Origin of the sequence: Vagococcus sp. WN89Y (assembly GCF_052220145.1) — a bacterium.
In the GTDB taxonomy this organism is placed as follows: domain Bacteria; phylum Pseudomonadota; class Gammaproteobacteria; order Enterobacterales; family Enterobacteriaceae; genus Kosakonia.
Genome location: NZ_JBQPOM010000065.1, coordinates 1 through 57,671, shown reverse-complemented (window position 1 = coordinate 57,671; position 57,671 = coordinate 1). Strand labels below are relative to the sequence as shown.

Annotated in this window: 50 protein-coding genes; 34 read left to right on the top strand and 16 right to left on the bottom strand. The window is 53.5% G+C overall.

Annotation, left to right across the window (positions count from 1 at the left end):
• Positions 1–25: 25 nt before the first annotated feature.
• From fhuC to fhuB, 3 genes are read left to right on the top strand one after another with little or no spacing between them, the layout of a single operon-like run.
• Positions 26–823: a Fe3+-hydroxamate ABC transporter ATP-binding protein FhuC gene (gene fhuC / locus ACTU3N_RS18745; RefSeq protein WP_443087635.1), complete on the top strand. Its 798-nt coding sequence runs from the start codon at positions 26–28 to the stop codon at positions 821–823.
• Complete coding sequence (gene fhuD / locus ACTU3N_RS18740; protein WP_443087634.1) at positions 823–1,713, top strand: Fe(3+)-hydroxamate ABC transporter substrate-binding protein FhuD; 891 nt, start codon at positions 823–825, stop codon at positions 1,711–1,713. Before fhuC ends, fhuD begins: the two co-directional genes overlap by 1 nt.
• A complete protein-coding gene (fhuB, locus tag ACTU3N_RS18735; protein WP_443087633.1) occupies positions 1,710–3,692 on the top strand; it encodes a Fe(3+)-hydroxamate ABC transporter permease FhuB in 1,983 nt (660 codons plus the stop codon). The genes fhuD and fhuB overlap by 4 nt, the downstream gene beginning before the upstream one ends.
• A 41-nt stretch (positions 3,693–3,733) precedes the next feature.
• Here fhuB and hemL read toward each other — a convergent pair whose 3' ends face one another.
• Positions 3,734–5,014, bottom strand: a complete 1,281-nt coding sequence (gene hemL, locus ACTU3N_RS18730; protein WP_443087632.1) for a glutamate-1-semialdehyde 2,1-aminomutase — start codon at positions 5,012–5,014, stop codon at positions 3,734–3,736.
• A 172-nt stretch (positions 5,015–5,186) separates the two neighbouring features.
• Between hemL and clcA the strand changes: the two genes are divergently transcribed.
• From clcA to ACTU3N_RS18715, 3 genes are all read left to right on the top strand, one after another.
• Positions 5,187–6,596, top strand: coding sequence for a H(+)/Cl(-) exchange transporter ClcA (gene clcA / locus ACTU3N_RS18725; protein ID WP_443087631.1), 1,410 nt, complete (start codon positions 5,187–5,189; stop codon positions 6,594–6,596).
• Positions 6,597–6,677: 81 nt separating this feature from the next.
• On the top strand, positions 6,678–7,022 hold the full coding sequence (gene erpA / locus ACTU3N_RS18720; RefSeq protein ID WP_187801359.1) for an iron-sulfur cluster insertion protein ErpA: 345 nt from the start codon (positions 6,678–6,680) through the stop codon (positions 7,020–7,022).
• A gap of 289 nt (positions 7,023–7,311) precedes the next feature.
• Positions 7,312–12,153 carry a hypothetical protein gene (locus ACTU3N_RS18715; protein WP_443087630.1) on the top strand — a complete coding sequence of 1,614 codons (4,842 nt, stop codon included), beginning with the start codon at positions 7,312–7,314 and terminating at the stop codon, positions 12,151–12,153.
• Positions 12,154–12,197: 44 nt separating this feature from the next.
• Here ACTU3N_RS18715 and ACTU3N_RS18710 read toward each other — a convergent pair whose 3' ends face one another.
• The 3 genes from ACTU3N_RS18710 to mtnN are packed head-to-tail and all read right to left on the bottom strand — an operon-like array spanning position 12,198 to position 14,331.
• Positions 12,198–12,824 carry a TRIC cation channel family protein gene (locus ACTU3N_RS18710; protein WP_443087629.1) on the bottom strand — a complete coding sequence of 209 codons (627 nt, stop codon included), beginning with the start codon at positions 12,822–12,824 and terminating at the stop codon, positions 12,198–12,200.
• A 15-nt stretch (positions 12,825–12,839) separates the two neighbouring features.
• A complete protein-coding gene (gene btuF / locus ACTU3N_RS18705; RefSeq protein ID WP_443087628.1) occupies positions 12,840–13,640 on the bottom strand; it encodes a vitamin B12 ABC transporter substrate-binding protein BtuF in 801 nt (266 codons plus the stop codon).
• Positions 13,633–14,331: a 5'-methylthioadenosine/S-adenosylhomocysteine nucleosidase gene (gene mtnN, locus ACTU3N_RS18700; RefSeq protein WP_443087627.1), complete on the bottom strand. Its 699-nt coding sequence runs from the start codon at positions 14,329–14,331 to the stop codon at positions 13,633–13,635. The genes btuF and mtnN overlap by 8 nt, the downstream gene beginning before the upstream one ends.
• A 106-nt stretch (positions 14,332–14,437) precedes the next feature.
• Between mtnN and dgt the strand changes: the two genes are divergently transcribed.
• The 3 genes from dgt to cdaR all read left to right on the top strand — a co-directional run bounded on the left by dgt (position 14,438) and on the right by cdaR (position 18,850).
• The gene (gene dgt / locus ACTU3N_RS18695; RefSeq protein ID WP_443087626.1) at positions 14,438–15,952 is read left to right on the top strand and encodes a dGTPase; all 1,515 of its coding nucleotides are present in this window, start codon (positions 14,438–14,440) and stop codon (positions 15,950–15,952) included.
• Positions 15,953–16,087: 135 nt separating this feature from the next.
• Positions 16,088–17,515, top strand: coding sequence for a serine endoprotease DegP (degP, locus tag ACTU3N_RS18690; protein WP_443087625.1), 1,428 nt, complete (start codon positions 16,088–16,090; stop codon positions 17,513–17,515).
• Positions 17,516–17,692: 177 nt separating this feature from the next.
• Positions 17,693–18,850: a DNA-binding transcriptional regulator CdaR gene (gene cdaR, locus ACTU3N_RS18685; RefSeq protein WP_443087624.1), complete on the top strand. Its 1,158-nt coding sequence runs from the start codon at positions 17,693–17,695 to the stop codon at positions 18,848–18,850.
• 27 nt (positions 18,851–18,877) lie between these two features.
• Here the strand turns inward: cdaR and ACTU3N_RS18680 are convergent, their stop codons facing one another.
• The 4 genes from ACTU3N_RS18680 to map form a co-directional block, all read right to left on the bottom strand.
• The gene (locus ACTU3N_RS18680; RefSeq protein ID WP_443087623.1) at positions 18,878–19,267 is read right to left on the bottom strand and encodes a DUF3461 family protein; all 390 of its coding nucleotides are present in this window, start codon (positions 19,265–19,267) and stop codon (positions 18,878–18,880) included.
• Positions 19,268–19,389: 122 nt separating this feature from the next.
• Positions 19,390–20,214, bottom strand: a complete 825-nt coding sequence (gene dapD / locus ACTU3N_RS18675; protein WP_443087621.1) for a 2,3,4,5-tetrahydropyridine-2,6-dicarboxylate N-succinyltransferase — start codon at positions 20,212–20,214, stop codon at positions 19,390–19,392.
• A 33-nt stretch (positions 20,215–20,247) separates the two neighbouring features.
• A complete protein-coding gene (gene glnD, locus ACTU3N_RS18670; RefSeq protein WP_443087620.1) occupies positions 20,248–22,926 on the bottom strand; it encodes a bifunctional uridylyltransferase/uridylyl-removing protein GlnD in 2,679 nt (892 codons plus the stop codon).
• Positions 22,927–23,071: 145 nt separating this feature from the next.
• Complete coding sequence (map, locus tag ACTU3N_RS18665) at positions 23,072–23,863, bottom strand: type I methionyl aminopeptidase (RefSeq protein WP_443087619.1); 792 nt, start codon at positions 23,861–23,863, stop codon at positions 23,072–23,074.
• 311 nt (positions 23,864–24,174) lie between these two features.
• Here map and rpsB point away from each other — a divergent pair, with 311 nt between their 5' ends.
• The 20 genes from rpsB (at position 24,175) to tilS (ending at position 47,738) form a co-directional block, all read left to right on the top strand.
• Positions 24,175–24,900, top strand: a complete 726-nt coding sequence (gene rpsB, locus ACTU3N_RS18660; RefSeq protein WP_443087618.1) for a 30S ribosomal protein S2 — start codon at positions 24,175–24,177, stop codon at positions 24,898–24,900.
• 137 nt (positions 24,901–25,037) lie between these two features.
• Positions 25,038–25,889 carry a translation elongation factor Ts gene (gene tsf / locus ACTU3N_RS18655; protein ID WP_443087617.1) on the top strand — a complete coding sequence of 284 codons (852 nt, stop codon included), beginning with the start codon at positions 25,038–25,040 and terminating at the stop codon, positions 25,887–25,889.
• A gap of 146 nt (positions 25,890–26,035) precedes the next feature.
• Entirely contained in the window at positions 26,036–26,761 is a 726-nt protein-coding gene (gene pyrH / locus ACTU3N_RS18650; RefSeq protein WP_443087616.1) for a UMP kinase, read from the top strand.
• 162 nt (positions 26,762–26,923) lie between these two features.
• Positions 26,924–27,481, top strand: coding sequence for a ribosome recycling factor (gene frr / locus ACTU3N_RS18645; RefSeq protein ID WP_443087615.1), 558 nt, complete (start codon positions 26,924–26,926; stop codon positions 27,479–27,481).
• Positions 27,482–27,578: 97 nt separating this feature from the next.
• Positions 27,579–28,778, top strand: coding sequence for a 1-deoxy-D-xylulose-5-phosphate reductoisomerase (gene ispC, locus ACTU3N_RS18640; protein WP_443087614.1), 1,200 nt, complete (start codon positions 27,579–27,581; stop codon positions 28,776–28,778).
• Between the two features lie 183 nt (positions 28,779–28,961).
• Positions 28,962–29,720 carry a (2E,6E)-farnesyl-diphosphate-specific ditrans,polycis-undecaprenyl-diphosphate synthase gene (gene ispU / locus ACTU3N_RS18635; RefSeq protein ID WP_443087613.1) on the top strand — a complete coding sequence of 253 codons (759 nt, stop codon included), beginning with the start codon at positions 28,962–28,964 and terminating at the stop codon, positions 29,718–29,720.
• 12 nt (positions 29,721–29,732) lie between these two features.
• On the top strand, positions 29,733–30,590 hold the full coding sequence (gene cdsA / locus ACTU3N_RS18630) for a phosphatidate cytidylyltransferase (RefSeq protein WP_443087612.1): 858 nt from the start codon (positions 29,733–29,735) through the stop codon (positions 30,588–30,590).
• A gap of 11 nt (positions 30,591–30,601) precedes the next feature.
• Entirely contained in the window at positions 30,602–31,951 is a 1,350-nt protein-coding gene (gene rseP / locus ACTU3N_RS18625; RefSeq protein WP_443087611.1) for a sigma E protease regulator RseP, read from the top strand.
• A gap of 37 nt (positions 31,952–31,988) precedes the next feature.
• Positions 31,989–34,400: an outer membrane protein assembly factor BamA gene (bamA, locus tag ACTU3N_RS18620; protein WP_443087610.1), complete on the top strand. Its 2,412-nt coding sequence runs from the start codon at positions 31,989–31,991 to the stop codon at positions 34,398–34,400.
• A 118-nt stretch (positions 34,401–34,518) separates the two neighbouring features.
• A complete protein-coding gene (gene skp / locus ACTU3N_RS18615) occupies positions 34,519–35,016 on the top strand; it encodes a molecular chaperone Skp (protein WP_443087609.1) in 498 nt (165 codons plus the stop codon).
• Between the two features lie 3 nt (positions 35,017–35,019).
• Positions 35,020–36,045 (top strand): UDP-3-O-(3-hydroxymyristoyl)glucosamine N-acyltransferase, encoded by a 1,026-nt coding sequence (gene lpxD, locus ACTU3N_RS18610; RefSeq protein ID WP_443087608.1) that lies wholly within the window; start codon positions 35,020–35,022, stop codon positions 36,043–36,045.
• Between the two features lie 193 nt (positions 36,046–36,238).
• The gene (fabZ, locus tag ACTU3N_RS18605) at positions 36,239–36,673 is read left to right on the top strand and encodes a 3-hydroxyacyl-ACP dehydratase FabZ (protein WP_443087659.1); all 435 of its coding nucleotides are present in this window, start codon (positions 36,239–36,241) and stop codon (positions 36,671–36,673) included.
• A gap of 3 nt (positions 36,674–36,676) precedes the next feature.
• On the top strand, positions 36,677–37,465 hold the full coding sequence (lpxA, locus tag ACTU3N_RS18600; protein WP_443087607.1) for an acyl-ACP--UDP-N-acetylglucosamine O-acyltransferase: 789 nt from the start codon (positions 36,677–36,679) through the stop codon (positions 37,463–37,465).
• Complete coding sequence (gene lpxB / locus ACTU3N_RS18595) at positions 37,465–38,613, top strand: lipid-A-disaccharide synthase (protein ID WP_443087606.1); 1,149 nt, start codon at positions 37,465–37,467, stop codon at positions 38,611–38,613. Before lpxA ends, lpxB begins: the two co-directional genes overlap by 1 nt.
• The gene (gene rnhB, locus ACTU3N_RS18590) at positions 38,610–39,206 is read left to right on the top strand and encodes a ribonuclease HII (protein WP_443087605.1); all 597 of its coding nucleotides are present in this window, start codon (positions 38,610–38,612) and stop codon (positions 39,204–39,206) included. The genes lpxB and rnhB overlap by 4 nt, the downstream gene beginning before the upstream one ends.
• A 36-nt stretch (positions 39,207–39,242) precedes the next feature.
• Positions 39,243–42,725 (top strand): DNA polymerase III subunit alpha, encoded by a 3,483-nt coding sequence (gene dnaE, locus ACTU3N_RS18585; protein WP_443087604.1) that lies wholly within the window; start codon positions 39,243–39,245, stop codon positions 42,723–42,725.
• Positions 42,726–42,737: 12 nt separating this feature from the next.
• A complete protein-coding gene (gene accA, locus ACTU3N_RS18580; protein ID WP_443087603.1) occupies positions 42,738–43,697 on the top strand; it encodes an acetyl-CoA carboxylase carboxyl transferase subunit alpha in 960 nt (319 codons plus the stop codon).
• A 99-nt stretch (positions 43,698–43,796) separates the two neighbouring features.
• Positions 43,797–45,935 carry a lysine decarboxylase LdcC gene (locus tag ACTU3N_RS18575; protein ID WP_443087602.1) on the top strand — a complete coding sequence of 713 codons (2,139 nt, stop codon included), beginning with the start codon at positions 43,797–43,799 and terminating at the stop codon, positions 45,933–45,935.
• Positions 45,936–45,995: 60 nt separating this feature from the next.
• A complete protein-coding gene (locus ACTU3N_RS18570) occupies positions 45,996–46,382 on the top strand; it encodes a VOC family protein (protein ID WP_443087658.1) in 387 nt (128 codons plus the stop codon).
• Between the two features lie 63 nt (positions 46,383–46,445).
• Complete coding sequence (tilS, locus tag ACTU3N_RS18565) at positions 46,446–47,738, top strand: tRNA lysidine(34) synthetase TilS (RefSeq protein WP_443087601.1); 1,293 nt, start codon at positions 46,446–46,448, stop codon at positions 47,736–47,738.
• 31 nt (positions 47,739–47,769) lie between these two features.
• On the opposite strand, the gene rof is transcribed toward tilS, so the two are convergent.
• A complete protein-coding gene (gene rof / locus ACTU3N_RS18560; RefSeq protein ID WP_443087600.1) occupies positions 47,770–48,030 on the bottom strand; it encodes a Rho-binding antiterminator in 261 nt (86 codons plus the stop codon).
• Positions 48,017–48,217, bottom strand: coding sequence for a YaeP family protein (locus ACTU3N_RS18555; RefSeq protein WP_443087599.1), 201 nt, complete (start codon positions 48,215–48,217; stop codon positions 48,017–48,019). The genes rof and ACTU3N_RS18555 overlap by 14 nt, the downstream gene beginning before the upstream one ends.
• A gap of 194 nt (positions 48,218–48,411) precedes the next feature.
• Between ACTU3N_RS18555 and ACTU3N_RS18550 the strand changes: the two genes are divergently transcribed.
• The 4 genes from ACTU3N_RS18550 to ACTU3N_RS18535 all read left to right on the top strand — a co-directional run bounded on the left by ACTU3N_RS18550 (position 48,412) and on the right by ACTU3N_RS18535 (position 50,873).
• Entirely contained in the window at positions 48,412–48,954 is a 543-nt protein-coding gene (locus tag ACTU3N_RS18550) for a YaeQ family protein (RefSeq protein WP_443087598.1), read from the top strand.
• Positions 48,951–49,373 carry an alternative ribosome rescue aminoacyl-tRNA hydrolase ArfB gene (gene arfB / locus ACTU3N_RS18545; RefSeq protein ID WP_443087597.1) on the top strand — a complete coding sequence of 141 codons (423 nt, stop codon included), beginning with the start codon at positions 48,951–48,953 and terminating at the stop codon, positions 49,371–49,373. The genes ACTU3N_RS18550 and arfB overlap by 4 nt, the downstream gene beginning before the upstream one ends.
• Positions 49,374–49,404: 31 nt before the next feature.
• Positions 49,405–50,097, top strand: coding sequence for an envelope stress response activation lipoprotein NlpE (gene nlpE, locus ACTU3N_RS18540; protein WP_443087596.1), 693 nt, complete (start codon positions 49,405–49,407; stop codon positions 50,095–50,097).
• Between the two features lie 107 nt (positions 50,098–50,204).
• Positions 50,205–50,873 carry a hypothetical protein gene (locus ACTU3N_RS18535; protein WP_443087595.1) on the top strand — a complete coding sequence of 223 codons (669 nt, stop codon included), beginning with the start codon at positions 50,205–50,207 and terminating at the stop codon, positions 50,871–50,873.
• Positions 50,874–50,923: 50 nt separating this feature from the next.
• On the opposite strand, the gene proS is transcribed toward ACTU3N_RS18535, so the two are convergent.
• The 6 genes from proS to metN form a co-directional block, all read right to left on the bottom strand.
• Complete coding sequence (gene proS / locus ACTU3N_RS18530) at positions 50,924–52,642, bottom strand: proline--tRNA ligase (protein WP_443087594.1); 1,719 nt, start codon at positions 52,640–52,642, stop codon at positions 50,924–50,926.
• A 111-nt stretch (positions 52,643–52,753) separates the two neighbouring features.
• The gene (gene tsaA / locus ACTU3N_RS18525) at positions 52,754–53,461 is read right to left on the bottom strand and encodes a tRNA (N6-threonylcarbamoyladenosine(37)-N6)-methyltransferase TrmO (protein WP_443087593.1); all 708 of its coding nucleotides are present in this window, start codon (positions 53,459–53,461) and stop codon (positions 52,754–52,756) included.
• Positions 53,458–53,865, bottom strand: coding sequence for an Rcs stress response system protein RcsF (rcsF, locus tag ACTU3N_RS18520; protein ID WP_443087592.1), 408 nt, complete (start codon positions 53,863–53,865; stop codon positions 53,458–53,460). The genes tsaA and rcsF overlap by 4 nt, the downstream gene beginning before the upstream one ends.
• 109 nt (positions 53,866–53,974) lie before the next feature.
• Positions 53,975–54,790 carry a MetQ/NlpA family lipoprotein gene (locus ACTU3N_RS18515; protein ID WP_443087591.1) on the bottom strand — a complete coding sequence of 272 codons (816 nt, stop codon included), beginning with the start codon at positions 54,788–54,790 and terminating at the stop codon, positions 53,975–53,977.
• 37 nt (positions 54,791–54,827) lie between these two features.
• The gene (locus tag ACTU3N_RS18510; protein ID WP_443087590.1) at positions 54,828–55,481 is read right to left on the bottom strand and encodes a methionine ABC transporter permease MetI; all 654 of its coding nucleotides are present in this window, start codon (positions 55,479–55,481) and stop codon (positions 54,828–54,830) included.
• Positions 55,474–56,505 carry a methionine ABC transporter ATP-binding protein MetN gene (gene metN, locus ACTU3N_RS18505; RefSeq protein WP_443087589.1) on the bottom strand — a complete coding sequence of 344 codons (1,032 nt, stop codon included), beginning with the start codon at positions 56,503–56,505 and terminating at the stop codon, positions 55,474–55,476. Before metN ends, ACTU3N_RS18510 begins: the two co-directional genes overlap by 8 nt.
• Before the next feature lie 189 nt (positions 56,506–56,694).
• Between metN and gmhB the strand changes: the two genes are divergently transcribed.
• The gene (gene gmhB / locus ACTU3N_RS18500) at positions 56,695–57,261 is read left to right on the top strand and encodes a D-glycero-beta-D-manno-heptose 1,7-bisphosphate 7-phosphatase (RefSeq protein ID WP_443087588.1); all 567 of its coding nucleotides are present in this window, start codon (positions 56,695–56,697) and stop codon (positions 57,259–57,261) included.
• Positions 57,262–57,671: the final 410 nt, after the last annotated feature.

Sequence of the window (57,671 nt, the reverse complement as noted above, 5' to 3'; positions counted from 1 at the left end):
CGTGCCCTCTGACAAGTTGGCTACCATGCAGGAAAACACAGCGCTTCCCGATACCACATTTCAACTGACCGATGTCTCCTTTAGCGTGCCTGGCCGTACGCTGCTGCACCCGCTCTCACTGACCTTCCCGGCCGGGCAGGTCACCGGCCTGATAGGGCATAACGGCTCGGGCAAATCGACGCTTTTAAAAATGCTTGGCCGCCACCAGCTTGCGTCCGCGGGCGATATTCTGCTCGACGGGCAACCGCTGGAGAGCTGGAGCAGTAAAGCCTTTGCCCGCAAAGTCGCTTACCTGCCGCAGCAGTTACCGCAGGCTGAAGGGATGACGGTACGCGAACTGGTGGCGATTGGTCGTTATCCGTGGCATGGGGCGCTGGGGCGTTTTGGCGTGGCCGACAGAGAAAAAGTCGACGAAGCGATTGCCCTGGTCGGCCTGAAACCGCTGGCGCATCGCCTGGTTGACAGCCTTTCCGGCGGTGAGCGCCAGCGTGCATGGATTGCGATGCTGGTCGCGCAGGACAGCCGTTGCCTGCTGCTGGATGAGCCGACCTCGGCGCTGGATATCGCCCACCAGGTGGACGTGCTGGCGCTGGTCCACCGGTTAAGCCAGCAACGCGGGCTGACGGTGATTGCGGTGCTGCATGATATCAATATGGCTGCGCGCTATTGCGACTACCTGGTGGCGCTACGCGGCGGCGAAATGATTGCCGAAGGCACACCCGACGCGCTGATGTGCGCCGAGACGCTGGCACATATTTACGGTATCCCGATGGGGATATTACCGCACCCTGGCGGCGCGGCACCGGTGAGTTTTGTCTACTGATGGCTGGATTACACACGCTTAGCCGTCGTCGTTTGCTGACGCTGATGGCACTTTCTCCCCTGCTGTGGAAGATGCGCGGCGCGCAGGCGGCGACTATCGACACTCAACGTATCGTTGCTCTGGAGTGGCTACCGGTTGAGCTGTTGCTAGCGCTGGGCATTATGCCCTATGGCGTCGCCGATGTGCCCAACTACAACCTGTGGGTTAATGAGCCTTCGCTGCCGGACTCGGTTATCGATATCGGTCTGCGTACCGAGCCGAATCTGGAACTGCTCACGCAAATGAAACCGTCGTACCTGTTCTGGTCTTCAGGCTATGGCCCGTCGGCGGATAAGCTCGCGAAGATAGCGCCGGGCCGGGGTTTTACCTTTAGCGACGGCAAAAAACCGCTGGCGATGGCCCGCCATTCACTTAACGAAATGGCGCAACTGTTGAACCTTGAGTCCGCAGCGGCGAAACATCTGAATGAATTCGATGCGCTGGTCGAACGTAGCGCGCCGCATTTTGCCCGGCGTGGCGAGCGTCCGCTGTTGATGATAACGCTGCTTGATGAACGTCATGTGCTGGCGTTCGGCCCGAACTGTCTGTTTCAGGAACTCCTTGATGAATTTGGCATTCGTAATGCCTGGCACGGTGAAACCACCTTCTGGGGCAGCGTCGCCGTCGGAATAGACCGGCTGGCGGAGTATAAAGACGCCGACGTTATCTGCTTTGATCATGGCAACGACCGTGAGATGCAAAACGTGATGGCGACACCGCTGTGGCAGGCGATGCCTTTTGTGCGCGCCGGGCGATTCCAGCGCGTTCCCGCCGTCTGGTTTTATGGCGCAACGCTCTCGGCCATGCATTTTATCCGCGTGCTTGATGGCGCGCTGGGAGCACAGGCATGAGCCAGCGCATTTCACGCTTTCCCGCGCTGGTGATTCTGGCGCTGATAGTCGCTGGCGCCTGGTTAACCTGGCACAACCTGAATGTCGCTTTACCACGCAGCCAGTGGGGGCAGGCGCTGCGCACGCCGGACATAAACCTTATTGATCAGATGCTGTTCCATTACAGCCTGCTGCCGCGCCTTACGGTTTCATTACTGGTCGGTGCGGGGCTGGGGCTGGTGGGGGTTTTGTTCCAGCAAGTGTTACGTAATCCGCTGGCTGAACCCACCACGCTTGGCGTCTCGACCGGGGCGCAGTTAGGGATAACTATCACCACGCTGTGGGCGATACCAGGGGTCATGGCCTCCCAGTTTGCAGCGCTGGCGGGGGCCTGCGCAGTGGGCGCACTGGTGTTTGGCGTCGCCTGGGGCAAACGCCTCTCGCCAGTCACCTTGATCCTCGCCGGGCTGGTGGTCAGCCTCTACTGTGGCGCTATCAATCAGCTTCTGGTGCTGTTTCACCACGATCAGCTACAAAGTATGTTTTTGTGGAGCACCGGGACGCTGACACAAACCGACTGGGGCGTGGCGCAGCGTTTGTGGCCGCAATTGCTGGGCTGTGCGGTGCTGACGCTGCTGCTGCTGCGCCCGCTCACGCTGATGGGGCTGGACGACGGCGTGGCGCGCAATCTTGGCCTGGCGCTGTCGCTGGCAAGGCTGGCCGCGCTGGCGCTGGCTATTGCGCTCAGCGCGCTGCTGGTCAATGCGGTGGGGATCATTGGTTTTATCGGCCTTTTCGCGCCGCTGCTGGCAAAAATGCTGGGGGCGCGACGGTTACTGGCGAGGCTGGTGCTGGCACCGCTTATCGGTGCGCTGATCCTCTGGCTTTCGGATCAGCTGGTTTGGTGGCTAACCCGCGTCTGGATGGAGGTGTCCACCGGTTCCGTGACGGCGCTGGTTGGCGCGCCGCTGCTGCTGTGGTTGCTGCCGCGCTTGCGCAGCATGAGCGCCCCGGCGATGAACGCGGGCGATAGCGTACCGGCTGAGCGTCAGCATGTGCAGTGGTTTGCGCTCGGCGGGCTGGCGCTGTTGCTGCTGGCGATGTGGGCGGCGCTGGCGTTTGGCCGCGATATCCAGGGCTGGCAATGGGCGAGCGGCGCGATGCTGGATGAGCTGCTGCCGTGGCGCTGGCCGCGCATTATCGCCGCGCTCACCGCCGGGATGATGCTGGCGGTGGCGGGCTGTATTATCCAGCGCCTGACCGGTAACCCGATGGCCAGCCCGGAAGTGCTGGGTATCAGTTCTGGCGCAGCGTTTGGCGTGGTGGTGATGCTGTTTTTTGTGCCCGGAAACGCCTTTGGCTGGCTGATGCCTGCCGGGAGCCTGGGCGCTGCGATCACGCTGCTTGTTATCATGCTGGCCGCCGGGCGGGGCGGGTTTTCACCGCACCGCATGCTGCTGGCGGGGATGGCGCTGAGCACCGCCTTTACTATGCTGTTGATGATGCTTCAGGCAAGCGGTGACCCGCGTATGGCGCAGATCCTGACATGGATTGCAGGCTCTACGTATAACGCAAGCGGCGAGCAGGTGCTGCGCACTGCGGTGGTGATGGTGATCCTGCTGGCGCTGACGCCGCTGTGCCGTCGCTGGTTAATGATTTTACCCCTCGGCGGGGAGACGGCGCGGGCTGTCGGGATGGCGCTCACCCCGTCGCGTATTGCGCTGTTATTACTGGCAGCGGCACTCACGGCTACCGCAACGATGACGATTGGCCCGCTAAGCTTTATTGGTCTGATGGCGCCGCATATCGCGCGGATGATGGGTTTTCGGCGCACGATGCCGCATCTGGTGATGTCGTCGCTGACTGGGGGGATTTTGCTGGTGTTTGCCGACTGGTGCGGGCGCATGCTGATGTTCCCGTATCAAATCCCGGCAGGGTTGCTGTCGACTTTTATCGGCGCGCCGTACTTTATCTATTTGCTGAGAAAGCAGAGCCGCTAGGGTGTTAAATGCCCCTCTCCCGGCAGGAGAGGGGAGGCGCGTCAGAGTTTGGCAAAGACGCGGCGCGCTGCATCGATAGTGTTATCGATATCCGCTTCGCTGTGCGCAACAGACATAAAACCGGCCTCAAAGGCGGAAGGCGCAAAATAGACACCCTCTTCCAGCATCAGATGGAAGAAACGTTTAAAGCGCTCTACGTCGCACTTCACCACATCCTGATAGCAGGTCACGGCTGGCGCATCGGTAAAGAACAGGCCGAACATCCCGCCGACGTGATTCACAACCAGCGCAATACCGGCTTCCTGCGCCGCTTCCAGCAGACCACTGGCGAGCTGGGTGGTCAGCTCGTTAAGCGTTGCATGCACGCCAGGCTGCGCCACTTCGGTCAAACAGGCGTAGCCTGCCGCCATCGCAATCGGGTTCCCGGACAGCGTACCCGCCTGATACACCGGGCCAGTGGGCGCCAGCGCTTCCATAACATCACGACGCCCGCCGAATGCGCCGACCGGCATACCGCCACCGATGATTTTGCCAAGGCAGGTGAGATCCGGCTCGACATCGTAATAAGACTGCGCGCCCGCCAGCGCAACGCGAAAACCGGTCATCACCTCATCAATAATCAGCAGCGCGCCGAACTCATCGCACAGCGCACGCAGGCCCGGCAGAAACGCTGGCAGCGGCGGCACACAGTTCATATTGCCCGCTACCGGCTCGACGATAATACAGGCGATATCCTGCGGATATTGTTCAAAGGCCGCGCGCACGGAGTCCAAATCGTTATACGTACAGGTGAGGGTATGCTTAGCGAAATCCGCCGGAACGCCCGGTGAGTTCGGCTGACCGAGCGTCAGCGCGCCGGAACCGGCTTTCACCAGCAAACAGTCGGCGTGACCGTGGTAGCACCCTTCAAATTTGATGATTTTGTCGCGCCCGGTAAACCCGCGCGCCAGACGAATAGCACTCATGGTGGCTTCGGTGCCGGAGTTCACCATCCGCACCATATCCATCGTCGGCACAAGCTCCGTTACCAGCGCCGCCATTTTGACTTCCATCTCGGTTGGCGCGCCAAAGCTCAGGCCGCGACTGGCCGCTTCGATGACCGCGCTGCGAATGGCCGGGTGGTTGTGGCCGAGCACCATTGGCCCCCAGGAGCCGACGTAATCGATATAGGCTTTACCGTCGGCATCATAGAGATAAGCTCCGTCCGCCCGCTCGATAAACAGCGGCGTACCGCCTACGCCGGTAAAGGCACGTACCGGTGAGTTGACACCGCCCGGGATAAGCTGGCGCGCTGCGTTATAGAGATTTTCAGACTTACTCATGCTGTCATTCCTGGTTCATGGAAGAATTAATGTCGGCCATTCTATGTGATTACAGGAATGTTTAGAAAGTTTTGGCGGCTTAAAGGGCAAAAATTGCAAGAATTTTAGAGGCGACGTGGCCGCGGCAGGTGGTTAAAATACCCACTCGATTTGTAAAGTTAAGTCAGGGCCTATGAATTCTCAAAACCCTTCATTTGAACAGCAGCAGGTTGAGCGGCAACGGCGCAGGAGCATTCTGGCGCGAATGCTGGAGCGCGATAAGACACCGCTGGTCATTTTAGTGATGGCAGCCGTCGTTGGCACGCTGACCGGGCTTGTGGCGGTTGCGTTTGATAAAACCGTCAGCCTGGTCACTAATGCGCGGATGGGCGCGCTGGCACAGGTCGCAGACAGCGCCTGGCTGGTGTGGCCGCTGGCATTTGTGGCGTCCGCTGTGCTGGCATTCATCGGCTATTATCTGGTGCTACGCATTGCCCCTGAAGCGGGCGGTTCCGGTATCCCCGAAATAGAGGGAGCGCTGGAGGAGCTGCGTCCGGTGCGCTGGTGGCGCGTGCTGCCGGTGAAATTTTTTGGCGGTCTGGGGACGCTCGGCGCCGGAATGGTGCTGGGTCGCGAAGGGCCAACGGTGCAGATAGGCGGCAACATCGGGCGGATGGTGACGGATCTTTTCCGTACCCGCGATGCAGAAGCCCGCCATACCTTGCTGGCGACCGGCGCGGCGGCAGGCCTGGCGGCGGCGTTTAATGCACCGCTGGCGGGCATCCTGTTTATTATTGAAGAGATGCGCGCGCAGTTTCATTACAGCCTCATCTCCATCAAGGCGGTATTCACCGGCGTTATTATGTCGACCATTATGTATCGCCTGTTCAATGAGGATGTGGCGATTATTGATGTTGGCCAGCTCAATAATGCGCCGCTTAATACTCTATGGCTCTACCTGGTGCTGGGTCTTATTTTTGGCTGCCTGGGGCCGTTGTTTAATAGCATGGTGCTGGGTTTACAGGCATGGTTTCAGCGCCTTCGCGGCCAGCACCCGCGCCGCTGGTTACTGGCGGGGGCGGTGATTGGCGGAGGTTGCGGCGTGTTTGCACTGCTGGCTCCGTCGATTGTCGGCGGCGGGTTTGGGTTGGTACCGATAGCTACCGCAGGGAATTATGCCTTTGGCGCGCTGTTGTTTATTTTTCTGCTGCGCTTTGCCACCACGCTGCTCTGTTTCTGCTCCGGCGCGCCTGGGGGGATTTTCGCGCCAATGCTGGCGTTAGGTACGGTGTTGGGGATGGCATTTGGTACGCTCTGCGCGGCACTCTTTCCTGATTATCAACTGGATGGCGCGACGTTTGCCATTGCCGGAATGGGCGCATTGCTCGCCGCTTCGGTGCGCGCGCCGCTGACCGGTATCGTGCTGGTTTTGGAAATGACTGACAATTATCAGCTAATTTTGCCAATGATTATAACCTGTCTTGGTGCGACACTGTTGGCTCAGTTCCTGGGAGGCAAACCGCTCTATTCCGCGATCCTGGCACGAACGCTTGCCAGGCAGGACGCGACAGGAGAAGGTCACTCCCGGCAGGAGAATACTTGAACGATTTAGTAGCGTATCGGATAATAGCTGAAAAGATCGGGTCAATTTTTACCCAGATCGCCGTAGCAATGGGAGTTAGACATGAGTGATGACGTAGCGCTGCCGCTGCAGTTTACCGACGCAGCAGCGAATAAAGTAAAAAGCCTGATCGCAGATGAGGAGAATCCGAATCTGAAACTGCGTGTTTACATCACCGGTGGTGGTTGCAGCGGCTTCCAGTATGGTTTTACCTTTGACGATCAGGTTAACGATGGTGATATGACCATCGAGAAACAAGGCGTTGGCCTGGTGGTCGATCCGATGAGCCTGCAATATCTTGTCGGCGGTTCCGTGGATTATACCGAAGGTCTGGAAGGTTCCCGCTTCGTGGTCACCAACCCGAACGCGACCAGCACCTGTGGCTGCGGATCGTCCTTTAGTATCTGAAGACCTGTTGTCTTTGCGCGAAAAAGGTAGTTGGCCTGGCATGTTTCCGGGCCAGCTACCGTTAGCAAACGATATTTTTTTCTCCGATAATTAACACGTTTTCCTTTTCTCTGTTACTGTAAGTTTCGCCGTATCAAGCATATTTACCCTTCATTGAATTCCTTACATGCCTGAATAAAAAAACGCCATGAATTCATATTCAATATGCTCTCTTTTTTATATGAATTTAAAAATATCCAGGAGATAACACTACCTCGCTTTACAGGAATAAAATATTCAGGGAGTGTCTATGCCTGCTATTACAAATACCGCAACAGGTTCAGGAACATTTAGCGACCATTCATCATCGGAAAATAATCAGCCTCACTCTTCATTTACAAGAAACCTCCTTTCTTCAACGGCCTCAGCAACCGATTTAACACATCATTCCTCTGATGAGTCGCAATGCAACAATGAAACCACAATGCTGCAGATAGAAAATAATGGAGACCCGCCAGAAAATGTGACGAGTCGTTTATTATCGCTTGAAGAATATGAACAATTTGAGTTGCACAAAAAACGCCACTGCTTGCCATCCTGCCAATTTAGTCTTTGGATTGCAAGTATTGCATTAATGACTACAGTCGGTGCGTTTGTCTGGAATCGTTTTAACGCAAGCTCGAATAATCCGCCTGCTGTTGATAACCCACCTTCGCCAGAAAATAAAGATGTGATGCCCAATCACTATTTCCCTGAGACACCGCAACATCCTGTGCTTGCTCCACTCATTTTTCAGGGTGTCACTTTGCATAATAGCAAGGCGCGTGCACATAACCCGCCCTGTTATTTACTTGAGTCAGGCGTAAAAACCAATATTGAAATACCTTGTCATAAAGGCAAGCAAGGGCTGGGGAAAAAGAGATGGTCTGATATTGAGACGCTGCCCGTCTGTATAAAGAGAAAAGTGGTTAAACGCTGTCGGCGTAAACATGTGCGCAGCGGACAAAATCTCGAAAAGCTGGTTATTAGTAGGAAAGGGAAACGATGTGTATGCGCTCCGCAAACACGAAATGAGGAAATCACTACCGCCCGTGAGCCGGATAGAACCCAAACATTTTTCCCCCTTAAAAGAGGCAATGAGTTTCGCTACGTTGATGAGAGAATAGACTCAGTTAGAATAAAAACTAACACCTCTTTAACTGCAACAATACCTGATGAAGTAGCGATCAAAAAGATGTTCGATCAGACGTGCGCTGATGAACGTGATAATCTTAGCGGGGCACAAATATATCGGCAATTTGGCCAGACACTTTCTAACCCAATTTCACAGGCCTATAAGGAGGGGAGGATCGCGTATGAATATGTTATTAAAGAAACCGGCTGCCCTTCACCAGAATCGTTAGAAGCCGTAATGAACATAACTGCTGCTGTTGATTATGCGGTATCGTCGGTGGTATCTCTGCTTCCTGGAACAAAACTCTTAACCGTTGCACAAAATATTATCGCCCCCATATTAGAACTGATAGCTGATGATTTAGAGGGTAAACAACTTGATATTTCAAAGCTGATAAATGTTGATCAGCAAATCATGTTTATGATGCGCCCGGCAATCCCAACAATGAACAGAAACGAGCAGGCTGCCCTTTACGGAAAACTTGCAAAAGGTGTTGATATACCTAAAGCAGAAACCAAAATACTTACGAATCGATATAATTTCCATGAAAATCAGGTGGTTGTTAACGTGGAGGGTAAAGAATACTTATTACATAAAGGGATAGATAATCGACCTTTTGTTGAGCGTAATCGTTTTATTAATTTTAATCATTTAAATAAACGTTGGGATTTTGTTCGCTCAACAGAAGATGATACTTTTTCTAAAGTAAATCTTCAAAACAGAGATTACTATGGTGTATCCCTTGAACAATTGCCTGATAATGCCCGTATCGATTTTAACGAATATGACTTCGTCACAATACGTGCTGCTGATAAGGAAGATATGAAAGGCGTTTTTTTAGGCGGTAAATTAATTCCGGCAGATTGGGATTATGTGGGGAATCAATTCGTCGCGTATACCCATGATGGAAATTATCTTGAACAACGCGTCATTATCTTTGGTAATTATGGCTGGGTATTTGAAAAGCCGTCTGTGCAAATAGATAAAAATCTTCAAATTTATCTCGATAGTTACGAAACAGGCATCGATTATTATCCCGAAAATCACATTTCAGTAATTAATGATGAAAATGGCCTTTGCAGAAGCCAACAGGAAAGTAACTTTATAAAAAAAGATTATAAATATTATGAAGTACGAAAGTCGGGTGGTGAAATTGATACCTGGGTGCTGGCTAATAACCCTTACGTACAAATTAAGCGGGAAAATGGCATATTTAAATTAAAATATGCAGATGATATGCTGTTTGGCTTACAGAGCGAACGGATCCCTGGCGCATTGAACGAGAAAAATGTCTTTTACCTGGAAACCGCAGCGCTGGATTATCTTCAGGATCATGCGGTGATGACACAGGCAGCGCCGGTTCGGGAAATTCGCCCCGGGCTTTATCTCGATAGCGCCAACAAGCCTCTTTTTATTATTAACAACAAAAAGTTCGCCGTTACTAAATACACCGATCGCTATGTTTATCTGCAAAGAGAACAGGATGGGCGCAAAGGTGATATCCTGCTATGGGCTGATAGGGATAGTTGGATTCGTGTAAGAGATGACGAGCGTCTGGCCAGTGAATTTCAGGACGTATCCACTTGCCGTATCGCCAGGTCGCCCGTCAGGACAAAAGAATGCCTGCCAGTGGTAATAGAAACAGATCTCCATGTACGGCTACAAAAATATATCGATAGTAAAACAACCAGTAATCATTACCCGGTACCGGGGTCGCTCAGGCAGTTAAAAACCTATGATACGCCTGCCATATTTCAGGACATTAATACGGGGAAAAATTATTTCCTCTATGCGGGGAATTATTTTGATGCGAAGCTAATTGATACATTAGATGTGAACAACCCGACAGGTTCGCCGATAATTAAAGTGACTGGCAGGGGGAGTTTCTTTAACCGTGAGAAGTTTATTGCAGATATCATTTTAGAACACAAAGAGGAGCGCGTTGAGATAAAAGAAGTTGATACGTTTGTTGCAGAAAAATTGAATGTTAATAAAGATATTGCCAGTTTTTATAATAAAAACCGGCGTTATCGTTATCAGCCATCGATCCCGGCTGTCGAGGATCTGGCTAATGAGGTAGAGGCTTCGGGCGGCACTTTCGTTACCACGCAACCGCAAGAGTCCATAGGCGTTAAGCGAACGCAGGTTGCGTCTGCGCACTATAGCAGGGTGAAAGAAGCGTTATTTCCTGCGCGTATTATTAAAAGTCTTGAACATGAAATCGATTTTAAAAAACTGGATGCTCAGGCCGATCCCCTTGATACACGGATGAAGTTGTCGCAACAGTATATAAAACAAAAATTGCAATATCTGAAAGAGAAAATAATCCCCGCAGTACAAACCTCTTTAAATTATGATGAATATAGCTGGGCAGATACTGGAATGTATTTAAGCCTTTTGCTTGATAGCGGTGATGTTCGTTTCCTTACTGATGCAGGTGAAGCATGGCGGCAGGCGTTAGAACGTCTTGAACGCACAATCGATTCCCAGGAAATATATTTAGTTCGGGCGGTGAATAATTACGCTAAGGCGGCACGGAACCTCGATGCTAATCCTTACCAATCCTCACAGGAAAGGTACGCAGGAAAAGTTCTTATCATGCCAGATAAAGAAGATAACCGTCTCTTTATAAATATCGATAAACTGGGTCTGAGCGAAAATATGCAACAAACTACCGATCATGACCTGATCGGGCTGATGATGGAAGAGATATTTAGTAGCAGTAAACTAAAGAATGATTACTATAACACCGCCAGGGCTAACGGCATTTACCCGTCGGCTCATGATATGGCGCAAGAGATGATTGAAAAAATAGAATTACAAAACTTAACGTCAGCACAGATGAGCAGTTTGAAAGAAATCAGCCGGGCTTATCTTGAAAAGATCCCAGCTTACAGACCTCACATTGAAGGTCTCTTGACCCCACCAAAACTCGCCTATCTCGCCAGAAACGATCGCGGGTATCTGGCGCACTTGTTGCTCCATTCATCATCTTGTTTAACCGCGATGACTGAGGATATTTATAGTCAACTTGCCCAGGCACAGTTTGATTCTGAAAAAAACGATCCCTGGGTAACCAATTATATTAGTAAGCGCGAACTTAATACTGTAAGAAAAGAAGTGGCTATGAGCACGGGGGGACTGGAAATCGATAAATTGTCTGCCTTCAATACCGATGATGTTGATTTGGGTTTCATTATCGGCAAACAGGCTATTTATTATACCGAACCAGGAATAGATCTCCTCTATCGATTAGGGGATAATTATTACCCTGTAGAGTTCGTCGGAAAAAGCAATCGCATTGTCTTTCTCGGTTCACGAGACAAACCCCGCCATGTTTACTATTATAATCCTCTTGATGGCGAGCTCATCCCTCTGCAGAAAGCTTCCTCGTATAATAATCAGTTATCTTATAATCGTCAGCTGGATTTGTATCAAAGCTTCAGTGGCGATACAGGCGAAACGTCAGTATTAAAATATGATACTAAAACAGAGCGTCTGGTTGCGACGGAGGCAAAAAAGATAACGCCGCTGGTTAATAATGTTATTAAAGTCGAGTGCCAAAACTTTGATCTTTTTTACCCTGAGAATGCCGGGAATGAGATATTCCTTGCGGCTCACGGTAGCCAGCAAATTAATTTAAAGGATACGCGAGTGCCGGAAAATGCAAAAATATTTTTTTATACCAAAAGATGGCACTCGCTTAATGGTCATATGGATGACTTAATGGAACTGGTGAAAGGTAAAATAAGCAGCGTAGAAAGTCGGGACAGCTGGGATAAACTTGAAACCTACGATATTACCTTAGATCAGGACTCGCAAATTAATTATTCCTGTCTGGCGCAGGAGTCACACAAGTCTTTGATAAGAGTAAAACCTGGTGCGCAAATATCGTCAAAAGACCTTATTGAAGCGGTTTCAACATTATTTAGTGATAAAAAAATTGATATCCATCTTTATATTTGCCGTAGCATTTGAAATATTTTAACCAGCGGCCATCTGGCAGAAGGATGGCCGCATAATTACTTATGCCCCGCCTCATCCAGCGCAAAAGTCGGCAGTTTCAAATGCCAGCGGATTGCCGCGAGGCGGATAGCCAGCGTTACCACCATCCCCAGCATACTGGCCGATTCCAGCGGCATGGCAAACGTATAAAATGCGGTGGCATGCACAATTCCCCCGGCGATGCAGGCGGTGGCATAAATTTCGGTACGTAAAATCATCGGGATCTCGCGCGCCAGCACGTCGCGGATTATCCCGCCGCCCACGCCAGTCACAACCCCCATACAGATGGCGACCAGCGGCCCGGTACCGGCAAGAAACGCTTTATTGACGCCAATACCGACAAACACCGCCAGCCCAACGGCGTCAAGAACCGGTAGCACCCATTTCGGCAGGCGGCGCGGCTGGCGCACCAGCAAGATAGTCAACATACAGGTCACCATCGCCACCACCAGATCCGTCGGATCTTTAACCCAGAATACCGGCCCATGCGCCAGTGCCATATCACGAATCGTCCCGCCGCCAACGGCAGTCACCACGCCTAATACCAGGACGCCAAATGGGTCCATGCGCAATTTTCCTGCAAGCAGAACGCCTGAGATGGCAAACACGGCAGTGCCGATAATATCCAGCCAGTAGACGAGCATTGGTAAATTCCCCGGTTATTTCACCTGCGCGAGGGCAGAACAGAGTTGTTGAGCGGCGAGGATAATACGCGGGCTTGCGCGTTCAAACCAGTCGCTATGCAGAGAAATAATCGGCGCATTAAGCAGGTTATGCCAGTACTGTTCTGTTTGTGTGATATCGCGCGCGCTGCCAGCTACGATAATGGCCTGCGGCTTGCGCGCCAGCACCTGTTCGCGGCTCACCTGCGGCCAGGGCACACGGCTATTGGCGAAAATATTCTCGCCACCGCACAGTTCCACGACCTGGTTCTGGATTGAACCTTTACCGCTGGTAAAGAGCGGCTGCGCGCCAAACTGCATAAACACGCGCTTTTTTGCCAGGTTCGCGTAGCGCGATTTCAGCGCCTGATACTGGCTAAGCAGCTGCTGTGCCGCTTCTTTTGCCTGCTCCGGGTGGGGACTCCATGCCGCCAGTTTGTTTAGCGTCCCGGCCACCTGCTCGATGGTTATCGCATCCACCCACATGACGGTGATACCAAACTGCTTAAGCTGATTAACCTGCCGCTCCGTGTTTCCACCGCGCCAGGCCAGCACCAGGTCAGGCTTGAGAGCAATAATGCGCTCAAGATTCATGCCCTGCCAGGTTGCCACTTGTTCAATGTTCTGAGCTTGCGGCGGATAATCGGAATGGCTGCTGACACCCACAGGAGTGATACCTGCCGCAAACGCCAGCTCGGTGTTCGCCGGAGAGAGCGAAACCACGCGCGGCGCGGCGCTTAGCCACGCAGGTATCAGCAAAAGCAGGGCGATAATCGCCCTGGACCGCGAATTAACCACGTGCCAGTTTCTGTACCAGTGCTTCCACCATCAGCGTGGATTGTTTTGCCGCTACTGCCAGGAACTCATCAAAACTGATGTGTGACTGCTGATCCGCAACATCAGAAATGGCGCGCACCACAACAAACGGTACGCCGAAGTGATGACAAACATGCGCCACCGCCGCTGCTTCCATCTCGACCGCAATCGCCTGAGGGAAGTTGTGGCGGATTTTTGCCAGCATGACGGAGCCGTTAATAAAGGCATCGCCGCTGACAATCAGCCCGCGCACGGCATTAAGCTGCAACTGGCCGATACAGGCTTCGGCGGCAGCAATCAGTGTTTCGTCGGCTTTAAACCCTGCCGGGCAGCCAGGCAGTTGACCAATTTCGTAACCAAAGGCGGTCACGTCGACATCGTGATAACGCGCCTCGTCAGACACCACAATATCGCCAACCTTTAACGTCGGTGCCAGACCGCCCGCAGAACCTGTGTTAATAATCACATCCGGCTTACAATGTTCCAGCAGCAGCGTCGCGCCCATTGCGGCGGCAACCTTACCAATGCCGGATTTCAGCAGTGCGATCTCTGTGCCATGCAGCGTACCGGTGTAGATTTCGCTCCCGCCGATATTGAGGGTTTGACGATTCCCGATTTTGTCACGCAGCAGCGTAACTTCTTCTTCCATTGCACCAATAATGCCAATTTTCATGGTGATACTCGCTAATGTGATAGGACAGAATTACGTTTTCAGGGCATAGTCTATCATGGCATAGATAATTGCATGATATCCCGTGGTGCTATGCACAGGAGAGATAATGGCAGAGATCGATTTTCGCAATAAAATAAACTGGCATCGTCGTTACCGCTCGCCGCAGGGCGTCAAGAGCGAGCGAGAAATACTGCGTATTTTTGAAAGCGATCGCGGGCGCATTATTAACTCTCCCGCTATCCGGCGCTTGCAGCAAAAAACGCAGGTCTTTCCGCTGGAGCGCAATGCGGCGGTGCGCACGCGCCTGACGCACTCCATGGAAGTTCAGCAGGTGGGGCGCTATATTGCTAAAGAAATCCTCACTCGCCTCAAAGAGCTGCGGCTGCTGGAGGCTTACGGTCTGGAGGAGCTTACCGGGCCGTTTGAGAGCATTGTCGAGATGGCGTGCCTGATGCATGACATTGGCAACCCGCCGTTCGGCCATTTTGGCGAAGCGGCGATCAACGACTGGTTCCGCCAGCGCCTGGTGCCGGAAGATGCGGTTAGCCAGCCCTTGTCAGACGATCGCTGCGAAGTGCTCGCGCTGCGCCTGCGTGAAGGCGAAGAGAGCCTGAATGCGCTACGCAACAAAGTCCGCCACGATTTATGCCACTTCGAAGGAAACGCCCAGGGGATTCGCCTGGTCCATACGCTGATGCGCATGAACCTGACCTGGGCGCAGGTCGGCTGCATTCTGAAATATACGCGTCCTGCCTGGTGGGTGGGGAAACCTCCCGCCTCTCACAGCTATTTAATGAAAAAACCAGGCTACTATTTCTCGGAAGAGGCTTACGTTGAGCGCTTACGTAAAGAATTGCACCTCGACACTTACAGTCGCTTTCCATTGACCTGGATAATGGAAGCGGCGGACGACATCTCCTACTGCGTGGCCGATCTGGAAGATGCGGTAGAGAAGCGCATTTTTACCGTTGAGCAGCTTTATCATCATCTTCACGAAGCCTGGGGAGCGCATGAAAAGGATTCGCTCTTTGCGTTGGTGGTGGAAAACGCCTGGGAGAAGTCCCGCGCGAATTCCCTGAGCCGTAGTGCGGAAGATCAGTTCTTTATGTATTTACGCGTTAATACATTAAATAAACTGGTGCCTTATGCTGCGCAGCGCTTTATCGATAATTTGCCGCAAATTTTCAGCGGCGAATTTAACCATGCGCTGCTGGAAGATGACAGCGGATTTAGTCAGCTACTTGAATTATATAAAAATGTCGCCATTAAACATGTATTCAGCCACCCGGATGTTGAGCAGCTGGAATTACAAGGGTATCGCGTTATCAGCGGGTTGCTGGAGATTTACCGTCCGTTGTTGCAATTATCATTGGCGGATTTTACTGAACTGGTGGAAAAAGAGCGCTTAAGCCGTTACCCCATTGCCTCGCGCCTGTTTCATAAGCTCTCGACGCGGCATCGGCTGGCCTATGTTGAGGCGGTCAGTAAATTATCCCCCGACGCGGCGGAATATCCGGTGCTGGAGTATTACCACCGGTGTCGATTAATTCAGGACTATATTAGCGGAATGACCGATCTGTATTCATGGGATGAATATCGCCGCTTAATGGCGGTGGAATAATGCCGCTGAATTGTAAAGATGGACAATATTTTTTTACTTTTTCCAGACAGTTAATTCCGGAACTTACGTTTATAAATCGACTCTGAGTGACACATACACAGCAGTTTGCGTTAATCGTTGATGAGATTGAAAGACATGAAGAAAACCACGTTAGCAATGAGTGCACTGGCTTTAAGTTTATCGTTGGCGCTGTCGCCGCTTACCGCGACGGCGGCAGAAACCGCTTCATCTACCGCTACGGCACAGCAGATGCCGAGCCTTGCGCCGATGCTGGAAAAGGTTATGCCTTCGGTTGTTAGCATCAACGTCGAAGGTAGTACCACCGTCAACACGCCGCGCATGCCGCGTAATTTCCAGCAGTTCTTTGGTGACGACTCGCCGTTTTGCCAGGAAGGCTCGCCTTTCCAGAGCTCACCTTTCTGCCAGGGCGGAGCGGGTGCGCCGGGCGGCGGCCAGCAGCAAAAATTTATGGCGCTGGGTTCCGGGGTAATTATTGATGCGGCGAAAGGTTATGTCGTTACCAATAACCATGTTGTTGATAATGCGACCACCATCAAAGTGCAGCTGAGCGATGGCCGTAAGTTTGATGCCAAAGTGGTTGGCAAAGACCCGCGCTCCGACATCGCGCTGATTCAGATTCAGGACCCGAAAAACCTGACCGCTATCAAGATTGCGGATTCTGACGCGCTGCGCGTGGGGGATTATACGGTCGCTATCGGTAACCCGTTCGGTCTGGGCGAAACCGTGACCTCCGGGATTGTTTCCGCGCTGGGTCGCAGCGGTCTGAACGCGCAAAACTACGAAAACTTTATTCAGACGGATGCCGCCATCAACCGGGGTAACTCCGGCGGGGCGCTGGTCAACCTGAACGGTGAACTGATCGGTATCAACACCGCGATTCTCGCGCCGGACGGCGGCAACATCGGTATCGGCTTTGCTATTCCGAGCAATATGGTGAAAAACCTCACCGGTCAGATGGTGCAGTACGGCCAGGTACGCCGTGGCGAACTGGGCATTATGGGCACGGAGCTGAACTCTGAACTGGCGAAGGCGATGAAAGTCGATGCCCAGCGCGGGGCGTTTGTCAGCCAGGTGATGCCGAACTCGGCTGCGGCGAAAGCCGGTGTTAAAGCGGGTGATGTCATTACTTCTCTGAATGGTAAGCCAATCAGTAGCTTTGCGGCGCTGCGCGCGCAGGTAGGGACGATGCCAATCGGCAGCAAAGTTGCGCTCGGCCTGTTACGTGATGGCAAACCGGTTAATGTCACGCTGGAACTGCAACAGAGCAGCCAGAACCAGGTTGATTCGAGCACTATCTTCAGCGGTATTGAAGGTGCTGAGATGAGCAACAAAGGCAAAGATGGCGGCGTGGTAGTGAATTCGGTTAAACCGAACACACCGGCTGCGCAAATTGGCCTGAAAAAAGGTGATGTGATCATTGGCGCGAACCAGCAGCCGGTGAAAAATATCGCCGAGTTGCGCAAAATCCTCGACGCCAAACCTTCCGTGCTGGCGCTGAACATTCAGCGTGGTGATAGCTCTCTCTACCTGCTGATGCAGTAATCTTCCCTTAACCTCTTCTCCTGGCTCCAGGAGAAGAGGGCTTTCCCATTATTTTGTGAAGCTTTGTTTTGTGAAGCTTTCCACAACTCCACACTTCTGAATTACGCTTTGTGCATTTGCACAATGCACCCTCTGGTTTTCTCCCATATGCTTGGGCTCTGCACACGGGAGGGTTACATGGCTGGCTGGCATCTTGACACCAAAATGGCACAGGATATCGTGGCACGCACGATGCGTATCATTGATACAAACATTAACGTTATGGATGCACGCGGTCGCATCATTGGCAGCGGCGATCGCGAACGTGTTGGCGAATTGCACGAAGGCGCGTTGCTGGTGCTCTCCCAGGGCCGGGTCGTGGATATTGATGATGCGGTAGCCCGCCACCTGCACGGTGTGCGTCAGGGCATCAATTTACCGCTGCGACTGGAAGGCGAAATCGTCGGTGTTATTGGTTTGACCGGTGAGCCGGAAACGCTGCGCAAATATGGCGAGCTTGTCTGTATGACCGCCGAAATGATGCTGGAGCAATCCCGCCTGATGCACCTGCTGGCGCAGGATAGCCGCCTGCGCGAAGAACTCGTCATGAACCTTATCCAGGCCGAGGAACACACGCCTGCACTCACCGAATGGGCGCAGCGCCTGGGGATTGATTTAACCCAGCCACGCGTGGTGGCGGTGGTGGAAGTGGACAGCGGGCAGCTGGGTGTCGATAGCGCGATGGCCGAGCTGCAACAGTTGCAAAACGCGCTGACCACGCCGGAGCGTAACAACCTGATAGCCATTGTCTCGCTGACTGAGATGGTGGTGCTTAAACCGGCGCTGAATCAGTTTGGACGCTGGGACGCCGAAGATCACCGTAAGCGCGTTGAGCAACTTATCGCCCGCATGAAAGAGAACGGGCAGCTGCGTTTTCGCGTGGCGCTCGGCAACTATTTTACCGGGCCGGGCAGCATCGCTCGTTCCTATCGCACCGCGCGCACTACCATGATGGTGGGTAAACAGCGCATGCCGGAGAGCCGCAGCTACTTTTACCAGGATTTAATGCTGCCGGTGCTGCTCGACAGTTTACGCGGCGGCTGGCAGGCCAATGAGCTGGCGCGCCCGCTGTCACGGTTAAAAGCGATGGACAATAATGGATTGCTCCGGCGTACGCTGTCGGCGTGGTTTCGCTACAACGTGCAGCCGCTGGCAACGTCGAAGGCGCTTTTTATTCACCGCAACACGCTGGAATACCGGCTGAATCGTATCTCGGAGTTAACCGGGTTGGATTTGGGGAATTTTGACGATCGCTTGTTGCTGTATGTGGCGCTACAGCTGGACGAGCAACGATAATGCCGGGCATGGCCCGGCACGCTGTTGTTACTTGCCCCGAGTCAACTTCTCAAGATCGGCTTCGATTTCGTTGATCTTGTTCGTTACCACGCTTTCCAGATGGCGCAAGTCGTCGAGGATCTTACGTTTCAGATCCACTTCAGTACGATCGCGCTGGCAAATTTGATCGAGTTCATCAATCACATAGCGAAGGTTCGGGCTGATTTCCTGCACTTCTTTATAGCCCTGGCCCACGCCGTCCGCGACGACGGTTTTACGCTGGCGCGGATATTTAAATTTCACGCTTTTGGCAAAAAACTCGCCGCGATCCTTATGAAAATAGATCTTCAGAATATCGTTGTTCGCTTCCTGGCGGAGGCTATAACGATCGATTTCATCAGGATTGGTAATGCCTAAACTTTTCAGATTATCGTACATAGCGGTACCCTTAAGCTCAACATAACCCATGAATAATTAACGAAAAGATCAATTTAAGCCAGCCGCTTGCGCAAAAAAAAGCGGGGGAAGTGACCCTCCTCGCAAAGAGGAGGGGAAAAGCGTCAGTCGATAGTGCGCAGCAGTTCGTTGATGCCAACTTTACCGCGCGTTTTCGCGTCCACTTTTTTCACAATTACCGCGCAATACAGGCTGTATTTGCCATCTTTTGACGGCAGGTTGCCGGAAACAACGACAGACCCTGCCGGTACGCGACCATAATGGATTTCACCGGTTTCACGATCGTAAATGCGCGTGCTCTGACCGATGTACACACCCATCGAGATAACCGAACCTTCTTCAACGATAACGCCTTCCACAACTTCTGAACGCGCGCCAATGAAACAGTTATCTTCAATAATAGTCGGATTTGCCTGCAGTGGTTCCAGCACGCCGCCAATGCCTACGCCGCCAGAAAGATGAACGTTTTTACCGATCTGCGCGCAGGAGCCGACGGTGGCCCAGGTATCGACCATCGAGCCTTCATCGACATACGCGCCGATGTTCACGTACGAAGGCATCAGCACCGTGTTGCGGGCGATAAACGCGCCCTGACGCACGGCCGCAGGAGGAACCACGCGAAAACCTTCTTTCTGGAAACGCGCTTCATCATAGTCGGCGAATTTCATCGGAACTTTATCGAAGAAGCGGCTTTCGGCGCCGTCGATAACCTGGTTATCATTGATGCGAAAAGAGAGCAGAACCGCTTTCTTCAGCCACTGGTGGGTGACCCACTGGCCATCAATCTTTTCTGCCACGCGAAGTTTGCCGGAATCAAGCAGTGCAATAACCTGGTTAACCGCTTCACGGGTAACGGTATCGACATTTGCCGGAGTTATCTCTGCGCGGCGCTCGAAAGCGGTTTCAATAACGTTCTGTAACTGCTGCATTGTTAAGCTCTTTCCATCTGTGTAAAAAAAACATCACCCTTTATCGTTTGGATTGAGGGCCTGTGTCAACCGTTGTTGGACTTCCTTTTGCAGCGCATTATTAAGGGCACGCCGGTTCGCCGTAGCGATTATGAATAAATCTTCTACTCGTTCACCAATTGTTGTAATTCGGGCGCCATGCAGCGAAATTCCAAGATCGGCAAACACCTGGCCCACCCTGGCAAGCAGGCCTGGCTGGTCAAGCGCAATCAATTCAAGAAACGATTTTCGCTCCGTATGCGTGGGCAGAAAATTGACCTCGGTGTCGACGGTAAAGTGGCGCAATTTTGCTGGCTGGCGGCGCGGCTGTGGAGGCTGCCAGGTATGTTGCGTAATGGCTTGCTCGAGACCTGCGCAAATCGCTTCGTGGCGATCGGCGGAAAGCGGGCTGCCGTCCGGCTCCAGCACAATAAACGTATCCATGGCCATCCCATCGCGGGTGGTGAAAATTTGCGCGTCATGCACGCTGAGATTGCGCCTGTCCAGCTCCGCGCACACGGCGGCAAACAGATACGGACGATCCGGACTCCAGATAAAGATCTCCGTGCCGCCGCGCGTGGCCTGCGGGCTGAGCAGGATCATCGGCTTGCTTAAATCGTGCTTCAGTAAATGCCGGGCGTGCCACGCCAGCTGATTTGGGCTGTGGCGCACAAAATAGTTGGCCCGACAGCGCGACCAGATGTGATGCAGCGCTTCTTCGTCAATGTTATCCATGCGCAGCAGCGCCAGCGCCTGCAACTGATGATGGCGCACGCGCTCGCGCATATCGGGCGTGTTTTGCATACCCCGGCGCAGCTGTTTTTCCGTGGCGAAATAGAGCTCGCGCAACAGGCTCTGTTTCCAGCTATTCCACAGGGTTTCGTTGGTCGCACAGATATCCGCCACCGTCAGGCAGATGAGAAAACGCAGGCGGTTTTCCGTTTGCACCTCTTCCGCGAATTGTTTAATCACTTCCGGGTCCTGAATATCGCGGCGCTGGGCAGTGACCGACATCAACAGGTGATGGCGCACCAGCCAGGCGACCAGCTGCGTTTCCCTGGAATTCAGCCCGTGCAGCTCGGCAAATTTCAGCACGTCCTGTGCCCCCAGTACCGAGTGATCGCCGCCGCGACCTTTGGCAATATCGTGGAACAGCGCGGCTATCAGAATCAGCTCCGGGTGCGTCAGGCGCGGCCACAACTCGACACATAACGGATGCTTACTGCGCGTCTCCTCTTTTGCAAAGCTCTCCAGCTTCAACAAGACGCGGATGGTGTGTTCATCCACGGTATAGGCATGAAACAGATCGAACTGCATTTGGCCGACGATATGCGACCATTGCGGCATATACGCCCAGAGCACGCTGTGGCGATGCATCGGCAGCAAGCCGCGACTCACCGCGCCGGGGTGGCGCAGCATCGCCAGAAAAATGGTGCGCGCCTCTGCGATATAACACAGCGGCTGCTTCAGATGACGTCGGGCATGGCGCAGATGGCGCAGGGTGGTGGAATAGATCCCCGTGATACTACTGTTGCGCACCATAATATAAAACATGCGCAGGATAGCCTGCGGCTCGCGAATAAACAGCGTCTCGTCGCGTAAATCAATCAGCGTGCCGCGCAGCTGGAACTCGTCATCAAGTGGCCGGGGCTTCTCATCGGCGGTCAGCGCCAGTATCGCTTCGTCAAACAGCTGGAGCAGCATCTGATTGAGCTCGGCGACGCGGCGGGTGACGCGATAAAAATCCTTCATCATATGTTCAACCGGCTGATTGCCTTCGCCGACATAGTTCAAACGCTGGGCGACGCTAAGCTGCCTGTCGAACAGCAGGCGGTTATCGTAGCGGTTAAGCTCCAGATGCAGCGCGAAACGAATGCGCCACAGCAGATGCTGGCACTCGTTAAGCTCGTTGCGCTCAGCCTGGGTGAGAAAACCGAACCCGACCATCTCATCAAGCGACGTCGCGCCGAAATGCCGGCGGGCAACCCACTGTAACGTATGGATATCGCGCAATCCGCCAGGGCTGCTTTTAATGTCCGGCTCCAGGTTGTAGCTGGTGCCGTGGTAACGCTGGTGGCGCTCGTTTTGCTCTTCGACCTTGGCGGCAAAAAAGGTTTCGGACGGCCAGAAATTATCGCTAAAGATATGTTTTTGTAGCTCAAGGAATAATGCCACGTCGCCAATCAGCAGCCGCGACTCAATCAAATTGGTCGCCACGGTTAAATCTGATAACCCTTCGAGCAGGCATTCATCCAGCGTGCGCACGCTGTGCCCGACTTCCAGCTTCAGATCCCATAGCAGCGTCAGCAGCTCGCCAATCTTCTGCGCCTGTTCGTCGGGCAACTTTGCGCGGCTTAAGATAAGCAGATCGATATCGGATAAGGGATGCAGCTCCGCGCGCCCGTAGCCGCCGACCGCGACCAGCGCCACATCACCCACATCGCCAAAACCGTATTCCAGCCATAAGCGTTGCAGCAGCTGATCGATAAATTCAGTACGCGCTTCTATTAATTGTTCGGCAGAAATCCCGGCGTCAAACACACGCCCTAACCACTGCTGGAAAGCATCAATATGGGCTTTGATGCTGGCACACTGGAGATCTGCCTGCGGCCAGACGCCCGGATAATCAGGCTGACCGGGGAGGGTGGGTTGTACGGCACTGATAAATTGTTCTGATGTCGTGGTATTACTCATGGTTAGCCACCCATTACGGAATGCGGGTCTGTTACAAAGCAACTTAAAAGAGTTAGTTAAAAATGAAAAGTTCTTTATATGTATGACGCGGGCAGGGAGGCAGGGGGCGTAAAAAAACGGCCCGCAGTGCGGACCGTTTTCAGTATCAGGCAGCGGTCAGTACCGCGTCGATTGTGTCGTCTTTACGCAGCGTGAGGATTTCACAGCCGGTTTCGGTCACCACGATGGTGTGTTCATACTGCGCCGACAGGCTGCGGTCTTTGGTTTTTACCGTCCAGCCATCTTTCATGGTACGAATGCGGAAATCACCGGCGTTCACCATTGGCTCAATCGTAAATGTCATGCCGGGTTGCAGCACCACACCGCCATCGTCTGCATCGTAGTGCAGCACTTGCGGCTCTTCGTGGAAGCCGCGGCCAATACCGTGCCCGCAATACTCGCGCACCACGGAGAAACCTTCGCCTTCGACATATTTTTGGATCGCCGCGCCCAGCGTGCGCAGACGGATGCCCGGCTTCACCATGCGCAGGGCCAGGTAAAGGCTCTGTTGGGTGACGCGGCACAGGCGCTCGCCAAGGATCGTCGGTTTACCTACGATAAACATTTTCGACGTATCGCCGTGGTATTCATCTTTAATCACGGTCACGTCGATATTCACGACATCACCATCTTTCAGTAGCTTGCCATCATCCGGGATACCGTGGCACACCACTTCATTAATAGATATACATACTGATTTCGGGAAGCCGTGATAGCCAAGGCAGGCAGAGACCGCATGCTGCGTGTTGACGATATAATCATTACAGATACGATCCAGCTCGCCGGTGCTGACGCCCGGTTTCACGTGCGGCTCGATCATTTCCAGCACTTCAGCGGCAAGACGGCCCGCGACGCGCATTTTTTCAATTTCTTCAGGTGTTTTAATAGAGATAGCCATGGAGTGTGTCCATCAGTGTCGATTTTTTCGACTATACCAGGTTAAGTACTGTTAATGGTAACAGTCGGGCGCGCGTTGTGACAAATTGAGAATCCTTAATCGCACGCGGCGCCAACAACTATTGGTTTCTGGCCGTGATTTATGGTATAAAGCGCGCCGGACTTCCGTTCCAGTTTTTGGGTACGGAGGCGACAAATCTCACTTTGTGTAATAACACACACGTATCGGCACATATTCCGGGGTGCCCTTCGGGGTCGGTAATATGGGATACGTGGAGGCATAACCCCAACTTTTATATAGAGGTTTTAAACATGGCAACTGTTTCCATGCGCGACATGCTCAAGGCTGGTGTTCACTTCGGTCACCAGACCCGTTACTGGAACCCGAAAATGAAGCCGTTCATCTTCGGTTCACGCAACAAAGTTAGCATCATCAACCTTGAGAAAACCGTACCGATGTTCAACGAAGCCCTGGCTGAGCTGAACAAAATTGCTGCCCGTAAAGGCAAAATTCTGATCGTTGGTACTAAACGCGCTGCAAGCGAAGCGGTAAAAGAAGCTGCTCTGAGCTGCGACCAGTTCTTCGTGAACCATCGCTGGCTGGGCGGTATGCTGACTAACTGGAAAACTGTTCGTCAGTCTATCAAACGTCTGAAAGACCTGGAAACTCAGTCTCAGGACGGTACCTTCGACAAGCTGACCAAGAAAGAAGCGCTGATGCGTACTCGTGAGCTGGAAAAACTGGAAAACAGCCTGGGCGGTATCAAAGATATGGGCGGTCTGCCGGACGCTCTGTTTGTTATCGACGCTGACCACGAGCACATCGCAATCAAAGAAGCAAACAACCTGGGTATTCCGGTATTTGCTATCGTTGATACCAACTCCGATCCGGACGGCGTTGACTTCGTTATCCCGGGTAACGATGACGCAATCCGTGCGGTGAACCTGTATCTGAATGCAGTTGCTGCTACCGTTCGTGAAGGCCGTTCTTCGGATCTGGCTACTCAGGCGGAAGAAAGCTTCGTAGAAGCTGAGTAATAAGGCACGCTCTCTGAGCCCCTTATTGAGCAGGTAGTACCGAGTTTGGTTAGGGGGCCTGTTTATGGCCCCTTTTTTACTTTTAAGGCTGTTTGGTCGCGACGACCAGGCAAGTCAAATCTTCCGAGGATTTTAGAATGGCTGAAATTACCGCATCCCTGGTAAAAGAGCTGCGTGAGCGTACTGGCGCGGGCATGATGGACTGCAAAAAAGCGCTGACCGAAGCCAACGGCGACATCGAGCTGGCTATCGAGAACATGCGTAAATCCGGCGCTATCAAAGCGGCGAAAAAAGCAGGCAACGTTGCTGCTGACGGTGTGATCCTCACTAAGATCGACGGCAAATACGGCATCATTCTGGAAGTTAACTGCCAGACTGACTTCGTAGCAAAAGACGGTGGTTTCCAGGCATTTGCTAATAAAGTACTGGACGCTGCGGTTGCAGGCAAAATCACTGACGTTGAAGTGCTGAAAGCACAGTTCGAAGAAGAGCGTGTAGCGCTGGTTGCGAAAATTGGTGAAAACATCAACATTCGCCGCGTTGCATCTCTGGAAGGCGACGTTCTGGGTAGCTACCTGCACGGCGCGCGTATCGGTGTTCTGGTTGCTGCAACCGGTGCTGACGAAGAGCTGGTTAAACAGCTGGCTATGCACGTTGCTGCAAGCAAGCCGGAATTCGTTAAGCCGGAAGACGTGTCTGCTGAAGTGGTAGAAAAAGAGTACCAGGTTCAGCTGGACATCGCTATGCAGTCTGGCAAGCCGAAAGAAATCGCAGAGAAAATGGTTGAAGGCCGTATGAAGAAATTCACCGGCGAAGTTTCTCTGACCGGCCAGCCGTTCGTGATGGACCCGAGCAAAACCGTTGGTCAGCTGCTCAAAGAGCACAACGCTGACGTAACTGGCTTCATCCGCTTCGAAGTGGGTGAAGGCATCGAGAAAGTTGAGACTGACTTCGCAGCCGAAGTTGCTGCCATGTCCAAGCAGTCTTAATCATTAAAAAGGAGCCGCCTGAGGGCGGCTTCTTTTTGCCCTTCATCTGAAAAACAGCCAACACGCTAGTGTTTGCGCTGGCAGGCGACGTATCATAAGCGCCAGTATTATATCCGTCCAATTGTTGACAGTCTCAGGAAAGAAACATGGCTACCAATGCAAAACCCGTCTACAAACGCATTCTGCTTAAGCTGAGCGGTGAAGCGCTCCAGGGATCCGAAGGCTTCGGTATCGACGCAAGCATTCTTGACCGCATGGCGCAAGAAATCAAAGAGCTGGTTGAACTGGGTGTTCAGGTTGGCGTGGTGATTGGTGGCGGTAACCTTTTCCGCGGCGCAGGGCTTGCGAAGGCCGGGATGAACCGCGTTGTGGGCGACCATATGGGGATGCTGGCAACGGTGATGAACGGTCTGGCAATGCGTGATGCGCTGCACCGCGCCTACGTAAACGCACGCCTGATGTCCGCGTTCCCGTTAAACGGTGTGTGCGACAACTATAGCTGGGCAGAAGCCATCAGCTTGTTGCGCAACAACCGTGTCGTTATCTTCAGCGCCGGTACCGGTAACCCGTTCTTTACCACTGATTCCGCAGCCTGCCTGCGTGGTATCGAAATTGAAGCCGATGTGGTGCTGAAAGCGACCAAAGTTGACGGCGTGTACACCGCCGATCCGGTAAAAGATCCTAACGCGACCCTCTGTGAACAGCTGACGTATTCCGAAGTGCTGGATAAAGAGCTGAAAGTTATGGATCTGGCGGCCTTTACGCTGGCCCGTGACCATAAATTGCCGATTCGCGTGTTCAATATGAACAAACCCGGCGCGCTGCGTCGCGTCGTGATGGGCGAAAAAGAAGGCACATTGATTACGGAATAATTCCCGTACGCCGCAAATAAAGGTAAGATTCCGCTTTATTTCTTAGCTGTTGTTCCTGGCATCATCACGGTGCTATTAATTGAACAAGGCTATACTTAGCAGACCCGCAATCAGGCGAGCCAGCAAAAGGGTCGCCTGATACAAGATTTCAAGGATCCTAACGTGATTAGCGATATCAGAAAAGATGCTGAAACCCGCATGGAAAAATGCGTAGAAGCATTCAAAACTCAAATCAGCAAAGTGCGCACCGGTCGTGCATCCCCGAGCCTGCTGGATGGCATCGTTGTGGAATATTACGGCACGCCGACTCCGCTGCGCCAGCTCGCCAGCGTTACCGTTGAAGACTCCCGTACGCTGAAAATCAACGTTTTTGACCGCTCAATGAGCCCGGCCGTTGAGAAAGCGATTCTGACCTCCGATCTGGGCCTGAACCCAAGCTCTGCGGGCAGCGATATCCGCGTTCCGCTGCCAGCGCTGACGGAAGAGCGTCGTAAAGACCTGATCAAAGTTGTGCGTGGCGAAGCTGAGCAAGCGCGCGTAGCGGTGCGTAACGTGCGCCGTGATGCCAACGACAAAGTAAAAGCACTGCTGAAAGACAAAGAGATCAGTGAAGACGACGATCGTCGTTCGCAGGATGACGTGCAGAAAATGACTGACGCCGCCATTAAGAAAGTCGATGCGGCGCTGGCGGATAAAGAAGCGGAACTGATGCAGTTCTGATTCGACAAATACCGACGAAAACGCCGTACAGAGAGCCGCTCCGGCGGCTTTGCTGGCGGCGTTTTGCTTTTTATATTCGCAACGTTGTGAGCATTTCATGAAGCATTTAACCCTTCTGGGCTCAACAGGTTCTATTGGTTGCAGCACGCTTGACGTCGTGCGTCATAATCCTGAACGTTTTTCCGTGACCGCGCTGGTCGCCGGGAAAAACGTTGTCCGTATGGCTGAACAGTGTCTGGAGTTCAAACCACGCTTTGCGGTGATGGAGGATGCGGCGAGTGCGCAACAGCTGAAGACGATTCTGCGTGAGCAGGGCAGCCCTACCGATGTGCTGAGTGGCCAACAGGCTGCCTGCGAAATGGCCGCGCTCGGCGAGGTCGATCAGGTGATGGCGGCGATTGTCGGGGCGGCGGGGCTGGTACCGACGCTTGCCGCAATCCGCGCAGGGAAGACCGTCCTTCTGGCGAATAAAGAGGCGCTGGTGACCTGTGGCCGCCTGTTTATGGAGGCGGTTAAAGCCAGTGGCGCGCGGCTTTTGCCGGTAGACAGTGAACACAACGCGATTTTTCAGAGTTTGCCGGAAACAATTCAGCACAACCTGGGGTACGCTGATCTCGAGCAGAATGGGGTTTCGTCGATTCTGCTTACCGGGTCAGGTGGCCCGTTTCGTGAGACGCCGTTAGCGAGTCTGGCATCAATGACGCCGGACCAGGCTTGCCGCCATCCGAACTGGTCAATGGGGCGTAAAATCTCCGTTGATTCCGCCACCATGATGAATAAAGGTCTGGAATACATTGAAGCGCGCTGGTTGTTTAATGCCTCTGCCCGCCAGATGGAAGTGCTGATCCACCCGCAATCGGTGATCCACTCCATGGTCCGTTATCAGGATGGCAGTGTGTTAGCGCAGCTGGGTGAGCCGGATATGCGTACACCGATTGCACACACGATGGCCTGGCCTGAGCGTGTGCCGTCTGGTGTAAATGCCCTCGATTTTTGCAAGCTGAGTTCGTTGACGTTTGCTGCCCCCGATTTCGATCGTTACCCTTGCCTGAAACTGGCGATTGATGCCTCAAGCGAAGGTCAGGCGGCAACAACGGCGCTTAACGCAGCAAACGAGGTGAGCGTTGCGGCATTTCTGGCATCCTCTATACGTTTCACGGACATCGCTGCCCTTAATTTGTCTGTTCTGGAGCAGATGGATTTACGCGAACCGCAAAGTATCGATGACGTGCTGGCTGTGGATGCACAAGCCCGCGAGGTTGCGAAAAAACAAGTGACGCGCCTCGCAAGCTGGTGATATTACGGTCGGGCGTGACGGTGCTATTTGTTAGCGTTGGGCTTCGGTGATATAGTCTGCGCCACCTGATTCGCCAGTTTGTATTATGGCTTCTTGGGTTAGCCGTGGTTGCACGGCTTTTTTGCGTCAAGATTACTGTATTCCTGAGTACCGCTAAATCCTTTTCAGGGACTAAAACGCGTTATGTTGTCTGCTAACCAACCGATAAGCGAAAGTTTGCCAACGCATGGCTGCCGCCATGTAGCGATAATTATGGATGGCAATGGTCGCTGGGCAAAAAGGCAGGGGAAACTCCGGGCCTTTGGTCACAGGGCTGGGGCAAAGTCTGTGCGTCGCGCGGTCTCTTTTGCCGCCAATAATGGTATCGACGCGCTGACGCTTTATGCTTTTAGCAGCGAGAACTGGAATCGTCCGGCGCAGGAAGTGAGCGCGCTGATGGAGCTGTTTGTGTGGGCGCTGGATAGCGAAGTAAAAAGCCTGCACCGCCACAATGTGCGCTTACGCATCATCGGAGATACCAGCCGTTTTAATGCGCGTTTGCAGGAAAGAATCCGCAAAGCGGAGGCGTTAACAGCTCAAAACACCGGGCTGACGCTGAATATCGCAGCGAACTATGGTGGGCGCTGGGATATCGTACAGGGAGTCCGTCAGTTAGCCGTGCAGGTGCAGGAAGGGTTGTTACGTCCCGATCAGATAGATGAAGAAACGCTGAATAAGCAAATCTGCATGCATGAACTGGCTCCCGTTGATTTAGTGATTAGGACTGGCGGAGAACACCGCATAAGTAATTTTTTACTTTGGCAAATCGCTTATGCCGAACTTTACTTTACTGATGTTCTTTGGCCTGATTTTGATGAACAAGACTTTGAAGGTGCGCTGCATGCCTTTGCTAATCGAGAGCGTCGTTTCGGCGGTACCGAGCCTGGTGGCGACAAAGCCTGATGGGGGTTGCTTTTGCTGAAGTATCGCCTGATTTCTGCGTTTGTATTGGTACCCATTGTTATTGCAGCGCTTTTTTTGCTGCCGCCGGTGGGATTTGCGATCGTTACGCTCGCCGTATGTATGCTTGCTGCGTGGGAATGGGGGCAACTGAGCGGCTTTACCTCCCGTTCTCAGCGCGTCTGGCTGGCGGTGCTGTGTGGGCTCGTGCTGGCGGCTATGCTGGTGATGATGCCAGAATATCATCACGCGGTTTATCAGCCGCTGGTGGAATTCTCGCTCTGGGCTTCGCTTGCCTGGTGGCTGGTGGCGCTGGTGCTTGTGCTGACGTACCCGCGATCGGCGGCGATGTGGCGCCACTCTAAAACACTACGTCTGATTTTTGGTGTGCTGACGATTATCCCTTTCTTTTGGGGAATGGTGGCGCTGCGCGGCTGGCATTATGACGAAAACCACTATGATGGCGCGCTGTGGCTGCTCTATATCATGATTCTGGTCTGGGGCGCGGACTCCGGCGCCTATATGTTCGGCAAACTTTTTGGTAAGCATAAGCTGGCGCCTAAAGTTTCTCCGGGTAAAACCTGGCAAGGTTTTCTCGGCGGGCTGCTGACGGCAGGCATTATCTCCTGGGTTTACAGCGCATGGGCGGACCTTGCCGTTGCGCCTTCGACATTGCTGATATGCTCTATCGTTGCCGCGTTGGCATCGGTGCTTGGCGATTTGACAGAAAGTATGTTTAAACGTGAAGCGGGAATTAAAGATAGTGGGCACTTAATTCCAGGTCATGGCGGTATAATGGATCGCATAGACAGCCTGACGGCGGCAGTTCCTGTGTTTGCCTGCCTGTTATTGCTGGTTTTCAGGACGATTTGACGGAAGGTTTTATGCTGAGCATTCTCTGGAATCTGGCGGCGTTTATTATCGCGCTTGGTGTGTTGATCACCGTGCATGAGTTTGGCCATTTCTGGGTTGCCCGGCGTTGTGGAGTGCGGGTAGAGCGTTTTTCCATCGGTTTTGGCAAAGCGCTCTGGCGTCGCTACGACAAGCACGGTACTGAGTTTGTTATCGCCCTTATTCCGCTGGGCGGCTATGTCAAAATGCTGGACGAACGCGTTGAGCCGGTCGCGCCAGAAATGCGTCACAGCGCATTCAATAATAAAACGGTCGGCCAGCGCGCTGCCGTTATCGCGGCGGGTCCCATCGCCAACTTCCTCTTTGCAATCTTCGCTTACTGGCTGGTGTTTATCATCGGCGTGCCCGGTATTCGCCCGGTGGTTGGTGAAATAACGCCCAATTCCATCGCCGCAAACGCGCAAATTGCCCCCGGCACGGAACTTAAAGCGATAGATGGTATCGAAACGCCTGATTGGGATGCTGTGCGTTTACAGCTGGTATCTAAAATCGGCGACAGCCAGGCAACCGTCAGCGTAGCGCCGTTTGGCAGTAATGCTCGCCAGCAAAAAGTGCTGGATCTGCGTGACTGGTCTTTTGAGCCGGATAAAGACGATCCGGTGATGTCACTGGGTATTCGTCCCCGCGCCGCTCAGCTCGAACCCGTGCTTGCAGAAGTGCAGCCAGGATCGGCTGCCAGTAAAGCGGGTTTGCAAGCTGGCGACAGGATCGTTAAAGTCGATGGTCAGCAGTTAACGCAGTGGATGACGTTTGTTACCCTGGTACGGGATAACCCTGGCACGTCGTTAGCACTGGAAGTAGAAAGACAAGGGGTTCCCTTGTCTTTAACGTTGATACCGGATACAAAACCCGGTAAGAAGGCAGAGGGTTTTGCAGGCGTGGTGCCTAAAATCATCCCGCTGCCGGATGAATACAAGACAGTACGCCAGTACGGGCCGTTCAGCGCCATTGTTGAAGCCACGGATAAAACCTGGCAGTTGATGAAGCTGACGGTCAGTATGTTGGGGAAATTGATAACCGGTGATGTAAAACTGAACAACCTCAGTGGGCCGATCTCCATCGCCCAGGGGGCTGGGATGTCAGCGGAGTTCGGGTTGATTTACTACCTCATGTTCCTTGCTCTAATCAGCGTGAACTTGGGCATTATCAACTTGTTCCCATTACCCGTCCTTGATGGCGGGCATCTGCTGTTTTTAGCGATAGAGAAGCTAAAAGGCGGACCGGTATCCGAGCGAGTTCAAGACTTTAGTTATCGCATTGGCGCTATTTTGCTGGTGCTGTTAATGGGGCTTGCACTTTTCAATGATTTCTCTCGGTTGTAAGAGAGTTTGTTAGGAAGAACGCATAATAACGATGGCGATGAAAAAGTTGCTCATAGCGTCGCTGCTGTTTAGCAGCGCCACCGTATACGGTGCTGAAGGGTTCGTCGTGAAGGACATTCATTTCGAAGGCCTACAGCGTGTCGCCGTTGGTGCGGCCCTCCTCAGTATGCCAGTACGTCCTGGCGATACGGTGAATGATGAAGATATCAGTAACACCATTCGCGCTCTGTTTGCCACCGGCAACTTTGAGGATGTTCGTGTCCTGCGTGACGGTGATACCCTTCTTGTTCAGGTGAAGGAACGCCCGACGATTGCCAGCATTACTTTCTCCGGTAACAAATCGGTGAAAGACGACATGCTAAAACAGAACCTTGAGGCTTCTGGCGTTCGTGTTGGCGAGTCGCTGGACCGAACCACTCTGTCCGATATCGAAAAAGGGCTGGAGGATTTCTACTATAGCGTGGGTAAATACAGCGCCAGCGTCAAAGCCGTTGTCACCCCGCTGCCGCGTAATCGCGTCGACCTGAAGCTGGTCTTCCAGGAAGGCGTGTCCGCGCAAATCCAGCAGATCAATATCGTCGGTAACCACGCCTTTTCTACCGAACAGCTGATCTCCAACTTCCAGCTGCGTGATGAAGTGCCGTGGTGGAACGTCGTCGGCGATCGTAAATACCAGAAACAGAAACTGGCTGGCGACCTGGAAACACTGCGCAGCTACTATCTGGATCGTGGTTATGCGCGCTTCAATATCGACTCAACCCAGGTCAGCCTGACGCCGGACAAAAAAGGCATCTACATTACCGTTAACGTTACCGAAGGCGATCAGTATAAGCTTGCCGGCGTGCAGGTTAGCGGCAATCTGGCGGGGCACTCAGCCGAAATCGAAAGCCTGACCAAAATCGAGCCGGGCGAGCTGTATAACGGCACCAAAGTGACCAAAATGGAAGACGATATTAAAAAGCTTCTTGGTCGCTATGGTTACGCCTATCCGCGCGTTCAGTCCCAGCCTGAAATTAACGATGCTGACAAAACCGTCAGACTGCGTATCAACGTGGATGCCGGCAACCGGTTCTACGTGCGTAAAATTCGTTTCCAGGGCAACGACACCTCGAAAGATTCCGTGCTGCGCCGCGAAATGCGCCAGATGGAAGGCGCATGGCTGGGCAGCGACCTTGTCGATCAGGGCAAAGAGCGTCTGAACCGCCTGGGTTATTTTGAGACGGTTGATACCGAAACCCAGCGCGTACCGGGCAGCCCGGACCAGGTAGACGTAGTCTACAAGGTCAAAGAGCGTAACACCGGTAGCTTTAACTTCGGCGTGGGCTACGGCACCGAGAGCGGCGTCAGCTTCCAGGTTGGCGTACAGCAGGATAACTGGTTAGGTACCGGTTACTCTGTGGGGATCAGCGGTACCAAAAACGATTATCAGACATACTCTGAGTTGTCCGTCACCAACCCGTACTTTACGGTTGATGGCGTCAGCCTTGGCGGTCGTATCTTCTATAACGACTTTAAAGCTGACGATGCTGACCTCTCGACCTATACCAACAAGAGCTATGGTCTTGATGGTACGCTCGGCTTCCCGATCAACGAATACAACTCCCTGCGCGCCGGTCTGGGCTATGTGCATAACAGCCTGTCGCAGATGGAACCGCAGGTGGCGATGTGGCGTTATCTGGAGTCTGTTGGTCAAAATGCCAGCACGGCGAACGACGATAACGACTACTCGGCGGATGACTTCACCTTCAACTACGGCTGGACGTATAACAACCTCGACCGTGGTTATTTCCCGACAAAAGGCTCTCGCGTTAACCTGAACGGTAAAGTTACCATTCCTGGTTCCGATAATGAGTTCTACAAAGTAACGCTGGACACCGCTTCCTACTTCCCTATCGATGACGATCACAAGTGGGTAGTGCTTGGGCGCACGCGTTGGGGCTATGGCGATGGTTTAGGCGGCAAAGAGATGCCGTTCTATGAAAACTTCTACGCCGGTGGTTCCAGCACCGTACGTGGCTTCCAGTCCAACAACATTGGTCCGAAAGCGGTGTACTTCGGTGGCAACAACCAGCGTAACTGCGATAATACAGTTTCAGGCTCCGTATGTAAGTCTGATGACGCGGTGGGCGGTAACGCTATGGGTGTGGCAAGCGTTGAGCTGATCACGCCGACACCGTTTATCAGCGAGAAGTACGCCAACTCTGTTCGCACCTCTTTCTTCTGGGATGCGGGTACCGTTTGGGATACAAACTGGGACAATACGGCGGTAATGCGTGAACAGGGTATCCCTGATTATAGTGATCCGGGCAACATTCGTATGTCTGCGGGGATCGCATTGCAATGGATGTCACCACTGGGGCCGTTGGTTTTCTCCTACGCCCAGCCGTTTAAAAAGTACGAGGGAGACAAAGCGGAACAGTTCCAGTTTAACATTGGTAAAACCTGGTAATTCGCCGCTGCGATGGAATGCGCCAGCAGTGTAGTGATGGCCCGCGGCTTTCGACAGAAAGCCCGGCCTCGCAAAGAACTGTACCTGCGGGTACAAACGGGATGGTAAGGAGTAAATTGTGAAAAAGTTGTTATTAGCTGCAGGTTTCGGTTTAGCAATGGCAACGTCCGCTGTTCAGGCAGCTGACAAGATTGCGATTGTTGATATGAGTAATCTGTTACAGCAGGTTGCACAGACTTCCGGTGTTTCTCAGACCATGAAAAACGAATTCGGCGGCCGTGCCAGCGAACTGCAGCGTATGGAAACCGACCTGCAAACCAAAGTACAGCGTTTGCAGCGTGACGGTTCTACGATGAAAGCGAGCGAGCGCACTAAGCTTGAAAAAGAGATTGCGTCTGGTCGTCAGGACTTCGCGCAGAAAGCGCAGGCTTTCGAGCAGGATCAGGCCCGTCGTTCTAACGAAGAACGCGGCAAGCTGGTTACCCGCATCCAGGCTGCAGTGAAAAAAGTGGCAGCTGACCAGGGCGTCGATCTGGTTGTTCCTTCTAACGCCGTTATTTACAACAGCAGCGATGTGAAAGACATCACCGCTGATGTACTGAAACAGGTTAAATAAGTAATGCCTTCAATTCGACTGGCTGATTTAGCTCAGCAGTTGGATGCAGAATTACACGGTGATGGCGATATCGTCATCACCGGCGTTGCGTCCATGCAATCTGCCGGAGCAGGTCACATCACCTTCATGGTAAATCCTAAATACCGTGAACACCTGGCCGCATGCCAGGCGTCTGCCGTTGTCATGACGCAGGACGATCTTCCTTTCGCCAAAAGCGCCGCGCTGGTGGTAAAAAACCCGTACCTGACCTATGCGCGTATGGCCCAAATTCTTGATACGACGCCGCAGCCAGCGCAAAGCATTTCGCCTGCCGCAGCAATCGATCCGAGCGCTCAGCTTGGCAATAATGTTGCCATTGGCCCGCATGCCGTGATCGAATCCGGCGTGGTTCTCGGCGATAATGTCGTCATCGGGCCGGGCTGTTTCGTCGGGAAAAATACGAAAATTGGCGCAGGCTCGCGCCTGTGGGCCAATGTCACCATTTACCATGAAATTGAAATGGGCGAAAATTGCCTGGTGCAATCCGGTACGGTAATTGGTTCTGACGGTTTTGGTTATGCCAACGATCGTGGAAATTGGGTTAAAATTCCGCAACTTGGCCGCGTGATTATCGGCAACAATGTTGAAATCGGTGCCTGTACAACTATCGATCGCGGCGCGCTTGACGATACCCGTATCGGTAATGGCGTGATCATTGATAATCAGTGTCAGATTGCACATAACGTTGTGATTGGCGACAATACCGCAGTTGCCGGTGGTGTCATCATGGCGGGCAGTCTGAAAATTGGACGCTACTGCATGATTGGTGGCGCCAGTGTAATCAATGGGCATATGGAAATTTGCGACAAGGTGACCGTAACGGGGATGGGGATGGTTATGCGCCCAATCACTGAGCCTGGAATTTATTCTTCCGGTATTCCGTTACAGCCAAACAAAACGTGGCGAAAAACCGCTGCCCTGGTGATGAATATTGATGATATGAGCAAGCGTCTGAAAGCCGTCGAGCGCAAGGTCAATCAACAAGACTAATAATTCATCGACTTATTTGCCTATACACGAAAGAGTTCGCGTTACAGGAATGTCTTAACACCCCTGTGGCGGAGTTGTGGAGTGTATACAGTTACCGGCCTGTTGGCATTCATACGATTGCCACGGGCCGCGTTATTATTGCTTTTTAGTATATTTGGACAGGAACAGTATTTTGACTACTGACACTCATACTCTGCACATTGAAGAGATTCTTGAGCTTCTGCCGCATCGCTACCCGTTTTTGCTGGTAGACCGTGTGCTGGATTTTGAAGAAGGACGTTTTCTGCGCGCAGTTAAAAATGTATCGGTTAACGAACCGTTTTTCCAGGGGCACTTCCCTGGCAAACCGATTTTTCCGGGCGTGCTGATCCTCGAAGCAATGGCGCAGGCGACAGGCATTCTGGCGTTTAAAAGCGTTGGTAAACTGGAACCTGGCGAGCTGTATTACTTCGCGGGTATCGACGAAGCGCGCTTCAAGCGCCCGGTTGTGCCTGGCGATCAAATGATCATGGAAGTCACTTTCGAAAAAACCCGTCGTGGCCTGACCCGTTTTAAAGGCGTCGCGCTGGTAGACGGAAAAGTTGTTTGCGAAGCGACTATGATGTGTGCACGTAGCCGGGAGGCCTGATACGTGATTGATAATACCGCCTTTATTCATCCAACTGCCATTATTGAAGAGGGTGCCATTATTGGCGCCAATGTTCATATCGGCCCATTCTGTATTGTGGGTTCCCATGTAGAAATCGGTGAGGGTACCGTACTGAAGTCTCATGTTGTCGTAAATGGCCACACAAAAATTGGTCGCGACAATGAGATCTACCAGTTCGCTTCCATCGGTGAGGTTAACCAGGATCTGAAATATGCTGGTGAGCCGACCCGTGTGGAAATTGGCGATCGCAACCGCATTCGCGAAAGCGTCACCATTCACCGTGGCACAGAACAGGGTGGTGGATTGACGAAGGTGGGTAGCGATAACCTGCTGATGATCAACGCGCACATCGCGCACGATTGTACCGTGGGTAATCGCTGCATCCTCGCGAATAACGCGACGCTTGCAGGGCATGTCTCCGTCGATGACTTTGCTATCATCGGCGGTATGACCGCTGTGCACCAGTTCTGCATTATCGGTGCTCACGTGATGGTTGGCGGCTGTTCTGGCGTTGCCCAGGACGTTCCGCCATACGTGATCGCCCAGGGCAACCATGCCACGCCGTTTGGCGTGAACATTGAAGGCCTGAAGCGTCGTGGCTTTAGCCGGGAAGCGTTAGTGGCTATCCGTAATGCTTACAAACTGCTGTATCGCAGCGGTAAAACGCTGGACGAAGCGAAACCGGAAATTGCCGGGCTTGCTGCGAAGCATCCGGAAGTTGACGCGTTTATGCAGTTTTTTGAACGTTCAACGCGCGGTCTGATTCGTTAATGGTCGACAATCGTCCACTTACGATAGCCCTGGTCGCCGGAGAAACCTCCGGCGATATTCTTGGTGCCGGTCTGATTCGCGCACTGCGCGCGCAGGTTCCCAACGCCCGGTTTGTTGGGGTCGCGGGGCCGCGCATGCAGGAGCAAGGGTGTGAAGCCTGGTATGAGATGGAAGAGCTGGCGGTCATGGGCATCGTTGAGGTGCTGGGGCGTTTGCGCCGCTTGTTGCATATCCGCGCCGATTTGACCCGACGCTTTAGCGAGCTGAAACCAGATGTGTTTGTGGGTATCGACGCGCCGGATTTCAACATTACCCTTGAGGGTAATCTGAAAAAACAGGGCATCAAAACCATTCATTACGTCAGCCCGTCCGTCTGGGCGTGGCGGCAAAAACGCGTTTTCAAAATAGGCAGAGCCACCGATCTGGTCCTTGCATTTCTGCCTTTCGAAAAAGCGTTTTACGATAAATTTAACGTGCCGTGCCGCTTTATCGGCCACACCATGGCGGATGCCATGCCGCTGGACCCGGATAAAAACGCGGCGCGGGACCAGTTAGGTATCGCGCATGATGCACATTGCCTGGCGTTACTGCCCGGCAGTCGCGGTGCTGAAGTTGAAATGCTCAGCGGCGATTTCCTGCGTACCGCGCAGCTGTTGCGCAGCCGTTATCCCGGTCTGGAAGTCGTGGTTCCCCTGGTCAATGCAAAACGGCGCGAGCAGTTCGAGCGCATCAAAGCAGAGGTTGCGCCGGAGCTGCCGGTGCATATGCTGGACGGCATGGCGCGTGAAGCGATGATTGCTGCCGATGCCGCGCTGCTGGCGTCCGGCACGGCGGCGCTGGAATGTATGCTGGCGAAGTGCCCGATGGTTGTCGGCTATCGCATGAAGCCGTTTACCTTCTGGCTGGCAAAACGGTTGGTGAAAACGCCGTATGTCTCGTTGCCGAACTTGCTTGCCGGGCGTGAGCTGGTAAAAGAGCTCTTGCAGGATGAGTGTCAGCCGCAGGCGCTGGCCGATGCATTAGCGCCGCTACTGGCAAACGGCAAAACAAGCCACGAAATGCATGAAACTTTTCGCGAACTGCACCAGCAGATTCGCTGTAATGCCGATGAGCAGGCAGCAGACGCGGTGCTGGAGTTAGCAAAATGATGGAGTTCGTTTATCCACACACTCACCTGGTGGCCGGTGTGGATGAAGTCGGGCGCGGCCCGTTAGTTGGCGCGGTGGTGACGGCGGCAGTTATTCTTGACCCTGCACGTCCCATCATCGGTCTTAACGATTCGAAAAAATTGTCAGAAAAACGCCGCCTGGCTCTCTATGACGAAATAAAAGAAAAGGCGCTGGCCTGGAGTCTGGGGCGCGCAGAGCCGCATGAAATTGACGAGCTGAATATTCTGCACGCAACGATGCTGGCGATGCAGCGGGCGGTGGCGGGGCTCGCCATCACGCCGGAATTTGTGCTGATCGACGGCAACCGCTGCCCGCAACTGCCCATGCCGTCGCTGGCGGTGGTCAAAGGCGACAGCCGGGTGGCGGAAATTAGCGCCGCGTCGATTCTGGCAAAAGTGACCCGTGACGCCGAGATGCAGACCCTCGACCTCTCTTTTCCGCAATATGGATTTGCGCAACATAAAGGTTATCCCACCGCTTTTCATCTGGAAAAGCTGGCGGAACACGGCGCAACCGAACATCACCGCCGCAGTTTTGGGCCGGTGAAGCGCGCGTTGGGCCTGGTGTCCTGAATCCTGTAACGTGCAATAAAGGCTGGTAAGTGAAAAATGGCTGAACCACGTTTCGTACACCTGCGGGTGCATAGCGACTACTCCATGATAGACGGGCTGGCGAAAACCGCGCCGCTGGTGAAAAAGGCGGCCGCGCTTGGCATGCCTGCGCTGGCCATTACGGATTTCACCAACCTGTGCGGTCTGGTGAAGTTTTACGGAACGGCACACGGCGCAGGGATGAAGCCCATTGTCGGTGCTGATTTCCACGTCCAGTGCGATCTCCTGGGTGATGAACTTACGCAGCTGACGGTCCTTGCGGCCAACAATACCGGCTATCAGAACCTGACTTTGCTGATATCCCGCGCCTATCAGCGTGGCTACGGCGCTCAGGGGCCGTGGATCGATCGCGACTGGCTGCTGGAGCTGAACGAAGGGCTTATCCTGCTCTCCGGCGGGCGTATGGGCGATGTCGGCAAATGCCTGTTGCGCGGCAATAGCGCGCTGGCGGAGCAGTGTCTCGCTTTCTATAGCGAACACTTTGCCGATCGCTACTTCCTGGAATTAATTCGTACAGGTCGCCCTGACGAAGAGGCTTACCTGCACGCGGCAGTGCAGCTTGCAGAAGCGCAAGGGGTGCCGGTTGTCGCGACCAACGACGTGCGTTTCCTGGAAGAGGGCGATTTTGACGCCCATGAAATCCGCGTGGCTATCCACGACGGTTTTACCCTTGATGACCCAAAACGCCCGCGTAACTACTCCCCGCAGCAATATATGCGCAGCGAGGAGGAGATGTGCGAGCTGTTCTCCGATATTCCTGAAGCGCTGGAAAATACGGTCGAAATCGCCAAGCGCTGCAACGTTACCGTGCGCCTGGGCGAATACTTCCTGCCGCAGTTCCCCACGGGCGACATGTCGACAGAAGATTATTTGGTAAAAAAATCGAAAGAGGGCCTGGAAGAGCGCCTCGCCTTTCTGTTCCCGGATGAGCAAGTCCGCGCAGAAAAGCGCCCGCCTTACGATGAGCGTCTTGATATCGAACTTCAGGTTATTAACCAGATGGGCTTCCCTGGCTACTTCCTCATCGTGATGGAGTTTATCCAGTGGTCGAAAGATAACGGTGTCCCGGTGGGGCCGGGGCGCGGCTCCGGTGCCGGTTCGCTTGTCGCCTACGCGCTAAAAATTACCGACCTTGATCCGCTGGAGTTTGACCTGCTGTTCGAACGCTTCCTGAACCCGGAGCGCGTCTCAATGCCTGACTTTGACGTCGACTTCTGTATGGAGAAGCGCGACCAGGTTATTGAGCACGTGGCGGAAATGTACGGGCGCGACGCGGTATCGCAGATAATTACCTTCGGAACCATGGCGGCGAAAGCGGTTATCCGCGACGTTGGGCGCGTGCTGGGGCACCCGTACGGCTTTGTCGACAGGATCTCGAAGCTGGTGCCGCCTGACCCTGGCATGACGCTCGCCAAAGCGTTTGAAGCCGAGCCGCAGCTGCCGGAAATTTACGAGGCAGACGAAGAAGTCAAAGCGCTGATCGATATGGCGCGTAAGCTCGAAGGGGTAACGCGAAACGCCGGGAAACACGCCGGTGGCGTGGTTATCGCGCCGACGAAAATCACCGATTTTGCCCCGCTTTATTGCGATGAAGCCGGGCAGCATCCGGTCACCCAGTTTGATAAAAACGACGTCGAATATGCAGGCCTGGTGAAGTTCGACTTCCTCGGTTTGCGCACGCTGACCATCATTAACTGGGCGCTGGAAATGATAAACGCCCGGCGTGAGAAAAATGGCGAGCCGCCGCTGGATATCGCCGCCATTCCGCTGGACGACAAAAAAAGCTTCGATATGCTGCAACGCTCGGAAACCACGGCGGTGTTCCAGCTTGAATCCCGCGGCATGAAAGATCTTATCAAGCGCCTGCAACCTGACTGCTTCGAAGATATGATAGCGCTGGTGGCCCTGTTCCGCCCGGGGCCGTTGCAGTCGGGCATGGTAGATAACTTTATTGACCGTAAGCACGGGCGTGAAGAGATATCCTACCCGGACGTTCAGTGGCAGCACGAAAGCCTGAAGCCGGTACTGGAGCCGACCTACGGCATCATCCTGTACCAGGAACAGGTGATGCAGATAGCCCAGGTGCTTTCCGGTTATACCCTCGGCGGCGCGGATATGCTGCGTCGTGCGATGGGTAAGAAAAAGCCGGAAGAGATGGCCAAACAGCGCGGCACCTTTGCTGAAGGGGCGCAGAAGAACGGCATCGACGGCGAGCTGGCGATGAAAATCTTTGACCTGGTAGAGAAATTTGCCGGTTACGGGTTTAACAAATCGCACTCTGCTGCCTATGCTTTGGTTTCATACCAAACGCTGTGGCTCAAAGCGCACTATCCGGCGGAGTTTATGGCGGCGGTAATGACCGCTGATATGGACAACACCGAGAAGGTGGTGGGCCTGGTGGATGAATGCTGGCGCATGGGGCTGAAAATTCTGCCGCCGGACATTAACTCAGGTCTCTACCATTTTCACGTCAACGACGACGGTGAAATTGTTTATGGCATCGGCGCGATTAAAGGCGTGGGCGAAGGGCCGATTGAAGCGATTATCGAAGCGCGCAATAACGGCGGCTACTTCCGCGAGCTGTTCGATTTATGCGCCCGCACCGATATCAAAAAGCTGAACCGCCGGGTGCTGGAAAAACTGATTATGTCCGGGGCGTTCGACCGTCTCGGGCCGCATCGCGCAGCGCTGATGAACTCGCTGGGCGATGCGTTGAAAGCCGCCGATCAGCACGCAAAAGCGGAAGCTATCGGCCAGGCGGATATGTTTGGCGTACTGGCGGAAGAGCCGGAGCAAATTGAGCAGTCCTACGCCAACTGCCAGCCGTGGCCGGAGCAGGTGCAGCTTGATGGCGAGCGGGAAACGTTAGGCTTATACCTGACGGGGCACCCGATTAACCAGTATTTAAAAGAAATTGAGCGCTATGTCGGCGGCAACAGGCTCAAAGACATGCATCCGACCGAACGTGGGAAAGTGACCACGGCGGCGGGGCTCGTCATTGCCGCGCGGGTTATGGTCACCAAGCGCGGCAATCGTATCGGCATCTGTACGCTGGATGACCGTTCCGGGCGTCTGGAGGTGATGTTATTCACCGACGCACTGGATAAATACCAGCATTTGCTGGAAAAAGACCGCATACTTATCGTCAGCGGACAGGTCAGCTTTGATGACTTCAGCGGCGGGCTTAAAATGACTGCCCGCGAAGTTATGGACATTGACGAAGCCCGGGAAAAATACGCCCGTGGGCTTGCTATCTCGCTGACGGACAGGCAAATTGATGACCAGCTTTTAAACCGACTCCGTCAGTCTCTGGAACCCCATCGCTCGGGAACCATTCCAGTACATCTCTACTATCAGAGGGCGGATGCACGCGCACGGTTACGTTTCGGCGCAACCTGGCGTGTCTCTCCGAGCGATCGTTTACTCAACGATTTGCGTGGCCTCATAGGTTCGGAGCAGGTGGAACTGGAGTTTGACTAATACAGGAATACTATGAGTCTGAATTTCCTTGATTTCGAACAGCCGATTGCCGAGCTGGAAGCGAAAATCGATTCTCTGACCGCCGTTGGCCGTCAGGATGAAAAACTGGATATTAACATTGACGAAGAAGTGCATCGTCTGCGCGAAAAAAGCGTAGAGCTGACGCGCAAAATCTTCGCCGATCTGGGTGCATGGCAGGTTGCTCAGCTGGCACGCCATCCGCTGCGTCCTTATACGCTGGATTACGTCCGTCTGGCTTTTGACGAGTTCGACGAGCTGGCAGGCGACCGTGCTTATGCCGACGATAAAGCCATCGTTGGCGGTATCGCGCGTCTGGACGGGCGTCCGGTGATGATCATTGGTCATCAGAAAGGTCGTGAAACCAAAGAGAAAATTCGCCGCAATTTTGGTATGCCGGCACCGGAAGGCTACCGCAAAGCGCTGCGCCTGATGGAAATGGCCGAGCGTTTCAATATGCCGATCATTACCTTTATCGACACCCCAGGCGCGTACCCTGGCGTTGGCGCTGAAGAGCGCGGCCAGTCAGAAGCCATTGCGCGTAACCTGCGCGAAATGTCGCGTCTGAACGTACCGATTATCTGCACCGTGATTGGTGAAGGTGGTTCCGGCGGTGCGCTGGCGATTGGCGTTGGCGACAAGGTGAACATGCTGCAATACAGCACCTATTCGGTTATCTCGCCGGAAGGTTGCGCATCCATTTTGTGGAAAAGCGCCGACAAAGCTCCGCTGGCTGCCGAAGCGATGGGCATCATCGCGCCGCGCCTGAAAGAGCTAAAACTGATCGACTCCATTGTTCCGGAACCGCTGGGCGGCGCGCATCGCAACCCGGAAGCAATGGCGGCTTCGCTGAAAGCGCAGCTGTTGGCCGATCTTGCCGACCTGGATGTGCTGAGCAAAGACGATCTGCGTAACCGCCGTTACCAGCGTCTGATGAGCTACGGCTACGCCTGATCCTCATGTATCGTTACCAGGCCGCACCTTGTGTGCGGCTTTTTTATGCCTGCGGTTTACCTCAACTATGCTTAGTGGATGTTTTTAAAGGAGGTAGCTGTGAATATTATTGCCATAATGGGAGCGCAGGGGGTTTTCTACAAAGATGAGCCGATTAAAGAACTGGAGCAGGCATTACAGCGCAAAGGCTTTCAGCTGATCAGGCCACAAAACCGTGCTGACCTGCTGAAATTTATCGAACATAACCCGCGCATCTGCGGCGTTATCTTTGACTGGGATGAATACTCGGTCGAATTGTGCAGCGAAATTAATCAGCTCAATGAATACCTGCCGCTCTACGCCTTTATCAACACCCATTCGACGATGGATATCAGCGCCCAGGATATGCGTATGGCGCTGTGGTTTTTTGAATATGCGCTTGGCGTTGCCGACGATATCGCGACGCGCATCGCACAGTACACTAAAGAATATCTGGAAAACATCACGCCACCCTTCACCAGGGCGCTGTTTACCTATGTGCAGGAGGGAAAGTACACCTTCTGCACGCCAGGGCATATGGCAGGTACCGCCTATCAAAAAAGCCCGGTTGGCTGTTTGTTCTACGACTTTTTCGGCGGCAATACGTTAAAAGCCGATGTCTCGATCTCCGTGACGGAGCTGGGATCGCTGCTTGATCATACCGGCCCGCACCTGGAGGCCGAGGAGTATATCGCGCGCACGTTCGGCGCCGAGCAGAGCTATATGGTGACCAACGGGACCTCGACCTCCAACAAAATAGTCGGCATGTACGCAGCCCCCGCTGGCAGTACGCTGCTCATTGACCGCAACTGCCATAAATCGCTCGCCCATTTGCTGATGATGAGCGATGTGGTGCCGCTCTGGCTAAAACCAGGACGCAATGCGCTGGGCATTTTGGGCGGTATTCCCCGGCGGGAATTTAGCGAAGCCAGTATCGAGCAAAAAGTGGCAACAACCACCGGCGCCAGCTGGCCGGTGCATGCGGTTATCACCAACTCCACCTACGACGGCCTGCTTTATAACACTGACTGGATCAAAAAAACGCTCAAAGTCCCGTCGATCCATTTCGATTCAGCGTGGGTGCCCTACACCAATTTTCACCCGATCTATGCGGGAAAGAGCGGCATGAGCGGCGAGCGAGTGCCGGGAAAAGTGATTTTTGAAACGCAATCGACGCATAAAATGCTGGCGGCATTCTCCCAGGCATCGCTTATTCATATAAAGGGAGAATATGACGAAGATACCTTTAACGAAGCTTTTATGATGCATACCACCACCTCGCCGAGTTATCCGCTGGTGGCTTCGATTGAAACGGCGGCGGCGATGCTGCGTGGCAATCCGGGTAAGCGGCTGATTAACCGCTCGGTGGAACGGGCGCTGCACTTTCGCAAAGAGGTTCAGCGACTGAAAGAGGAGGCGGACGGCTGGTTTTTTGATATCTGGCAGCCAGCGGAGATAGACGAAGCCGACTGCTGGCCGGTGACGCCCAACGCGCAATGGCATGGTTTTCGCGATGCGGATGCCAACCATATGTTTCTCGATCCGGTCAAAGTCACGATCCTGACGCCGGGCATGGATGAGCAGGGTGTCATGAGCGAAGAGGGGATCCCTGCCGCGCTGGTGGCGAAATTTCTTGATGAGCGCGGCGTGGTGGTAGAAAAAACCGGGCCGTACAACCTGCTGTTTTTGTTCAGTATTGGCATTGATAAGACCCGAGCGATGGGGCTATTGCGCGGGCTGATGGAGTTTAAACGCGCCTACGATCTCAACCTGCGGGTGAAAAATATGCTGCCGGATCTCTACGCCGAAGATCCGGACTTCTACCGTAACATGCGCATCCAGGATCTGGCGCAAGGGATCCATAAGCTTATTCGCCAGCACGATCTGCCGCGCCTGATGTTGCAGGCCTTCGATGTGCTGCCGGAGATGACCTTAACACCGCACCAGGCCTGGCAGCGGCAGATTCAGGGAGATGTCGAAACGGTCGAACTGGAGAATCTGGTCGGGCGCGTCTCGGCCAATATGATCCTACCTTACCCGCCCGGTGTGCCGCTGGTGATGCCGGGGGAAAAAATCACCGAACACAGCCGGGCGGTGCTGGATTTTCTGCTGATGCTTTGCGCGATTGGCCGTCACTATCCAGGGTTTGAGACAGATATTCACGGCACGAAGCGTGACGAGGAAGGCGTCTACCGGGTACGAGTCCTAAAAGCGCGCTGATAACTTGCGGGCTGCGGCAGGCGGGCGTAAGTTTGGGTGACGTAAAAAGGAGAAATCATGCTGGGATTAAAAAAAGTTCATCATATCGCCATCATTGCAACTGATTATGCAAAGAGCAAAGCATTCTATTGCGATATCCTCGGTTTTACGCTGCAAAGCGAAGTCTACCGTGAAGCGCGCGATTCGTGGAAAGGCGATCTTGCCCTGAACGGGGAGTATGTTATTGAGCTGTTTTCGTTCCCTTTTCCACCCCAGCGTCCCAGCCGCCCGGAAGCCTGCGGCCTGCGCCATCTGGCGTTCAGCGTTGATGATATTGACCAGGCAGTAGCTCATCTCACCGCGCATGGCGTAAAATGCGAAGAGGTTCGCATCGATCCGTGTACCGACAAACGTTTTACCTTTTTTAACGACCCCGACGGTTTGCCGCTGGAGCTGTACCAGCAGTAATGCTTGCCAGGCTTAAGATTGCCCGGTAACGTGCCGGGCACTATCTCTGTATTGAATGTTCCTATGACCACGCCACTGTTTGTATCGCTGCCCGCCGACGCGCGCCATTTTCTGGTGGCATTTAGCGGCGGGTTGGATTCGACCGTCTTGCTGCACCAGTTGCTGCTTTTGCGCACCCGACAGCCGGGTGTACAACTGCGTGCAATCCATGTTCATCATGGGCTTAGCCCGTTTGCCGATAGCTGGGTGGCGCACTGCGAGCAGCTCTGCGCGCAATGGCAAATCCCTCTGGTGGTGGTGCGCGTCACGCTGGTAAATAATGGCGAAGGCATTGAAGCGCAGGCGCGTGCAGCGCGCTATCAGGCGTTCGCTGATGCACTGATGCCTGGCGAAGTGCTGCTTACCGCCCAGCATCTGGACGATCAGTGCGAAACTTTTTTGCTGGCATTAAAGCGCGGCAGCGGCCCGGCGGGGCTGGCCGCGATGCCTGAGCGCATGCCGTTTGCCGGCACACAGCTTATCCGCCCGCTGCTTCGCCACAGCCGGGGCACGCTTGAACAATGGGCGCAGCAGTACGCCCTGAGCTGGATTGAGGACGAAAGCAACGGCGATGCCAGCTTCGATCGTAATTTTCTGCGTTTAGAGGTTTTGCCCCGTCTGATGGCCCGCTGGCCGCATTTTGCGCAGGCGACAGCGCGCAGCGCGGCGCTGTGTGGCGAGCAGGAACAGTTGCTTGATGAGCTACTGGCGCAAGAGCTTGCGGCTGCGATCGCGGATAACGGTGCGTTACGTATCGCCTCATTGCGTGAACTCAGCGATGTCCGGCGCGCCGCGCTGTTACGCCGCTGGCTGGCACAGCAGGGCGCGGTGATGCCCTCGCGCGCGATGCTGAACCGAATCTGGCAGGAAGTCGCGCTGGCACGCGAGGACGCCACGCCTTGCCTGCGTTTTGGCGAGTTTGCGGTGCGCCGTTTTCAGGACTGCCTGTGGTGGGTTAAAAACATTGCAGGTCAGCGCGACACCGAGCTTATATGGGCGCTGCCCGGCACGCTTACCCTGCCGGATGCGTTAGGTTCGTTATTTTTACTGCCGGGAGGGGAGCTGCGCGCACCGGAGCCACAGGAAACGGTTAGCGTGCGCTTTCAGGCACCGGGTTTGTTACATATTGTCGGGCGCAGCGGCGGGCGTAAGCTTAAGAAAATCTGGCAGGAGCTGGAGGTTGCGCCCTGGCTGCGTGACACCACGCCGCTGCTGTTCTACGGCGAGACGTTGATTGCGGCAGCGGATCGGTTTGTTACGCAACAAGGTCAGAAGGGCGAGGGCGAGCAGGGAGTACGCCTGGAGTGGCAAAGATAACGGGCAACATATGCGCTGCCCGCCAAAATAATCAGGACTCGCTCACCACAACGGTGCCGATTTCAGGATGGCTGAAGCTGGTAATTTTGTCGAGACGCAGCTCGCGCGTTGCACCGGCTGCCTCAACTACCAGATATTCTACGTTTTTACGAGAGACTAAATCGTTAGCCCTGGCATTGAGCACCTCGCCATCTTTCAGTTCCAGCGCCAGTAACAGATGATGCTGGCAGGCGAGTTCAAGGTTGTCATAATCATCACAATTGATGGGTTGATAGTCATCATTCATTGACATAATCGCTCACCAGTAAGTTCGCGGCTGCATATGCCGACTTTTCTCTGACCGACTCTGAAAGGGTGTCATCCGACGCCACTTCATTCAGCACTTTTAATACGCACCCCAGCGCGTCCGGGACATAGCCCAGCTCTCCGCTGGCGATTTCCGCATAGCGTTTACGCACTAACTCACAATAATTGTTCACATCACCTCCTGTCAGCAACCTGACGTTACTGTGAGATAACACTAAGCCTACGAAGGTTAGCTCTGTTTCGCAAGGTGACTATAACACACCTTGTTAACCATTAAGCTTTTCAATAAATACCGGGGAGCAAGAGATAACAGCGCGTTATGCGTAGATTCGCTACAATGAGCACCAATTTATGCAGGAGGGATGTTATGGCGCTTAAAGCGACAATTTATAAAGCAGCGGTGAATGTGGCCGACCTGGATCGTAATCAGTTTTTAGATGCCGCACTAACGCTGGCCCGTCATCCTTCCGAAACACAGGAGCGCATGATGCTGCGCCTGCTGGCATGGATAAAATATGCCGACGAGCGTCTGCAATTCACGCGCGGTTTATGCGCAGAAGACGAACCCGAAGCCTGGCTACGCAATGACTATCTTGGCATTGATCTGTGGATAGAGCTGGGTTTACCTGACGAAAAGCGGCTGAAGAAAGCCTGCACCCAGGCGAAAGAGGTCGCGCTGTTTACCTATAATTCACGGGCGGCGCAAATCTGGTGGCAGCAAAATCAAGCGCGCTGCGCTGGTTTTACTAATCTGAGCATCTGGTATCTGGATGATGAACAGCTGGCGGCGCTGAGCGCTTTTGCCGGGCGCACCATGACATTACAGGCGACGTTGCAGGAAGGCGCAATCTGGCTCTCGGACGATAGCCAGAACCGGGAGTTCCATTTTGAAGCCTGGCAGCAGTCATGATTGAAATCTCCCGAACGGTGTCTATCCCCGAGGAGGAGCTGACGATCACCGCTGTGCGGGCGCAAGGCGCGGGCGGTCAGCATGTTAATAAAAGCTCGACCGCCATCCATTTGCGCTTTGACATTCGGGCCTCAAGCCTGCCAGAGTACTACAAGGCGCGTTTGCTGGAGGCCTCGCACCATCTGATCTCAGGAGACGGCTGGATAATTATCAAAGCGCAGGAGTACCGTAGCCAGGAGATGAACCGCGAGGCGGCGATAGCCCGGCTGGTGGCGCTGATCAAAGAATTGACCGTAGTGCAAAAAAGCCGCAGGGCCACCCGCCCGACGCGTGCTTCAAAAGAGCGTCGGCTGGCAGGTAAGGCGCAAAAATCATCAGTAAAAGCGCTACGCGGAAAAGTGCGTCGCCATGAAGGGTGACGGGTAACAGGGCTTATAAAAGGAAGGGAACGTGAAAAAAGCGATTTTAACGGTGCTGGCAGGGTGTGTATTTTTTTCGCTGATGGGTTGTAACAACCGTGATGTAGAGACGGTACAACCAACCCAGGTTGAAGAACTAAAATCGATGCAGCAAAGCTGGCGCGGTGTTTTACCCTGCGCGGATTGTGAAGGCATTGAGACGTCGCTGTTTCTGGAAAAAGATGGCAGCTGGGTGATGAATCAGCGCTATCTGGGGGCGAAGGAGCCTGCCAGCTTTGCCTCCTATGGGCGCTGGGCGCGCACCGCCGATAAACTCATTCTGACCGATAGCGACGGCGAAAAAACCTATTTTCACGCGAAAGGTGATGCTCTGGAGATGCTTGATTCCGAGGGCAACCCGATTGAGTCAACGCTGAACTATACGTTACAACCGGTCAAGGCCGCGCTGCCCGCCACGTCCATGACCCTGCGCGGCATGTATATGTACAGGGCAGATGCGGCGGTATTTACCGACTGTGCCACTGGCCAGCAAATTATGGTTGCCAGCAATGCTCAGCTGGAGCGCGATTACGCCGCTGCGCGCGGAACGCAAACCAAACCCGTCTTACTGGTGATAAAAGGGCATTTTGCTTTGCAACCGAACCCGGATACAGGGGCGGCGCAAAAAGTACTGGTGACAACCACGAAAGGTGAGTTTGATATTGATAAAGGATGCGACGATTGAGGTGAATATACCTCTTTTCGCTTATCGCATATTTTCTAATCGTTTTTTGAAAGTTTAATCCAGATTAACTACTCAGAATCATGGTTTTTAACTGGAACGAGTCAGCAATGATTAGAGTAAATTTCCCCCGCATTGTGCAAGGCGTTATGGCGTTAGGCCAGGCCGCCAAAAGCCAGCCGGTTCAACTGGCTGGTTTTATGGCGAGAGTGGCATCCGTCGGTAATTCACCGGTATCTCTGGCAAAAAACCAGGACGCCCCGGCACAGTTTTCCCTGTTGCGTAAGCGTCAGGCTCCGCAGCCAACCGCAGAAATGATCCAGCAAGCAATAGAGCGCAAATTCCAGGAAGGCATCGCATCGGGCACAATTAAAACGCCGGATGTAACGGATAGTGCAAAACCACAGGTGCAAACAATGGCTGTGGATTTGAGCCCCGTTAAGCTTGCGAGCAACAGTTTTTTGCAACAAGGCGGCGAGCAGAAGCTTAAGGCGATGGGCGAAATGCTGGCAAAACAGCTTGAAGGGACCAGACATGGCGCTCTGCCTATGGTACGAGCCCCGTCTGATGAAGCAACGCTGACGCCGCGTGCAGAGAAAATAGCGCTGGATTTGCGTGATGCATTACGTGCGCGTATGGCGGGTGCGCAGAAAGCGTCTGAGCCAGTGGCAAAGCCGACTGAAAGTGCATCGTCAGATAAACCGGTATCTCAGATGAGCGCGCTGGAAGCCGGATTGTTCAAAGCAGCACGCGAGCGCGAGCTGCGGCTTCAGCAGTAGGGCGGTGCGGAATAAAAAATGGAGTGCCTCTGGCACTCCATTTTTTTGCGTTAACCTTTGATGGCCTTGACCAGGTAATTGAGGATTTCCCCGGTTTTAATCAGCTGTTTCTCGCCGTTACGACGGTATTTGTATTCGATATCGTCGTTATCAAGGTTACGATCGCCAATGACGATAGTGTGCGGAATACCGATAAGCTCCATATCGGCAAACATCACGCCGGGGCGTTCTTTACGGTCGTCCATCAGTACTTCAATACCCTGCGCGCGCAGTTCTGCGTAGAGTTTTTCCGCCAGTTCCTGCACACGGTAAGATTTGTGCATATTCATCGGCAGAATGGCGACCTGGAACGGCGCAATGGCTTCCGGCCAGACGATCCCGCGCTCATCGTGGTTCTGCTCAATCGCGGCAGCCACAACGCGCGTTACGCCAATACCGTAGCACCCCATCGTCAGGATCTGGTTGCGGCCATCTTCACCCTGCACCGCAGCATTCAGCGCTTCAGAGTACTTGGTGCCGAGCTGGAAGATGTGACCGACTTCGATACCGCGCTTAATCAGCAGCGTGCCTTTGCCATCCGGGCTCGGATCGCCAGCTACCACGTTACGAATATCCGCCACTTCCGGGGTGGCAACGTCGCGATCCCAGTTGATGCCGAAATAGTGTTTACCATCGATATTCGCACCGGCTGCGAAATCACTCATCACGGCAACTGAACGGTCAATCACCACCGGAACAGGCATATTGACCGGGCCGAGAGAGCCAGGACCTGCGGCAATTACCGCGCGGATTTCAGCTTCGGTTGCAAAGGTGAGCGGCGCAGCAACCTGCGGCAGCTTCTCTGCTTTGACTTCATTCAGCTCATGATCGCCGCGAACCAGCAGGGCAACCAGCGGGTAGCTGCTCCCTTCCACCGCTTTCACCAGCAGCGTCTTAACGGTCTTTTCAATGGGCAGATTAAACTGCTCAACCAGATCGGCGATGGTTTTTGCATTCGGCGTATCGACCAGCGTCATTTCCTGGGTTGCCGGCGCGCGCGCAGTTTGCGGTGCCAGCGCTTCGGCAAACTCAATATTGGCCGCGTAGTCGGACGAGTCAGAGAAAATCACATCATCTTCGCCGCTCTGCGCCAGCACCTGGAACTCGTGCGAAGCGTTCCCGCCGATGGAGCCGGTATCAGCCTGAACCGCGCGGAAATCCAGCCCCATACGGCTGAAGATTTTGCTGTACGCGCTATACATCGCATCATAAGTCTCTTGCAGCGATTCCTGAGAGGTATGGAATGAATACGCATCTTTCATCAGGAATTCACGGGAGCGCATGACGCCAAAACGTGGGCGCACTTCGTCACGGAACTTGGTCTGGATCTGGAAGAAGTTTAACGGCAGCTGTTTATAGGAGCTCAGCTCGTTACGGATAAGATCGGTTATCACCTCTTCATGCGTCGGGCCGAGCACAAACGGACGATCGCCGCGATCAACAAAACGCAGCAGTTCCGGGCCGTACTGCTCCCAGCGGCCGCTTTCCTGCCACAGGTCTGCCGGTTGCACCACTGGCATGGACACCTCAATCGCCCCGGCGTTATTCATCTCTTCACGCACGATGTTTTCGACTTTTTTCAGGACGCGCAGACCGGTCGGCAGCCAGGTGTACAACCCGGAGGCCAGTTTGCGGATCATCCCGGCGCGCAGCATCAGCTGGTGGCTAATGACTTCGGCGTCGGCAGGCGTCTCCTTAAGGGTGGAGAGCAGATATTGGCTAGTACGCATGTTGTTACGGTTCCATTTGGACAATCGGAACAGGCCTTAATCAGACCTGACACAAAAAAAGTGGTTTAGTTTATCAGCCTGGCAGAGTTGCCAAAAGAGAGGGAGATAAAATTAGCGCGCCTCAAGCGCAAACACTTCAAAACCAGCGGCCGTCACACGCCAGCGCACGTTAAAATCCAGTAGCCAGACGGCGTACGATTTTCCCTGCTCTTCTTCTTTGCGATAGGCCGGGCGCGGATCTTGCGCCAGCACCTCCTGCAAAAAGGCTTTCAGGTGTGGATAACGGTTTTCCAGCCCGGCAAACTGCGCCTCGACCTGCGGCGTAAACGACACTTCTACCTCAGCGGCAGGCGGCTGTTGCGCATAGCTGGCTTTGGCATCGGGGAGCGCTTCGGCAAAGGGCAGGTAAGGCTTGATATCCACGACCGGCGTCCCATCAACCAAATCCAGGCTGCCCAGGCGCAAAATCACCCGATCTTTATGGCAATGAATATCGACAAGTTCCACCAACGACATGCCTATCGGGTTAGGGCGAAACGTCGAACGTGTGGCAAAGACGCCCATTCGCGCGTTTCCGCCAAGGCGAGGCGGGCGCACGGTGGGACGCCATCCACCTTCCATCGTTTGATGGAAAATAAACAGCACCCACAGATGGCTGAAACCTTCGAGGCCGCGCACGGCATCGGCTTGATTATAAGGGGCAAGCAGATGAAGCTCGCCGCTGCCGTGTTTCACCAGTCCTGGCTGTCGCGGTACGGCGAACTTCTCTTTGTATGGCGAACGGATGACCCCTATCTGCTCAAGCGCAAATGTACTCATTTCGCCGAAATGTCGAGAGCCGAGCCAACGCATACCGCCTGGCGATAGCAGCCTGCTTCACCGCTGGTCACTTCACAGCTATGCAGCAGCACCGCGTTTGCTTTCGCTTTTTTCGACGCGGCAATTTGCATGCGCTTACGGGCCGTTGGAATGTTTGGCGGAGAGTCCTGGTTAGTGGCCTGGCAGGATTCGCCGGTCACTTCGCCCAGATCGCGGAAGGGCTTGCCAACCAGCTCTGTCGCGTCAGTAATAATGCGTACCGGCGCAGGACGTGTCACTTTGGGTTTTACCGGCTCTGCTTTGGGCGCGTCTGCGGTGCTTTTTGCCGGCTCAACAGGAGATCTGCTTAGTAAAGAACAGCCGCTTAGCGTCAATGCTAATAAACAGATCGGTAAAGCACGCATAATGTATCCCTCAATGTAGTGTTCTCAACGCCGCTTATTGAATCAGGCGCGTGCGAAAATGACAAGACGGGCTTTCGCCCGCCTTGAATGATATTACAGACTGAAGAGATTACCAGCCTTTAACCGCACCGCCGTTAAAGACTTTGTTTGCCGCTTCGTTCACTTCGTCTGAATGGTAAGCTTCAACGAATTTCTTCACGTTCTCCGCGTCTTTATTATCTTCACGGGCAACGATCAGGTTCACGTACGGGGAGTCTTTGTCTTCAACAAAGATGCCATCTTTTTCCGGCGTCAGGCCAATCTGACTGGCGTAAGTGGTGTTGATAACGGCCAGGGCAATCTGGGCATCGTCCAGAGAACGCGGCAGCTGCGGCGCTTCGAGTTCAACAATTTTCAGATTTTTAGGGTTTTCGGTGATATCCAGCACGCTCGGCAGCAGGCCAACACCGTCTTTCAGTTTAATCAGACCCTGTTTTTGCAGCAGTAACAGAGAGCGGCCCAGGTTGGTCGGATCGTTAGGCACCGCAACCTGAGAACCATCCTGCAGCTCAGAGGTCTCTTTGATTTTTTTCGAGTAGCCAGCGATCGGGTAGACAAAGGTGTTACCGACCGGAACCAGTTTGAAACCGCGATCTTTAATCTGTTGGTCGAGGTAAGGTTTGTGCTGGAATGCGTTGGCGTCGATATCGCCTTTGCTCAGCGCTTCGTTGGGCAGAACGTAATCATTAAACGTGACCAGCTCAACGTCCAGACCATATTTGTCCTTAGCGACTTTCTGCGCAACTTCGGCAACTTGCTGCTCCGCACCGACAATCACTCCGACCTTAATATGGTTCGGATCTTTTTCGTCCTGGCCGCAACCGACCAGCGCCAGAGAACCGAGCAGGGCACCTACTGCGGCAAAGGTCTTAAATTTAAACGCCATGTGCTATTTCCTTACTAGTAAAATGTTGTGTGTCACGTTATTTGTGCGTCACAGCCCGGACGATACGATCGCCTGCGAATTGAATTAAGTAAACCAAAACCACGAGCAATACCAGTACCGTATTCATCACTAACGGATTATAGGTTACGTAACCATACTGAATGCCCAGTTGCCCCAAACCGCCAGCACCGACGGCACCGCCCATTGCGGAGTAGCCGACCAAAGTGATAAGCGTTATCGTCGCGGCATTAATCAGACCCGGTAATGCTTCTGGCAGCAGAACCTTACGGATAATCTGCATCGGCGTTGCACCCATCGCGCGTGAGGCTTCAATCAGGCCAGCAGGCAGCTCCAGCAGCGTGTTTTCCACCATGCGGGCAATAAATGGCGCTGCGCCAACGGTTAGCGGAACGATCACCGCATACAGGCCAATCGAGGTACCAACAATCACGCGAGTGAATGGAATCATCCAGACCAGCAGGATAATAAAAGGTATCGAGCGGAAGATATTCACCAGCGCCGAGATCACGCGGTAAAGACCGGGGTTTTCCATGATTTGGCCCGGACGGCTGACATAAAGCAGTACGCCGAACGGCAGCCCTACCACGAAACCCAGCAAACCGGAGGTAAAGGTCATAAACAACGTTTCCCAGATGCTGCGGGCAAATAGCCACATCATTGCCTCAGACATAACCCAGTACCTCTATTTTTACATGGTGTTCTTGCAGCCAGGCGATAGCGGCTTGCGTATCCTGTTGAGAACCGTGCATTTCGGTCAGCATGATGCCGAACTTCACACCGCCCGCGTAATCCATCTGCGCGCTAATAATATTGTTGTTAACATTGAAGCGACGCGCTGTTTCAGAGAGCAGCGGCGCGTCCACCGACTGACCGGTAAATTCCATACGCAGCATCGGCACGCTGTCCGCCTGCGGTTGCGGCTGCAAACGTTGCAGATAATCTTCAGGAATATCCAGGTGCAGCGTGGACTGAATAAACTGCTGCGCCAGCGGCGTTTTGGGGTGAGAAAAGACTTCACTCACCGTATTCTGCTCAATCAACTCGCCATTGCTGATGACCGCCACGCAGTCGCAAATGCGTTTCACCACGTCCATTTCATGGGTGATCAGCAAAATGGTCAGGCCCAGACGGCGGTTAATATCCTTCAGCAGTTCAAGAATGGAACGGGTTGTTGCCGGATCGAGCGCGCTGGTCGCTTCATCGCACAGCAGCACTTTTGGGGTGCTGGCTAACGCACGGGCAATCGCCACACGTTGTTTCTGCCCACCGGAAAGGTTCGCCGGGTAGCTGTCTTGCTTATCGCTCAGACCGACCAGATCGAGCAGTTCTTTCACCCGGCGGTTGATCTCTTCACGAGGCGTGTTATCCAGCTCTAAGGGCAACGCCACGTTACCAAACACAGTGCGTGAGGCGAGCAAGTTGAAGTGCTGGAATATCATGCCAATTTGACGGCGAGCTTTGGTCAAATCTGCTTCTGAAAGTTTCGTCAGCTCCTGGCCATCGACCAGCACGCTGCCCTGCGTCGGGCGCTCAAGCAGGTTAACGCAGCGGATCAGCGTGCTTTTGCCCGCGCCGGATGCGCCAATAACGCCATAAATTTGACCGGCAGGGACATGCAGGCTGACATTATTGAGCGCCTGAATAGTGCGGTTCCCCTGCTGGAACACTTTTGTAATGTTCGAAAGTTTAATCATTAGATTATTTTTATCGTATAAGAGTTAGCCGTGGCATTTTCTTCTGCCTGTTACGGGGAATGCCGTAAACACAGCGGATGTTAAGGCATCCAGACGTCTAAATCAATGACGCTCTGAATGAAGTGGCACTTTCCTGCATTGTGAAACGTGAGATACTAAAACCCTATGCCTTTTTCAGGAGCAAAGTAAGTGGCACAGTCAGTCCCTGCAATTTTTCTCGATCGTGATGGCACGATAAATGTCGATCACGGTTACGTCCATGAAATAGATAGCTTCGAATTTATCGAAGGTGTCATTGATGCTATGCGTGAATTAAAAGAAATGGGCTTTGCGCTGGTGCTGGTGACTAACCAATCCGGCATCGCGCGCGGTAAATTCACGGAAGCGCAATTTGAAACATTAACTGAATGGATGGACTGGTCGCTGGCAGACCGGGGTGTCGATCTCGATGGCATCTATTATTGCCCGCATCACCCGCAGGGGAGTGTCGAGGAATATCGCCAGGTCTGCGATTGCCGTAAGCCGCATCCGGGAATGCTTATCTCTGCGCGCGACTATCTGCACATCGATATGGCTGCTTCTTATATGGTAGGCGATAAAATGGAAGATATGCAGGCGGCAGAGGCCGCGCAGGTGGGAACAAAAGTGCTGGTGCGTTCGGGGAAACCGGTAACGCCGGAAGCGGAAAGTAGTGCAGACTGGGTAATTAATAGCCTCGCAGAACTGCCTGCGGCTATCAAAAAGCGCCAAAAATAACCGTTATGACGAAAAGATGAGCGGTTAAAACAAAAATGTATTTTTCCGCTTGTCATTCCCGCCAGGCTCCCTATAATGCGCCTCCATCGACACGGCGCTGATGAAACATTTCACGCAAATAGCCGGGTCGGTTGAAGAGAAAAAATCCTGCGAATCGGGGTTGACTCTTTAAGAGGAAAGCGTAATATACGCCACCTCGCGACAGTTCGCTAAAGCGCGTCGCAACTGCTCTTTAACAATTTATCAGACAATCTGTGTGGGCACTCAGAGTGACTGGATTCTTAACGTCTTCGGACGCTAAATGAATAACCAAGTCTCACGAGTGAACACGTAATTCATTACGAAGTTTAATTCATGAGCATCAAACTTAAATTGAAGAGTTTGATCATGGCTCAGATTGAACGCTGGCG

Excerpts from the sequence above, each read along its gene's own strand:
- ACTU3N_RS18680 (WP_443087623.1), bottom strand. The coding sequence starts at position 19,267 with ATGTACGATAATCTGAAAAGTTTAGGCATTACCAATCCTGATGAAATC.
- pyrH (WP_443087616.1), top strand. The coding sequence starts at position 26,036 with ATGGCTACCAATGCAAAACCCGTCTACAAACGCATTCTGCTTAAGCTG.
- proS (WP_443087594.1), bottom strand. The coding sequence starts at position 52,642 with ATGCGTACTAGCCAATATCTGCTCTCCACCCTTAAGGAGACGCCTGCC.
- dnaE (WP_443087604.1), top strand. The coding sequence starts at position 39,243 with ATGGCTGAACCACGTTTCGTACACCTGCGGGTGCATAGCGACTACTCC.
- metN (WP_443087589.1), bottom strand. The coding sequence starts at position 56,505 with ATGATTAAACTTTCGAACATTACAAAAGTGTTCCAGCAGGGGAACCGC.
- lpxD (WP_443087608.1), top strand. The coding sequence starts at position 35,020 with ATGCCTTCAATTCGACTGGCTGATTTAGCTCAGCAGTTGGATGCAGAA.
- map (WP_443087619.1), bottom strand. The coding sequence starts at position 23,863 with ATGGCTATCTCTATTAAAACACCTGAAGAAATTGAAAAAATGCGCGTC.
- degP (WP_443087625.1), top strand. The coding sequence starts at position 16,088 with ATGAAGAAAACCACGTTAGCAATGAGTGCACTGGCTTTAAGTTTATCG.
- ACTU3N_RS18510 (WP_443087590.1), bottom strand. The coding sequence starts at position 55,481 with ATGTCTGAGGCAATGATGTGGCTATTTGCCCGCAGCATCTGGGAAACG.
- accA (WP_443087603.1), top strand. The coding sequence starts at position 42,738 with ATGAGTCTGAATTTCCTTGATTTCGAACAGCCGATTGCCGAGCTGGAA.
- tsaA (WP_443087593.1), bottom strand. The coding sequence starts at position 53,461 with ATGAGTACATTTGCGCTTGAGCAGATAGGGGTCATCCGTTCGCCATAC.
- tsf (WP_443087617.1), top strand. The coding sequence starts at position 25,038 with ATGGCTGAAATTACCGCATCCCTGGTAAAAGAGCTGCGTGAGCGTACT.
- rof (WP_443087600.1), bottom strand. The coding sequence starts at position 48,030 with ATGTCAATGAATGATGACTATCAACCCATCAATTGTGATGATTATGAC.
- clcA (WP_443087631.1), top strand. The coding sequence starts at position 5,187 with ATGAATTCTCAAAACCCTTCATTTGAACAGCAGCAGGTTGAGCGGCAA.
- fhuC (WP_443087635.1), top strand. The coding sequence starts at position 26 with ATGCAGGAAAACACAGCGCTTCCCGATACCACATTTCAACTGACCGAT.
- rpsB (WP_443087618.1), top strand. The coding sequence starts at position 24,175 with ATGGCAACTGTTTCCATGCGCGACATGCTCAAGGCTGGTGTTCACTTC.
- cdaR (WP_443087624.1), top strand. The coding sequence starts at position 17,693 with ATGGCTGGCTGGCATCTTGACACCAAAATGGCACAGGATATCGTGGCA.
- mtnN (WP_443087627.1), bottom strand. The coding sequence starts at position 14,331 with ATGAAAATTGGCATTATTGGTGCAATGGAAGAAGAAGTTACGCTGCTG.
- ACTU3N_RS18710 (WP_443087629.1), bottom strand. The coding sequence starts at position 12,824 with ATGCTCGTCTACTGGCTGGATATTATCGGCACTGCCGTGTTTGCCATC.
- ACTU3N_RS18550 (WP_443087598.1), top strand. The coding sequence starts at position 48,412 with ATGGCGCTTAAAGCGACAATTTATAAAGCAGCGGTGAATGTGGCCGAC.
- hemL (WP_443087632.1), bottom strand. The coding sequence starts at position 5,014 with ATGAGTAAGTCTGAAAATCTCTATAACGCAGCGCGCCAGCTTATCCCG.
- erpA (WP_187801359.1), top strand. The coding sequence starts at position 6,678 with ATGAGTGATGACGTAGCGCTGCCGCTGCAGTTTACCGACGCAGCAGCG.
- fhuB (WP_443087633.1), top strand. The coding sequence starts at position 1,710 with ATGAGCCAGCGCATTTCACGCTTTCCCGCGCTGGTGATTCTGGCGCTG.
- lpxB (WP_443087606.1), top strand. The coding sequence starts at position 37,465 with ATGGTCGACAATCGTCCACTTACGATAGCCCTGGTCGCCGGAGAAACC.
- ispU (WP_443087613.1), top strand. The coding sequence starts at position 28,962 with ATGTTGTCTGCTAACCAACCGATAAGCGAAAGTTTGCCAACGCATGGC.
- dapD (WP_443087621.1), bottom strand. The coding sequence starts at position 20,214 with ATGCAGCAGTTACAGAACGTTATTGAAACCGCTTTCGAGCGCCGCGCA.
- arfB (WP_443087597.1), top strand. The coding sequence starts at position 48,951 with ATGATTGAAATCTCCCGAACGGTGTCTATCCCCGAGGAGGAGCTGACG.
- fhuD (WP_443087634.1), top strand. The coding sequence starts at position 823 with ATGGCTGGATTACACACGCTTAGCCGTCGTCGTTTGCTGACGCTGATG.
- rseP (WP_443087611.1), top strand. The coding sequence starts at position 30,602 with ATGCTGAGCATTCTCTGGAATCTGGCGGCGTTTATTATCGCGCTTGGT.
- ispC (WP_443087614.1), top strand. The coding sequence starts at position 27,579 with ATGAAGCATTTAACCCTTCTGGGCTCAACAGGTTCTATTGGTTGCAGC.
- rcsF (WP_443087592.1), bottom strand. The coding sequence starts at position 53,865 with ATGCGTGCTTTACCGATCTGTTTATTAGCATTGACGCTAAGCGGCTGT.
- dgt (WP_443087626.1), top strand. The coding sequence starts at position 14,438 with ATGGCAGAGATCGATTTTCGCAATAAAATAAACTGGCATCGTCGTTAC.
- ACTU3N_RS18515 (WP_443087591.1), bottom strand. The coding sequence starts at position 54,790 with ATGGCGTTTAAATTTAAGACCTTTGCCGCAGTAGGTGCCCTGCTCGGT.
- ACTU3N_RS18715 (WP_443087630.1), top strand. The coding sequence starts at position 7,312 with ATGCCTGCTATTACAAATACCGCAACAGGTTCAGGAACATTTAGCGAC.
- bamA (WP_443087610.1), top strand. The coding sequence starts at position 31,989 with ATGAAAAAGTTGCTCATAGCGTCGCTGCTGTTTAGCAGCGCCACCGTA.
- ACTU3N_RS18535 (WP_443087595.1), top strand. The coding sequence starts at position 50,205 with ATGATTAGAGTAAATTTCCCCCGCATTGTGCAAGGCGTTATGGCGTTA.
- glnD (WP_443087620.1), bottom strand. The coding sequence starts at position 22,926 with ATGAGTAATACCACGACATCAGAACAATTTATCAGTGCCGTACAACCC.
- rnhB (WP_443087605.1), top strand. The coding sequence starts at position 38,610 with ATGATGGAGTTCGTTTATCCACACACTCACCTGGTGGCCGGTGTGGAT.
- tilS (WP_443087601.1), top strand. The coding sequence starts at position 46,446 with ATGACCACGCCACTGTTTGTATCGCTGCCCGCCGACGCGCGCCATTTT.